This is a genomic window from Brevibacillus sp. MCWH (assembly GCF_013096935.1).
GTDB classification, from domain to species: domain Bacteria; phylum Bacillota; class Bacilli; order Brevibacillales; family Brevibacillaceae; genus Brevibacillus; species Brevibacillus aydinogluensis.
On record NZ_SDLF01000001.1, the window covers coordinates 57,672 to 115,342 of the forward strand.

At 53.8% G+C, this 57,671-nt stretch carries 51 protein-coding genes and 1 pseudogene (2 of these 52 cut by a window edge); 40 read left to right on the forward strand and 12 right to left on the reverse strand.

Annotated elements, in window-relative coordinates; all coding sequences use genetic code 11:
* The 23 genes and pseudogenes from ETC00_RS00290 to ETC00_RS00400 form a co-directional block, all read left to right on the forward strand.
* Window positions 1-385 carry the 3' portion of a S1C family serine protease gene (locus tag ETC00_RS00290; protein ID WP_171563935.1) on the forward strand. The gene continues 836 nt to the left of window position 1, outside the view, so the window shows 385 of its 1,221 coding nt (coding positions 837-1,221); its start codon lies off the left edge, out of view; the stop codon is at window positions 383-385.
* 253 nt (window positions 386-638) lie between these two features.
* Entirely contained in the window at window positions 639-2,081 is a 1,443-nt protein-coding gene (cls, locus tag ETC00_RS00295) for a cardiolipin synthase (RefSeq protein ID WP_171563936.1), read from the forward strand.
* 165 nt (window positions 2,082-2,246) lie between these two features.
* Window positions 2,247-2,516 (forward strand): CxxH/CxxC protein, encoded by a 270-nt coding sequence (locus ETC00_RS00300; RefSeq protein WP_171563937.1) that lies wholly within the window; start codon window positions 2,247-2,249, stop codon window positions 2,514-2,516.
* Between the two features lie 3 nt (window positions 2,517-2,519).
* Complete coding sequence (rlmH, locus tag ETC00_RS00305; protein ID WP_171563938.1) at window positions 2,520-2,999, forward strand: 23S rRNA (pseudouridine(1915)-N(3))-methyltransferase RlmH; 480 nt, start codon at window positions 2,520-2,522, stop codon at window positions 2,997-2,999.
* A gap of 58 nt (window positions 3,000-3,057) precedes the next feature.
* On the forward strand, window positions 3,058-4,044 hold the full coding sequence (locus ETC00_RS00310; protein ID WP_304415549.1) for a sigma-70 family RNA polymerase sigma factor: 987 nt from the start codon (window positions 3,058-3,060) through the stop codon (window positions 4,042-4,044).
* 74 nt (window positions 4,045-4,118) lie between these two features.
* Window positions 4,119-4,544: an SRPBCC family protein gene (locus ETC00_RS00315; RefSeq protein ID WP_171563940.1), complete on the forward strand. Its 426-nt coding sequence runs from the start codon at window positions 4,119-4,121 to the stop codon at window positions 4,542-4,544.
* A 294-nt stretch (window positions 4,545-4,838) separates the two neighbouring features.
* Complete coding sequence (locus ETC00_RS00320) at window positions 4,839-5,411, forward strand: delta-aminolevulinic acid dehydratase (protein WP_171563941.1); 573 nt, start codon at window positions 4,839-4,841, stop codon at window positions 5,409-5,411.
* A gap of 258 nt (window positions 5,412-5,669) precedes the next feature.
* Window positions 5,670-6,623: a quinone oxidoreductase family protein gene (locus tag ETC00_RS00325; protein ID WP_171563942.1), complete on the forward strand. Its 954-nt coding sequence runs from the start codon at window positions 5,670-5,672 to the stop codon at window positions 6,621-6,623.
* Between the two features lie 8 nt (window positions 6,624-6,631).
* Window positions 6,632-7,066: a MarR family winged helix-turn-helix transcriptional regulator gene (locus tag ETC00_RS00330; RefSeq protein ID WP_171563943.1), complete on the forward strand. Its 435-nt coding sequence runs from the start codon at window positions 6,632-6,634 to the stop codon at window positions 7,064-7,066.
* A gap of 148 nt (window positions 7,067-7,214) precedes the next feature.
* Window positions 7,215-7,517: an ArsR/SmtB family transcription factor gene (locus ETC00_RS00335; protein ID WP_171563944.1), complete on the forward strand. Its 303-nt coding sequence runs from the start codon at window positions 7,215-7,217 to the stop codon at window positions 7,515-7,517.
* Window positions 7,518-7,645: 128 nt separating this feature from the next.
* Window positions 7,646-8,833, forward strand: a complete 1,188-nt coding sequence (locus ETC00_RS00340) for an MFS transporter (RefSeq protein ID WP_171563945.1) — start codon at window positions 7,646-7,648, stop codon at window positions 8,831-8,833.
* A gap of 623 nt (window positions 8,834-9,456) precedes the next feature.
* Window positions 9,457-10,038, forward strand: a complete 582-nt coding sequence (locus ETC00_RS00345; RefSeq protein ID WP_171563946.1) for a TetR/AcrR family transcriptional regulator — start codon at window positions 9,457-9,459, stop codon at window positions 10,036-10,038.
* Window positions 10,039-10,159: 121 nt separating this feature from the next.
* Complete coding sequence (locus ETC00_RS00350) at window positions 10,160-11,056, forward strand: NAD(P)-dependent oxidoreductase (RefSeq protein ID WP_171564190.1); 897 nt, start codon at window positions 10,160-10,162, stop codon at window positions 11,054-11,056.
* Between the two features lie 8 nt (window positions 11,057-11,064).
* A complete protein-coding gene (locus ETC00_RS00355; protein WP_171563947.1) occupies window positions 11,065-12,288 on the forward strand; it encodes an MFS transporter in 1,224 nt (407 codons plus the stop codon).
* A gap of 286 nt (window positions 12,289-12,574) precedes the next feature.
* Window positions 12,575-14,138 (forward strand): annotated as a pseudogene (locus ETC00_RS00360) (MFS transporter).
* Between the two features lie 139 nt (window positions 14,139-14,277).
* Window positions 14,278-14,733: a ferritin-like domain-containing protein gene (locus ETC00_RS00365; RefSeq protein WP_171563948.1), complete on the forward strand. Its 456-nt coding sequence runs from the start codon at window positions 14,278-14,280 to the stop codon at window positions 14,731-14,733.
* 168 nt (window positions 14,734-14,901) lie between these two features.
* Window positions 14,902-15,831, forward strand: a complete 930-nt coding sequence (locus tag ETC00_RS00370) for an AraC family transcriptional regulator (RefSeq protein WP_171563949.1) — start codon at window positions 14,902-14,904, stop codon at window positions 15,829-15,831.
* A complete protein-coding gene (locus ETC00_RS00375; protein ID WP_171563950.1) occupies window positions 15,818-16,270 on the forward strand; it encodes a VOC family protein in 453 nt (150 codons plus the stop codon). Before ETC00_RS00370 ends, ETC00_RS00375 begins: the two co-directional genes overlap by 14 nt.
* A 167-nt stretch (window positions 16,271-16,437) precedes the next feature.
* Window positions 16,438-17,703, forward strand: a complete 1,266-nt coding sequence (locus tag ETC00_RS00380) for an MFS transporter (protein ID WP_171563951.1) — start codon at window positions 16,438-16,440, stop codon at window positions 17,701-17,703.
* Between the two features lie 417 nt (window positions 17,704-18,120).
* Entirely contained in the window at window positions 18,121-19,623 is a 1,503-nt protein-coding gene (locus ETC00_RS00385) for a malate:quinone oxidoreductase (RefSeq protein WP_171563952.1), read from the forward strand.
* A gap of 261 nt (window positions 19,624-19,884) precedes the next feature.
* Window positions 19,885-21,957 carry a BglG family transcription antiterminator gene (locus tag ETC00_RS00390; protein WP_171563953.1) on the forward strand — a complete coding sequence of 691 codons (2,073 nt, stop codon included), beginning with the start codon at window positions 19,885-19,887 and terminating at the stop codon, window positions 21,955-21,957.
* The gene (locus ETC00_RS00395) at window positions 21,954-22,229 is read left to right on the forward strand and encodes a PTS sugar transporter subunit IIB (RefSeq protein WP_171563954.1); all 276 of its coding nucleotides are present in this window, start codon (window positions 21,954-21,956) and stop codon (window positions 22,227-22,229) included. The genes ETC00_RS00390 and ETC00_RS00395 overlap by 4 nt, the downstream gene beginning before the upstream one ends.
* A gap of 7 nt (window positions 22,230-22,236) precedes the next feature.
* Window positions 22,237-23,499, forward strand: a complete 1,263-nt coding sequence (locus ETC00_RS00400; protein ID WP_171563955.1) for a PTS ascorbate transporter subunit IIC — start codon at window positions 22,237-22,239, stop codon at window positions 23,497-23,499.
* Window positions 23,500-23,578: 79 nt separating this feature from the next.
* Here ETC00_RS00400 and ETC00_RS00405 read toward each other — a convergent pair whose 3' ends face one another.
* Both ETC00_RS00405 and ETC00_RS00410 read right to left on the reverse strand, forming a co-directional pair.
* Window positions 23,579-24,040, reverse strand: a complete 462-nt coding sequence (locus ETC00_RS00405; RefSeq protein WP_171563956.1) for a hypothetical protein — start codon at window positions 24,038-24,040, stop codon at window positions 23,579-23,581.
* A complete protein-coding gene (locus tag ETC00_RS00410) occupies window positions 24,037-24,258 on the reverse strand; it encodes a hypothetical protein (protein WP_171563882.1) in 222 nt (73 codons plus the stop codon). Before ETC00_RS00410 ends, ETC00_RS00405 begins: the two co-directional genes overlap by 4 nt.
* A gap of 17 nt (window positions 24,259-24,275) precedes the next feature.
* Between ETC00_RS00410 and ETC00_RS00415 the strand changes: the two genes are divergently transcribed.
* The 5 genes from ETC00_RS00415 (at window position 24,276) to ETC00_RS00435 (ending at window position 31,551) form a co-directional block, all read left to right on the forward strand.
* Window positions 24,276-25,280 carry a FecCD family ABC transporter permease gene (locus ETC00_RS00415; protein ID WP_371808863.1) on the forward strand — a complete coding sequence of 335 codons (1,005 nt, stop codon included), beginning with the start codon at window positions 24,276-24,278 and terminating at the stop codon, window positions 25,278-25,280.
* Window positions 25,277-26,302, forward strand: coding sequence for a FecCD family ABC transporter permease (locus ETC00_RS00420; RefSeq protein WP_171563958.1), 1,026 nt, complete (start codon window positions 25,277-25,279; stop codon window positions 26,300-26,302). The genes ETC00_RS00415 and ETC00_RS00420 overlap by 4 nt, the downstream gene beginning before the upstream one ends.
* Window positions 26,303-26,323: 21 nt before the next feature.
* The gene (locus ETC00_RS00425) at window positions 26,324-27,148 is read left to right on the forward strand and encodes an ABC transporter ATP-binding protein (RefSeq protein WP_171563959.1); all 825 of its coding nucleotides are present in this window, start codon (window positions 26,324-26,326) and stop codon (window positions 27,146-27,148) included.
* Window positions 27,149-27,676: 528 nt separating this feature from the next.
* A complete protein-coding gene (locus ETC00_RS00430) occupies window positions 27,677-29,440 on the forward strand; it encodes an ABC transporter ATP-binding protein (protein WP_171563960.1) in 1,764 nt (587 codons plus the stop codon).
* A 2-nt stretch (window positions 29,441-29,442) separates the two neighbouring features.
* Window positions 29,443-31,551: an ABC transporter ATP-binding protein gene (locus tag ETC00_RS00435; RefSeq protein ID WP_171564191.1), complete on the forward strand. Its 2,109-nt coding sequence runs from the start codon at window positions 29,443-29,445 to the stop codon at window positions 31,549-31,551.
* Window positions 31,552-31,593: 42 nt separating this feature from the next.
* Here ETC00_RS00435 and ETC00_RS00440 read toward each other — a convergent pair whose 3' ends face one another.
* Window positions 31,594-31,773 (reverse strand): small acid-soluble spore protein H, encoded by a 180-nt coding sequence (locus tag ETC00_RS00440; protein WP_171563961.1) that lies wholly within the window; start codon window positions 31,771-31,773, stop codon window positions 31,594-31,596.
* Window positions 31,774-31,941: 168 nt separating this feature from the next.
* Here ETC00_RS00440 and ETC00_RS00445 point away from each other — a divergent pair, with 168 nt between their 5' ends.
* Entirely contained in the window at window positions 31,942-33,303 is a 1,362-nt protein-coding gene (locus tag ETC00_RS00445; protein ID WP_171563962.1) for an MATE family efflux transporter, read from the forward strand.
* Window positions 33,304-33,365: 62 nt separating this feature from the next.
* On the opposite strand, the gene lplT is transcribed toward ETC00_RS00445, so the two are convergent.
* The 4 genes from lplT to ETC00_RS00465 all read right to left on the reverse strand — a co-directional run bounded on the left by lplT (window position 33,366) and on the right by ETC00_RS00465 (window position 38,863).
* Complete coding sequence (gene lplT, locus ETC00_RS00450; protein WP_171563963.1) at window positions 33,366-34,583, reverse strand: lysophospholipid transporter LplT; 1,218 nt, start codon at window positions 34,581-34,583, stop codon at window positions 33,366-33,368.
* Window positions 34,580-36,694, reverse strand: a complete 2,115-nt coding sequence (locus tag ETC00_RS00455; RefSeq protein WP_171563964.1) for an AMP-binding protein — start codon at window positions 36,692-36,694, stop codon at window positions 34,580-34,582. The genes lplT and ETC00_RS00455 overlap by 4 nt, the downstream gene beginning before the upstream one ends.
* Window positions 36,695-36,822: 128 nt before the next feature.
* A complete protein-coding gene (locus ETC00_RS00460) occupies window positions 36,823-37,461 on the reverse strand; it encodes a response regulator (RefSeq protein WP_171563965.1) in 639 nt (212 codons plus the stop codon).
* A gap of 13 nt (window positions 37,462-37,474) precedes the next feature.
* Entirely contained in the window at window positions 37,475-38,863 is a 1,389-nt protein-coding gene (locus tag ETC00_RS00465) for a sensor histidine kinase (protein WP_171563966.1), read from the reverse strand.
* Window positions 38,864-39,019: 156 nt separating this feature from the next.
* On the opposite strand from ETC00_RS00465, the gene fumC reads away from it, so the two are divergent.
* Window positions 39,020-40,408: a class II fumarate hydratase gene (gene fumC, locus ETC00_RS00470; protein ID WP_171563967.1), complete on the forward strand. Its 1,389-nt coding sequence runs from the start codon at window positions 39,020-39,022 to the stop codon at window positions 40,406-40,408.
* Window positions 40,409-40,439: 31 nt separating this feature from the next.
* On the opposite strand, the gene ETC00_RS00475 is transcribed toward fumC, so the two are convergent.
* Together ETC00_RS00475 and ETC00_RS00480 are read right to left on the reverse strand one after the other, a co-directional pair.
* Window positions 40,440-42,620, reverse strand: coding sequence for a histidine kinase dimerization/phospho-acceptor domain-containing protein (locus ETC00_RS00475; RefSeq protein WP_171563968.1), 2,181 nt, complete (start codon window positions 42,618-42,620; stop codon window positions 40,440-40,442).
* Entirely contained in the window at window positions 42,598-43,290 is a 693-nt protein-coding gene (locus ETC00_RS00480) for a response regulator transcription factor (protein ID WP_171563969.1), read from the reverse strand. Before ETC00_RS00480 ends, ETC00_RS00475 begins: the two co-directional genes overlap by 23 nt.
* Before the next feature lie 299 nt (window positions 43,291-43,589).
* On the opposite strand from ETC00_RS00480, the gene ETC00_RS00485 reads away from it, so the two are divergent.
* Complete coding sequence (locus ETC00_RS00485) at window positions 43,590-44,456, forward strand: transporter substrate-binding domain-containing protein (RefSeq protein ID WP_171563970.1); 867 nt, start codon at window positions 43,590-43,592, stop codon at window positions 44,454-44,456.
* 132 nt (window positions 44,457-44,588) lie between these two features.
* On the opposite strand, the gene ETC00_RS00490 is transcribed toward ETC00_RS00485, so the two are convergent.
* The 3 genes from ETC00_RS00490 to glpQ form a co-directional block, all read right to left on the reverse strand.
* A complete protein-coding gene (locus ETC00_RS00490; protein WP_171563971.1) occupies window positions 44,589-45,467 on the reverse strand; it encodes a putative RNA methyltransferase in 879 nt (292 codons plus the stop codon).
* Complete coding sequence (gene erm / locus ETC00_RS00495; RefSeq protein WP_371808860.1) at window positions 45,464-46,339, reverse strand: 23S ribosomal RNA methyltransferase Erm; 876 nt, start codon at window positions 46,337-46,339, stop codon at window positions 45,464-45,466. The genes ETC00_RS00490 and erm overlap by 4 nt, the downstream gene beginning before the upstream one ends.
* A gap of 427 nt (window positions 46,340-46,766) precedes the next feature.
* Window positions 46,767-47,873 carry a glycerophosphodiester phosphodiesterase gene (glpQ, locus tag ETC00_RS00500; protein ID WP_171563973.1) on the reverse strand — a complete coding sequence of 369 codons (1,107 nt, stop codon included), beginning with the start codon at window positions 47,871-47,873 and terminating at the stop codon, window positions 46,767-46,769.
* Between the two features lie 337 nt (window positions 47,874-48,210).
* Between glpQ and ETC00_RS00505 the strand changes: the two genes are divergently transcribed.
* The 9 genes from ETC00_RS00505 to ETC00_RS00545 all read left to right on the forward strand — a co-directional run.
* A complete protein-coding gene (locus ETC00_RS00505) occupies window positions 48,211-49,605 on the forward strand; it encodes a PTS mannitol transporter subunit IIBC (RefSeq protein WP_171563974.1) in 1,395 nt (464 codons plus the stop codon).
* A 60-nt stretch (window positions 49,606-49,665) separates the two neighbouring features.
* Window positions 49,666-51,774 carry a BglG family transcription antiterminator gene (locus tag ETC00_RS00510; RefSeq protein ID WP_171563975.1) on the forward strand — a complete coding sequence of 703 codons (2,109 nt, stop codon included), beginning with the start codon at window positions 49,666-49,668 and terminating at the stop codon, window positions 51,772-51,774.
* A 2-nt stretch (window positions 51,775-51,776) separates the two neighbouring features.
* Complete coding sequence (locus ETC00_RS00515) at window positions 51,777-52,214, forward strand: PTS mannitol transporter subunit IIA (RefSeq protein WP_171564192.1); 438 nt, start codon at window positions 51,777-51,779, stop codon at window positions 52,212-52,214.
* 2 nt (window positions 52,215-52,216) lie between these two features.
* Window positions 52,217-53,377, forward strand: coding sequence for a mannitol-1-phosphate 5-dehydrogenase (locus ETC00_RS00520; protein ID WP_171563976.1), 1,161 nt, complete (start codon window positions 52,217-52,219; stop codon window positions 53,375-53,377).
* An 18-nt stretch (window positions 53,378-53,395) separates the two neighbouring features.
* Window positions 53,396-55,123, forward strand: a complete 1,728-nt coding sequence (ptsP, locus tag ETC00_RS00525) for a phosphoenolpyruvate--protein phosphotransferase (protein WP_171563977.1) — start codon at window positions 53,396-53,398, stop codon at window positions 55,121-55,123.
* A 15-nt stretch (window positions 55,124-55,138) separates the two neighbouring features.
* On the forward strand, window positions 55,139-55,396 hold the full coding sequence (locus ETC00_RS00530) for an HPr family phosphocarrier protein (RefSeq protein ID WP_171563978.1): 258 nt from the start codon (window positions 55,139-55,141) through the stop codon (window positions 55,394-55,396).
* 226 nt (window positions 55,397-55,622) lie between these two features.
* Window positions 55,623-57,026: an alanine/glycine:cation symporter family protein gene (locus tag ETC00_RS00535; RefSeq protein WP_171564193.1), complete on the forward strand. Its 1,404-nt coding sequence runs from the start codon at window positions 55,623-55,625 to the stop codon at window positions 57,024-57,026.
* Window positions 57,027-57,206: 180 nt separating this feature from the next.
* A complete protein-coding gene (locus ETC00_RS00540) occupies window positions 57,207-57,575 on the forward strand; it encodes a hypothetical protein (RefSeq protein ID WP_171563979.1) in 369 nt (122 codons plus the stop codon).
* Between the two features lie 71 nt (window positions 57,576-57,646).
* Window positions 57,647-57,671 carry the beginning of a hypothetical protein gene (locus tag ETC00_RS00545; RefSeq protein ID WP_171563980.1) on the forward strand. 2,000 nt of this gene lie beyond the right edge of the window, so 25 of the gene's 2,025 nt are visible here — the first part of the coding sequence; the start codon lies at window positions 57,647-57,649; the stop codon falls past the right edge of the window.

The window sequence follows — 57,671 nt, forward strand, 5'->3', positions numbered from 1 at the left end:
CATCCCGATCAACGACGTGAAGACGATTGTCGCCCAACTGATGCAGTACGGCCAATTGAAACGACCGTATCTGGGCATTGCGCCTTACGATTTGACCAACGTTCCTCGTTATCACTGGAAAGAGACGCTGAATCTGCCGGACAGCGTGAAAGCAGGCGTCGTCATTCGCGACGAAGTGACCAGATTCTCGCCGGCCGGTCAAGCTGGCCTGCGCATGTATGACGTCATCGTCAAGCTGGACGGCAAGGAAATCAACAACGCCGCCCAACTGCGCAAATACCTGACCCTGAACAAGAAGCCGGGTGACAAGATCGAAATCACCTACTACCGGGACGGCTTCCTGAAAACAACGACCGCCACTCTGGGCAATACGCCGGAGCGGTGACGTAGTTCCAACCGGACTGCTCAAGCAACTGCTTCCTAAAAAACCAACAGCACGTTCTTCCCTAACGGGTGTCGACCGGATCGGCACCCGTTTTGCGTGACCATCCGCTCTCCGTAGCCTGCTGCTTGTGACCAAGTGCATGCAGCACCGTACATCGTGTTACAATGAAAGAAATGTGGAGCGAAAAGGAGACACCTTTTGCCCGGTCCACGCACAGACGGGACCGCTTGAGCCAAAGGGACGGATGTGGGATATGGAACTGTTTCAACAAATCGTTTCCCTCTTGACGATTGCCAACCTGCTGCTGGCGGCGATTCTCATCTTTATGGAGAGGCGCAACATTGCCGCCACCTGGGCGTGGCTGATGGTGTTGTTGTTTTTGCCCGGCCTGGGATTCGTGTTTTACCTGCTGTTTGGACAGAAATTGACGAGGCGGAAGCTGTACAGGCTGCGCGAAGGCGAGTTTTCCCGGTTTCAGGAGGCGGTGGAGCAGCAGATGCGGCAGCTGGAAAACGGAACGCTGTCCTTTCGCGATCCGGCCATGCGCGATCATCGGGATATGATCCTGATGAATGCGGCCAGTGACGCCGCGCTGCTGTCCCAAGACAACGCCGTCGAGGTGTTTACCGACGGCAGCAGCCTGTTTGACGCGCTGTTTCAGAGTATCGGCGAAGCGCGTGACCATATCCATATTACGACCTACATCCTTCGCAATGACGAACTGGGCAGACGGCTCATCCGGGCCCTGGCCGACAAGGCGCGGCAGGGAGTGGAGGTTCGACTGCTGTACGACGCGATCGGCTCCCACTTGTCCACTCGCTTCTTCCGACCGCTGGTGAAGGAGGGCGGACAGGTGGCCGCGTTCTTCCCGTCGCGGATTCCCTACGTGAATATCTGGGTCAACTTCCGCAACCATCGGAAAATCGCCGTCATCGACGGCAGGACCGGCTTCATCGGCGGATTCAACATCGGCGACGAGTACCTGGGACTGCACAAACGGCTCGGCTACTGGCGGGACACCCATCTGAAGCTGACCGGCGGTGCCGTTCCCATGCTGCAGGCCCGCTTTTTTCTCGATTGGAACCTGTCCGCGACGCGGCGGATGGAGGAGCGGCCGCGGTACTTCCCCGAACCGATCCCGGCCGGCAGCGTGGGCGTCCAGATCGTGTCCAGCGGTCCCAATTCGGAAAAGCAGCAAATCAAGCACGGCTACCTGAAAATGATCTACAAGGCAAGAAAGCGCATCTATGTGCAGACACCTTACCTGATCCCGGACGACAGCTTGCTGACGGCCTTGAAGATGGCGGCCATGTCCGGGGTCGACGTCCGGGTCATGATCCCCGGCCGCGCCGACCACAAACTGGTTTACTGGGCGTCCCAATCCTACATCGGCGAACTGTTGAAGAGCGGCGTCCGCTGCTTCCGGTACGACAAGGGCTTCCTGCACGCCAAAATGATGGTCGTCGACGGCGAAATCGCCTCGGTCGGCAGTGCCAACCTGGACATTCGCAGCTTCAAGATCAATTTTGAGACGAATGCCTTTCTGTTTGATACGGATTTGGCCACCCATCTGGAACAGATTTTCCGTCAGGACCTGGCCGTCTGTACGGAAGTGACCTTGGAGGCGTACGAGCAGCGGCCGGTTGTCGTCCGGCTGAAAGAGTCGCTGACGCGGCTGCTGTCGCCGATTCTGTAGGAAAGGCGGGCGGGATTCCGGACCATACCTGGCGATCCGGTCGGCCCGCCTCCTTTCGCGGGGAATGGCAGAGGCGTTTTTCCGGAACGGACAGCGTCATTTGACCTTTCCTGGAACTGGGGTAGAATAAGGACGGGTAACGAACAGGAAAAGGAGCGGAAACACATGGAGCAGAAGACCAGAAACACAAACGAACAGCCTACCGCACAAACGATCCGCATCGCGGGAACAGAGGTGGAACTGCATCCGGCACACCCGGTGCGGTTTGCCTGCATGGAGCACGTCGACCAGGAGATCGACGAGTACGTGGATCAATTTGAGGCGGCGCCGGATACGTATCGGGCCGAGGAAGTGGAAGGCGGCCCCCTGGACAAGCGCTGCCGGGTGTGCGGTGCCGAGGGCAAAATTGCTCTCCTGCGCGTGAAAGGAATGTAGCCCATGAACATTACCGTGGTCGCCGTGGGCAAGCTGAAAGAAAAATACCTGCGTGAAGGAATCAATGAATACAGCAAGCGCCTCTCCGCCTACTGCAAGCTGCAGGTGGTGGAGGTGGCCGACGAAAAAGCGCCGGAAGTGCTCAGCGAAGTCGAGATGGAGCAGGTGAAGCGCAAGGAGGGCGAGCGCATCCTCGCCCAGCTCAAACCAGATCAGTACGTGATCGCGCTCGCCATCGAAGGGCAGATGTGGTCGTCCGAGAAGCTGGCCAGCGAGCTGGACCGCCTGGCCACGTACGGCAAAAGCCAGGTGGCGTTTGTCATCGGCGGCTCGCTGGGCCTCTCGCCGGAGGTGCTGAAGCGGGCGGACGTGCTGCTGTCGTTTTCCAAGATGACGTTTCCCCATCAACTGGTGCGGTTGATCCTGCTGGAGCAGGTGTATCGGGCGTATCGGATCAACCGGGGAGAGCCTTACCACAAGTAACGGAAGCGGTTACGATGAAGTAACCAGATTATCGAATGTAGCATGGACCTAGATCGTCATCAGGCAATCACTCAAAAGGAGGCCTAAGATGAACGAATCCTCACTTGATCTTGAACTCTTTGAGAAGTTAAAGCCGGAGTTGACATCGTTCTGCTATAGGATGTTGGGATCGATCGTAGACGCGGATGATGCAGTTCAGGAAACCTACATTCGCGCTTGGCGGAGTTGGGATTCATTCAGACAACAATCTTCGCGCAAAACGTGGATCTACCGCATCGCGTCAAACGTATGTATAGACAAGCTGAGGCAAGCCAAACGCCGTGCCCTTCCTGTTGACATATTTGACCCGGCTGTTTCGATCATCGAGCCTCGCGAGACGTTGCCTGAATCGTCATGGATCTGGCCTGCTCCAGATTTTGCAGGTGACCCGGAACATGTTGTGCTGCGGAAAGATACGCTTCAACTTTGCTTTCTTGCCCTTCTGCAAACACTACCTCCCCGTCAACGTGCAGTACTTATTTTGAAGGATGTATTCGAGTGGTCTGCAAGGCAGATTGCGGAGGCGCTAGGGATAACACCTGCAGCCGTTAACAGTGCCTTGCAAAGAGCGAGAGAGACGATGGACCGGGCCGAGCTTCGCTCCGAAGAGCTCTGCATGATGGATGCTGAACCGGACCAAGAGCTGCTCTCGCGGTATGTGGATGCTTTTGAACAATTTGATATTGATGCGCTGGTGGCGTTGTTTCATGAAGACGGGTGCCTGTCCATGCCGCCTTTCGAGATGTGGGTCCGCGGCAAGGACAATCTGTTCAAGTTTTTTACCGCAACTCGTTGGCATTGCGAAGGCTCCCGACTATTGCCGATTACGGTGAATGGCGGTTATCCTGCATTTGCGCAATATATGCCAAGTGACAATAAGTCCGTCCTGGTTCCCTGGGGCATTCATGTTCTGGTAATAAAAGAGGGTAAAATTTTGCACACCCAAAATTTTATTCACGCAAAATTATTTACTCGCTTTGGGCTTCCCGAACAAATACACCGATGAATTTCAGAAGCTTATTTCGTCTAATGATATGAGAAACAAAAATCCGATTCTGATGAAATGAGGTGTACGTTAAAATGGGAACCAGCAAACCAAAGAAAGCAACCGTACGGGCAGTCATTCAGGCGCCGGTGGAAAAGGTCTGGAAGTATTGGACCGAGCCGGAACACATCACGAAGTGGAATCAGGCTTCGGATGATTGGCATGCGCCAAGAGCGGAAAATGATTTGCGGGTCGGCGGCAAGTTTGTTACCAGGATGGAAGCGAAAGATGGCAGTATGGGCTTTGATTTTGGGGGAACATACGATGTCGTGAAATTACATGAGGAAATCTCATACACAATGGGGGATGGGAGAAAAGTTGAGATCATCTTCACTGCCCGAGGAAACGAAACCGAGGTCGTCGAAACGTTCGATGCGGAAGACATTCACCCCGTTGAGTATCAGCAAGAAGGCTGGCAATCGATTCTGGACAATTTTAAAAAATATACGGAAACTCACTAATATCTGCTGGCGTCCAATCGGGCGCCATTCTTTATTGCTTTGGTGTGAGACGCTGAGGCGTATCTCAAGTGATGGTATATACCGAGTTCCTGAAACGAGATTATCGAAAATTGCATCACGTATTGTCTATTGGTAAAATAAATATAAGAAATGTTAAAAAAGGAGATTTCTTCAATGAGTTTGATTCGGGATCAGATGTAACGAATAGCCTTTCGCCCCAAAGCCCGAGGACCTCCATATGATTCTACTCTATATCTTAATGCAAAAAATTGAGAGCATATGGAGGATGAAAAGATGAGTAAGCCTGTAATGAACGTAGCATTGGTATGCGGACCTGATTGCGATATGGAAGTCCACGCAATCCGAGCTACTCTGGAGTATTTTGGTGCAAGAGTGTTTACGTATTGGGTCGGCAGACCATATGATCTGATTGATATTCTGTCCGGTAAGGATCTGTATCCGAATACGGATACGATCGTTCTTTGCTTTCATGGCGAGGAAGGCCAATTGATTATGCCAGAGCTGGAAGAAAGCGTCTATGAACCAGGAGAACCCAAGGGTAACTTTGGGCCGGAGGAGATCAGACGATTTGCCAGACTGGCAGGGAAAACAGTAATCAGCACAGGGTGCTCAGCAGGAAACGTAGAGACGGCACAAGCATTTCTCGACAGCGGTTGCGAAATCTATATTGGGCCCAATGATTATCCGGATGGAAATGACGCGCTCATGTTTGTGCTGAGGCTTTTCTACGATCTCATTCAGAACAATCGAAGCGTAAAGGAAGCTTTCCAAAACGCCAAGTCTCTGGACGCGGAGATGGATATGTTTCAGCTATATGAAAACGCGCAGCAATCTGGCAGAAAATGAGACGTGTGTAGATCAATAGCTTGCCGAAGATTGCAGATAAACTCCCTCGCCGAACAATCGGCGGGGGAGTTTTATCTTGTGCCACGGGTGTAAGCAGCGCAGGTGTCGCTCGCATACATGGATAAAATTGTACGGCCCCTTGCCCAGGAGCTGTCTTCACATTGGGCAGAAAAATATGTGCATCATGCACATATTTCGTGCTATACTCAATTATGTGCAAAACGCACATAATTTGAGCGAAAGAAGGGTGAAATTACGATGAGGGCAGCGATCGTGAAGGAGAAGGGAACACCTCCTGTACTGGGCCATTTTGATCCCCCCGTTGTGACAGAGGGGCACGTTGTCGTTAACGTTTCGGCAGCAGCCTTGAGTCGAGTGAGTAAGTTCCGTTCACTCGGCATGCATTACTCCTCTGAAGGTAACTTTCCAATGGTGGCCGGTATGGATGGCGTTGGGACCTTGGAAGATGGGACTCGTGTCTACTTTGCAATGCCTGCATGGCCTTATGGCAGTTTGGCTGAACAAACCATGGTGAGTGAAAAGCTGATTGTCCATTTGCCGGACGGTGTTGATGACGTAACTGCCGCCGCGATCGCGAACCCGGCGATGTCATCATGGGCGGCGTTGGTATTTCGAGCGGGCTTCAAGTCCGGGCAAACGGTTTTGATTAATGGAGCCACGGGGGCATCAGGCAGCTTGGCGGTTCAGATAGCCAAGGGGCTGGGAGCCAGGAAGATTATTGCAACCGGGCGCAGCGAAGCGAAATTACAAGCGCTTGAAGCCGATACAGTCATTTCATTTGATATGACAGCAGAGAACGGACAAACCAGCTTTGAACATGCTCTCATGCCCGTTATGGCTGAAGGCGTTGATGTTGTATTGGATTACCTTTGGGGCGACAGTGCAATCGCCATCATGTCAGCTGTTGCCAAGGTAAATACGGATCGTGCAACCCGCTTCGTGAGCATTGGCACTGCATCTGGTCAAGAAAGCATACCGTTGCCTTCATCAATTCTGCGTGCATCAACCATTGAACTGGCAGGCAGCGGGGGCAAGAGCGTTTCGAAAGCAGATATGTTGTCTGCGGTAAAAGGGGTTTTTGAGATGGCAGCCGCGGGCAAATTAACCATTTCCACAACGGAGTTTGCTTTGGAAGATATCGAAGCTGCTTGGAACGCTCCATTGACGCCCCGCCCGGTGGTTACGGTATAATAAATGGCATGGAACATGAAATTTTTAAAGCGCTGATCGATATCGTTTCCCTTCTCAATCGGCCGGATCGTGATCTGAAAATGATTGCCAAGGCCGGTGTGAATCTGGAGGCTGCTGCCTTCCGCGTCCTGGTGGGGATCGCCCATCTCCAATCAACGAGTGTTGGAGAATTGGCTGCCATGATGGGGAAAAGTTATTCGAGTGTCAGTCGGCAAATTGACAAGTTGGAGAATGCCGGGTTGGTTCATACGTATCCGTCACGTTCGGATTCGCGCATACGCGTGTCTGAATTGACAAAACACGGGGAGGAAATCATTGCAATCATCAACCGTACCCGTGAGCGCATGATGCAAGAGGCTTTGGCTGAATGGACTCCGGAGGATAAAGAAAGCTTGTTGATGAATTTAAGACGTCTATACCAAACGATGAAGCGGCTAGACTAGCTCCTCTTGTGCAAATCGTGATGCAAGACAGCCCTTGTTGCGGATGAAGGTCCGTTACAGGGGCTGTTTTTTTGCTGCCGGCTTTGTTGACCCGCCTGTGTGCTTGAGTGATATTGACATATCGAAAAATGTAGATATAATAAAAGCCATGGATCCAATTGAAGTATTCAAGGCGTTGTCGAACGAGTCGAGGTTACAGATTTTACAGTGGCTGAAGGAGCCCGAAAAACATTTTGTGCCCCACGAAGGAGTGGATATGAGGGAAGTCGGGGTGTGTGTCAGTCAAGTGACGGAGAAGTTGAACATGACACAGTCGACGGTTTCGCAGTATTTGTCCATTCTGCAGCGGGCCGGACTGATTCGAACCAATCGGATCGGCAAATACACGTACTACAAACGAAACGAAGAGAAAATAAAAGAAATAGCTGATTACTTACATCAGACGCTCTAGTCTGAACTGAATACCTCAACCGTATTCAGTTTTTATTTGGCCAAACAAATCGACATATCGCGATATGTATATTCGATAAAAGTTGTTGCATTGGTACCTATTCGAACAAAAAAGGAGAAGTGAACGCAATGTCTAACACGTGGAGAGTCTATTTATTGGCGTTGGTCACTTTTTTGGTGGGGACATCCGAGTATGTTATTTCCGGCATCCTGGATAAGATCTCGAATACGATGGGGATTTCCGTTACTTCTGCGGGGCAGTTGGTCACGATCTTTTCCCTTGTGTACGCCATCGGCACCCCGATCCTGATGGCGTTGACGGCGAAGGTGGAAAGGCAAAAACTGCTGGTTTGGGCGATGGGTGCCTTCGTAATCGGGAACATTCTCTCTTTCGTTTTGTCTGGCTATGCATCGTTTCTCGCGGCTCGCGTCATCATGGCTCTGGGCGCGGGAATGGTTGTGGTAACCGCTTTGGACATCGCCGCGAAAATTGCTGTCCCAGGCAAACAAGCCAGCGCGATTGCTACCGTGGTCATGGGCTTTACCGCTTCCCTGATTATCGGCGTGCCTCTTGGACGTATCGTTGCAGCACAATTCGGATGGCAGTCTGTTTTTGGCATATTGGCACTGGCCGGTCTGGTGGCGATGTTCATCCTGTATGCCATCCTCCCCCGAGTTCAGGGAGATAAACCGATGCCGCTGTCCAAGCAACTGGCCTTCCTGAAAAACGGAAACGTAGCGCTGGGGCTTACGATTACCTTTTTCTGGCTCGGCGGATACTCGGTCGCCTACACCTACATTTCACCGTATCTGCTGGATGTGGCTGGATTGAAAGAAGGAATGCTGAGCGGAGTGCTGTTGGCGTTCGGCATCGCTAGCCTGGTCGGTTCCAAATTCGGCGGCTTCAGTGCGGACAAATGGGGGGTATTCCCGACGCTGTCAGGGGGAATGCTCTTGCATGTCATAGCGCTGCTTCTCCTCTCGCTAACCGTTACCTACACGCACTCGTGGCTGCCGATTGTCATCCTTCTGATCTTGTGGTCGTTTTCGGCATGGTCTTCCGGTCCAACGCAACAAGTCAATCTGGTGCGGATTGAACCGAATTATTCGGGAATCATGCTGAGCCTGAACCAATCCATGATGCAGCTGTCCATGGCTGCGGGTGCTGCAATCGGAGGCGTTATGGTCGACCGGGTGTCTCTGTCGTCCATTACATGGGCGGGGATGGTCGGAGTCGCGATTGCGATCGTGGTGGTGTCGTTCTTAAGGATGCGAATGAGTGCCGGCAGTCAAGGTGCCGGACAGTATCCTGGATGAAGTCTAAATGACTGTAGTGCATCATCTTCTGGTTTTCGGAAGATGATGCATTTTAACTACATGACGCGAGGATGCGGATAAGTGGTGGTGGAAGCAAAATAGTTTACAACATTTATTCGCATGGTTCGTCCTGATCCCGGAACATTCGTTTTATACAATTGATAAGGGATTCAAAATTATTAATATAATAATCGCAGTATTTGGACCAGATGATGAAAATACCGTTCGTCATGGTTCATGGATTTATCACCTGGATATGTTTGATATGGGGATTTATGAAATGGAGCGACGAGCCTTATCAGTGGTCATGAGATAGTGCGGTAAATTGGTGAAAACCAATAAAATGTGACCACCCTCAACATAATACCAATAATTTACATGATTTACTACTTTTTTTTGCGCCTGCTTTACTTACGTTAAATGTATCCAAGCCATCTCTAGCACTGTTGAGATTCAGTTAAACGAATTGACCGCCCGATAAAGACGCCGCCCAATCCACCACTGGATAGCCGAGCTTCAAAGTGAGACCACACAGGAGATCCTGCACAATCTTGACAGAAAGACGATAAAGATTTATGTTTGTTTTGGAATGAACGTTTCAAAACAGAACAGGAGGTGAGCATTTGCGCCCAAAAGAGTTTGATCCAGATGATGTAGTGGATGCAGCCATGCAAGTTTTTTGGCAACGAGGCTATACTGCGACCTCGATTCAAGATTTGGTGGAAGGCACTGAACTGGGACGAAGCAGTATTTATAATGCCTTTGGCAGCAAACACGAACTTTATAAGCATACGCTTCGCCGATATCAGGAGTTGAAGGCATCGCAAATTGCGGTGCTGTCCGGACCCGGTTCAGTTAAAGAGCGCGTTAGGCTGCTATTGATGGATGTCGTCGAGGAAGAGCTTGGCAAAGAAAAAGGACTCGGATGCATGACTGCCAACGCAGCACTAGAGCTTGCAAGTCATGATTCGGAAATCGCTGCTATTGTGGCGCAAAACTTTAAAGAATTGGAATCCGCATTATACGAGGCATTTTCTCGTGCCCAAGAAAACGGTGAAATTGCTTCAGACAAGAATGCTCGCGCACTGTCTCGCTTCATACTGAATACGATTCAAGGGTTGCGCGTATTAAGCAAAGGATATATTGGGCATAACCGGCGTCAACTGTTGCTTGATGTGGTGGATGTTGCAATTCAGGCGCTTTAAAGGCGGATTGAGCAGAGCATCTCTGCATCCAACTGGAAAAACCTGCATTACCTTGCAGGAATTTTTTTGCAACGTTTTGTAATGATCGTTCCAAAACATAATGGCGTGAAGCATGTTCGACATGCGGAGCCCTTTTTCCCAAAAGGAGGTTTTTAAAATGAAATTACATCGAAAAACGATCACCGTACTTGGCACCGGCATCATTGGTGCACCAGTGGCTCGTAATTTACAGAAGCATGGTTTTTCCGTGCGTGTATGGAATCGGACACGTGGCAAGGCAGAGGCGCTTGCATCAGCCGGTGTGGATGTATTTGAATCGCCACGGGAAGCTGTGCAGGATGCGGATATTATCATTACGCTGCTTAAGGATGGGGCGTCCGTGCTGGATGTGATGGAAAGCGCTGCTTCCGGTTTGTCCAAAGGAGCTATCTGGATTCAGATGAGTACGGTCGGCATCAAAGCGATCGATGAATTGGCGGTCTTCGCCGAGCAGCGCGGGCTCAGGTTGTTTGACGCCCCCATTCAGGGCACCCGTCAACCAGCGGAACAGGGACAACTTGTCATCATGGCATCCGGACCAACTGAAGATCGGGATACCGTACAGCCGGTGTTTGACGCGATCGGCAAACGGACAGTGTGGGTGTCAGAGCGGATTGGAGCGGCCAGCCGTCTCAAGCTGGCATTGAACAGCTGGGCGTTTGCGTTGACGCATGGTGTCGCTGAAAGCTTGGCAATAGCCAAGGGGCTTGGCGTCGATCCGGCGTTGGTAGTGGATGTCGTGAAAGGCGGACCTATGGACAGCGCATTTTTTCAGTCTAAAGCTGCTTTAATACTTGCAGATGATTACCCTGTCAGTTTTTCGATTGCGAATGCGCTCAAAGACGCCCAACTGGTTATGGAAGCTGTTGAGCAGGCTGGCATCACTGCGGATGTTGCCGCTGCCGGGCTAGAGAGATTCCGACGCGCGTTCGAAGCGGGCCATTCAGAGAAGGATATGGCTGCATCCGGATTGGTGTGAGTAGAGCTATGAACAATGTCAAAAATAATGAATGTACTGGCATTGACTTTCAGGATGCACCTGCTGCAGATCAGCTTCCCGTTTTGCGACTTCTGGCGTTTACAATGGCCGGTTTTATCGCCATATTGACCGAAACGATGCCGGCGGGGTTGCTGCCGCAAATCGGCAGGGACTTTGGCATCTCAGAGGCGTTGTCGGGTCAACTTGTGTCGCTCTATGCTTTTGGCTCGGTGGTGGCGGCAATTCCGATTATAGCCGCGACACGCAGCTGGCGCAGAAAACATGCATTGTTACTGGCAGTCGGAGGCTTGTTTCTTTTCAACGCTGTAACTGCATTGGCCACTGACTATTTCGTGACATTAGGAGCTCGATTCGTTGCGGGCATGGCCGCAGCGTTGACCTGGGGACTGCTTGCCGGTTACGCGCGAAGAATGGTGCCGTATCATCTACAGGGGCGTGCATTGGCGATTGTGGGAGTCGGTCAGCCTATCGCCTTATCTCTAGGCGTGCCGCTTGGTACCTGGCTTGGTACGTTACTCGATTGGCGGGTTATCTTTGGAATGATTTCAATGCTTACGCTTGCCCTGTTCGTATGGATACTTGCTGCAGTGCCCGATTATCCAGGGCAAGCGTACCAACAACGGCAGCCCATTCGCAAAGTTTTCATGCTTCCTGGGATCCGCTCGGTATTGTTTGTCGTTTTTGTATGGATTTTGGCTCACAACATCCTCTATACCTACATTGCGCCATTTATGGCTCACGTCGGGCTCGTGGATCGTTTGGACCTCATCCTGCTAATCTTTGGCTGCTCATCTATAATCGGGATTTGGATTATCGGCCTGTTTATAGACGTACGGCTTCGTTTCCTGACACTTATTAGCCTTGCTGGGTTCGCATTGGTATCAACCATAATGGGGATTGCTGGCGAAGCACATGCGATAACCTATCTAGGCGTATCTATTTGGGGCTTGACTTTCGGGGGCGCACCGACGTTACTGCAGACGGCCATAGCGGATGCAGCAGGGGAGGGAGCTGATGTGGCGCAATCCATGCTGGTGACCATCTTTAACCTTGCAGTGGCCGGAGGTGGCGTCATTGGCGGTCTCCTGCTGGATCACACAGGAGCGGGATCAATTCCTTGGGCCGTTGCACTGCTTAGCCTGATCACCTTGTTCACGGTATGGAAAGGCAAGACTTACGCTTTTAAGCCTGAACGCCGTTCATTCGGATAGCTTCAAATTGATGAATGTTTCCCTTCTCGCCAAGGGGTTAGAGGGCAAGGGATTTGAGGGCTGCGACAGGTTTAGCCGCAAGCAACCTGTGGCAGCCATTGTTTTTCTCGTTTCACGGTAATGTGATATGGATGGAAAGAAATGGAATAAATATCAGCCTTTCCGGACAAGCTGAATGTAGTCTGTCACCAAAATCAAAACAACATGAAATCATTAGTAGGTGATCCTGTTGGCAAAACAATCCTCCCAATATTGGGCGCTGATTTTATTTTCAATCGGCGTATTTATGGCACAGCTTGATAACGGGATTATCAGTTCAGCGCTTACCACCATTAATCGTCATTTCGATGTGAGCGATAACTGGGGCGCCTGGGGGATTACCATTTACACGCTGGGTTTAGCGATCAGCTTGCCGATTGTGGGCAAACTTTCCGACAGGTATGGCAGAAAAAAACTATTTATTATCGAAATCGCCTTGTTCGGCATCGGTTCGTTGTTGGTAGCGCTTAGCCCCTCGTTTAGCTTTTATTTGGCTGCGCGCTTCATTCAAGCTCTTGGCGGCGGCGGCATCTTCATTATCGGCAACTCACATATTTTAAGCACGGTTGAGCCGGCGAAGCAGGCCAAATATTTGGGGCTGTTAGGCGCGATGAACGGGGTGGCCGCTATATTGGGACCGAACATCGGTTCATTCTTGCTTGACGTAACAGGGAATTGGCATATTTTATTTCTCATCAACGTGCCGATTGCCATTGGATTGTTCATTTTGGCAATCATGCGGCTGGTGGAATCGTCTGATTCCAGTCCTGGCCGTTTGGATCTGGTGGGAACTGTCATTTTATCGTTTGCCATCTTGTCGCTTATGTATGGCTTGACAAACATCGAAATCGATTTCTGGACAAGCCTTGCCCAACCGGAAGTGTTCGGTTTTCTCGGTGCCGGAATCGGATTGTTTGTCGTTTTGTTCATGTATGAGGCCGCATTCGCGCGCAAGCAAAATGGCGATCCGATCTTACCATTGTATTTAATCAAGCAGCTCCGCTTCTTGCTGGTCCTTGTCATTGGTGCATTATCTGGCGGAATTTTGGCAGCGATGATTTTCATCCCTGGTTTCACAGAAAATGTACTGGGCATTCCGGCGGAAAAATCGGGTTACTGGATGACGCCGCTGGCACTGGCATCAGGTGTAGGTGCCGGATTTGGGGGGTGCACTCGTATCGAAACGAGGTCCTGTATTTACGGTGATCATCTCTGGACTCCTCGCATCGGTCGGGTTTGCCTTGTTTCCTTTCTGGATTGAAACGAAATGGCAGTTTGTCATATCCAGCATGATTGCCGGTATCGGAATCGGTGTCATCTTAGGCGCACCGTTAAACATTCTGGCGACAGAAGGGTTACGATCCAATAAAGGTTCGGCGCTTGCGTCCTTATCACTGCTTCGCCAGGTTGGCATGACCATAGCGCCAACCGTTTACGCAGGCTTTATTGCCCGCGGCTACAACAATATGGGAGAACTGTTCAAAACGGATTTTCCCGATATCCTGCAAGACAACATCGCCAAGGCCAGCTTGTCACAGCAGGCACTTGGCGAGTTGGCGCAAATTGGACAGCGGATGGCTTCCGAAGCGGATTCATTCGACGCCAATCAATTGAATGAAATCATTCGCTCCATCCAAGATCCAGCATTACAGGAAGTGATCCTGGCCAGTGTGTCGGAAGTGACAAAAAGGGCTGCAGAGATCGGTTACGGTGGGCTGTACGGGTCTGCGGCGGTGTTAAGTGTGCTCGTCATCCTCGTTTCGCTTATCTTGGCACCCTTGCGCAAAAAGGTTTCCGCATCAAGTCAATAAAACTACGATGGTACGCAGGCACTGCATATCAGCCTGAAAAGAGGCACCGCGTTTGGATGCCTCTTCTTTTTTGTTTCTTTTCGAGGAGGCAGTTGAGCAGCTGTTGGACATACTATTCCCAAAAAAGGGGGGATAACGTATGGACGAGAAACAGCGACAACGCGTCATCCGGGAATTGAACAGGTTTTTGCGAGGAAGGTATATGGGCATCCATCAATACGAGTACCTGATTTCACATGCCAAGGAGCCGAAAGTAAGGGAGCTGCTGCAAGAGTTCCAGCAACATGCCAAACTGGGCGCGCAGAAAATTGCCAAACGCATTCAGGATTTGGGCGGTCAGGCAGTAGATGGTGTGGGCGTTATGGGCGAGTTGAGGGAATGGATGCAAACATTTCGGGAGCCACCGCAGAATTCAAGGGACATTCTGCATGACGCGCTGCTCGGTGAGAACAAATACGGCATTCACTTCTCGCACAGAATGGTAGCCGGTGACCTGGATGAGGAAAGCAAGCGAATTGTGGATACGGTGCTGGAGGAAGACCAAAAGCGCGTCGATCAGCTGAAGAAACAGCTGCAGTTGTTACCAACTTCCTGACGTCAACATAAGCGGAGCAACCCCTATCACCGCGACGAGATTGCCAAATGAACGAGGACTTCCACAAAGGAGGCGCCTTCTAAGGGGCGGCTCTTTTTTCTGCTTTCATTTGTCAAAAAATTTTGGATAGAATGAAGAAGAGTGGGACGTGAGGAGGATGGAGAGAAAATGCATGAACACCTGGTGAAATGGTTTACTCCATCGCAAGGACTGCCGGTATCCGGCCGGAGTTCCGTCCAGTACCGGGAGTATTCGCCGAGTCCGTCTTTACGGCCGCATATTGCCTGCTACTGGAGTGTGACAACACGTGCTGAAGATGACACAGGTGAATTCGACGACATTCTCGTCATCCCTGACGGATGTTTTGACTTCGTGTTTACCGTATCCCGTCATCGTACGGTTTCCGGACATCTGTCCGGGGTGATGGAGTCCGCCTTCACCATCTATCCGGGTCCTGACACCGCATGGTTTGGGGTCCGCTTTCGTCCGGGAGGAGCCGTGCCATTTCTTCGCTCGCCGCTGTCCCTGTATCGCGGCGGGAGCTCCCCGTCCCTGACCGAACTGTTCGGAGACGGTGCGCTGCGTCTGTTGGATCGGCTGGCGGACGCGGAGGACCTGCCGACACGGATTCGGGTGTTGGACGCGGCTTTGCAGCAGCGGCTTTCGGTTTCCCCTGACGAACCGTTCGATCCGCTGGTCGCCAACGTGTTGCATGAGATGTACCGCCATTCCGGGAATGTTCGGATTCATGAACTGGCCGCCCGCGAAGCGGTGAGCCCCCGGCAATTGTTGCGGCGGTTTGAAATGTGGACAGGCTGCAGCCCCAAACAGTTTTGTCGCGTCGTACGGTTTCAACGAGCCGTTGATTTGATCGCCAAAAGCACAGGCCAGATCCAGGGGGCTGACTTGGCGTATCAATGCGGGTATGCCGATCAGGCGCACTTTGTCCGGGATTTCCGCGCACTCGCGGGCATGTCTCCCGGACATTACATCAGGCGAGCGAGCATGTCCGATTTGTTCAATACGGACAGGTCATTTCCGGCCTATCATCGTATTGAAACGAGTGAGGAGGCTGAGTTTGCCAATGAAACTGGATAACGTACGATTGCTGGTAACCCGTTTTGATGAGTGCTTTACCTTTTATCACGAAAAGCTGGGTTTCCCGGTCCTGTGGGGCGAATTGGGCGGGGGATATGCCAGTTTTGGCACGGCGGAAAGCCAATTCGCGATCTTCTCTCGCAGCGAAATGGCTGAGGCTGTAGGTACAGACCATCTCCCGGCCGCTTCGGATGCCCAGGATCAATTTGCGTTGATTGTGAGGGTGAACGATCTTGACGCAACCGCAGCCCGCTTAAAAGCGGAAGGCATCTCCATGATTACAGACGTTCAGGACCGTCCAGGCTGGGGAATTCGCACCGCACACCTGCGGGACCCGGATGGAAACCTGATTGAACTGATAGAATCGCTTCCCGCTGAATCGTGGGATGAAGGGCTTCGGAAAGCTGACGGAAAATACCAAAAACAGCAAACGTCATAAGGCGGTTGGGCTCAAATCCGGGAGGGTTTCGAAAGCCGAGACCGTCAGGAAAGAGGTGTCTCGCAGGGGGGCACATCTTTCCAATGTCATAGGGATTTGGGTAGAATAAAATTATAAGGAAAAAATAGGAATACAGTCGGCAATTAGATTATAAGGAGACTCCTTTCATGAGTGCAGTTAAACAAGGGCATCTATTTAAAAATAAATGGTTTGCGATATATTTTATCGCCTCATTTTTTTCCAAGATCGGAAGTCAAATCTACCTGTTTGCGTTGCCCTGGCTGTTGTTTGAAATGACCGGTTCCGTAGGTTGGATGAGTACGATGTGGGCAGTTGAAATGCTGCCTTTTGTCCTGGTCGGTCCATTCTTGGGGGTCTTCGTTGATCGATGGGATCGTCGAAAAGTATTGATCTGGTCCGATTTTGCCAGGATGATTTTGGTCTGCTTGATTCCCTTGTTGTATAAGGTGGGATTGCTGAATGTTATCTGGCTCTTTGTAATTGGGTTTTGTCTGTCGATCTTCATGATCATGTTTGATTTGGTGTCAGACTTTTCAGTCATTCCGCAATTGGTAGCAAGAGAACAACTTACCGCTGCAAACTCCTTGTATCGGTCAATGGACAATATCACGACCATGTTGGGACCGGTTATCGCAGGCGCGCTCGTGGGATTGGTCGGAACGGTTGAGTCGCTGTATATTGATGGTCTCTCGTATTTATTCACATTGATTGTCGTGACCATCCTGCCCATCACGTTGCAGAACGAAAAAGCCAGGACACGCATGACATGGCAAACCGTTTTCCTTGACATTAAGGAAGGGATCACGTTTTTATTCCGCTCGGAGATTCTTTGGGTGTTGGCCTTCATTGGAGGGCTCAGCAACTTGGCTGTCGGAGCACTGCACACGGTGATGAGATTTTATTTGGCAAACGAACTGCATAACGCTTTGTTGGTGGGAACGATGTATTCGGTTATTGGCATTATGACGACAATCGGGTCTGTTTGCGCGCCGCTGTTATTAAAACGCATGCCGATCGGCCGAGCGATTATCCACGTCTCGAATGCAATGTTTATCGGCGGCTGCATCATGGTAATCCCGACAGGATGGTTCATGCCTTTGATCGGCTACGGCATTATTACCATGGCTGCAACGATTCGCGTCGTCTATACTTTTACGATCCGTCAGTTGGAAATACCAAATGAATTTATGGGACGGATTAATGCTGCATTTCGCATGATTTTAACGGTATCTTTCCCGTTATCGGCCTTGCTGCTTGGCGGGTTGGCCGATGCATACGGGACGAGGATCGCGTTCATGTGCACTGCCTTTATCTTGCTAATCGTGTCCATTTGTCTTGCACGTTCCAACGTTCGTGCGTATGAGATCAAAAGCAGTGAGGAAAGGAACACGACCTTAGAGAACACAATCTAAAGGTATAACTGGATGACGAATGGTTCTGTACTTGTCCAGCTTAAATGGGGGATGATTGCATTCAAAAAACACCGGAAGCAACATATTCATGGGTCAGGATGCATCACTGTTTATTCTTGATGCTCAAAAGTAGTTGGCAGGCAAAACAACATTCGCACAAACTTACTCGCCTTACCCCTTGTCAGAAGCCGGGGTAAGGCTTAGTTTTTTCAGGTGTTTTCAGCCTCTCGCAAGCAACTACCCATCATTACCAGCTCCCAAATGGAGAATCCCCATCAGTTTATAGTAGATATTTGCAACCATAGGTATCATAATAGAGTATGATGGTCGAATTTTGACGGTGTGTTCCGAGGTGGGGGGCCTTCCTTTTGTAATGTCTATGCAGGAGCGCCTACTCTTTTAAAAGGAAGGGGTATCATGAGCAATATCCAGAAGAAAACAGACGTTATCTTGATTGGTGCCGGAATCATGAGCGCGACTTTGGGAACATTGCTGAAAGAGTTAGCACCGGATTGGGAGATCAAAGTGTTTGAGAAACTCCCGGTCGCAGGTAATGAGAGCTCGAATGAATGGAATAATGCAGGGACGGGCCATGCTGCTCTTTGTGAGCTTAACTATACACCGGAAAAATCGGACGGGTCTGTCGATATTACCAAAGCGATTAAAATCAACGAACAATTTCATCTTTCCAAACAGTTTTGGTCTTATCTCGTCAAACGTAATCTGATTCGGAATCCGAAAGATTTTATCATGCCCATTCCCCATATGAGTTTCGTACAAGGGGAAAAAAATGTCGCGTTCTTGAAAAAACGTTTTGAAGCGCTGTCGAACATCCCGCTGTTTGAAGGAATGGAGTTTTCCGATGACCCGGCTACATTGCAGGAATGGTTCCCGCTGATCATGGAAGGCCGTACCGTGAATGAACCGATCGCGGCCACGAAAATTGACTCAGGAACGGATGTCAACTTTGGTGCGTTGACGCGCATGCTGTTTGAGCACTTGCAGAAGCAGCACGTCGAGATTCACTACAAGCATCACGTAAAGGATATTACACGTGCGAGCGACGGTTCGTGGAGTGTGAAGGTGCACGATCTCGACAGCGGTCAGATCGAAACCCATACGGCAAAATTCGTGTTTATCGGCGCAGGGGGCGGAAGCCTGCCGCTGCTGCAAAAAACGGGGATTCCGGAGGCAAAACACATTGGCGGTTTCCCGGTAAGCGGACTGTTCATGGTATGTAAAAATCCGGACGTGATCGCAAAGCACCATGCAAAAGTATACGGCAAGGCCAAGGTTGGCGCTCCACCGATGTCTGTTCCGCATCTGGATACCAGATATATTGAGAATCAAAAAACGCTGCTGTTTGGACCGTTTGCCGGCTTCTCACCCAAGTTTTTGAAAACGGGTTCTTATTTTGATCTGATCCGATCCGTAAAACCGGACAACGTCCTGACGATGCTGGCAGCAGGCGTAAAAGAAATGGCACTGACCAAGTATCTGATCCAGCAGGTTCTGTTGTCGAATGAACAGCGCATGGAAGAACTGCGCGAGTTTATTCCGACTGCCAACAGCGCAGATTGGGATATCGTGGTAGCGGGTCAACGTGTGCAGGTGATCAAGGACACCAAGGAAGGCGGCAAAGGCACCCTTCAATTCGGTACGGAAGTGGTTACGGCTGCTGACGGCTCGGTAGCTGCGCTGCTCGGGGCTTCTCCGGGTGCTTCTACGGTTGTTCATGTGATGCTGGAGGTATTGGAAAAATGCTTCCCGCAGCAAATGAATGAGTGGAGACGGAAAATAACCGAAATGATTCCGTCTTATGGGGTGTCGCTTGCAGATAACCCGCAACTGCTGCAAGAAATTCAAAAGTCGACCGAGCAGACGCTGGGTCTGGTCGAAAAAGAACTGGTCTACAGCTGAAAGTAGACGCAACAGACAAGCCATTGCCTATCTTCGAACTTTTAATCTGCTAAATTTCGCGCGGATTAAAGGTTCTTTTTTTTGTCGTCCGCCGCGACAGGCGGGCTTTTTTGTGCTGTGAGCACAATTTTTGCACATTCACGTGGGGTAAATTCGGTCTAACTGTACAAGCAGATTTGATGTAAAGTAGAACCATAGAGACGTACAATCAATCAGTAAGTGCAGCAATTTGTGCATGATTTTGTGCTAAAGGTGGCCGCCATGTTAGACAAAAGAACGATGCAAATGTTGCAACTTCTTGTGCAGTCTCGTCATTCCCTGTCCGTCAAGGAATTGATGGAGCATTTCTCGATCTCGCGACGAACGTTGTACTACGACATCCATAAAATCAATGAATGGCTTACAGAAGCAGGTCTGCCGCGAGTCCAGTACATCTATGCAAAAGGCTACTATTTGGATGAAAGCAGCAGACAGGCAGCAGCCCGGATCATCGGGGACAAGAAGCCGAATGTGTATGCCCTGCGACCGGAAGACAGGCAAATCTATTTGCTGTTGTATATACTTCTGGCAAATCAACGCATTACCACGCACGAGTGCATGGAGAAGACAGGTGTCAGCCGCAATACGATTCTGAACGATCTCAAAAAGGTCAGAGCAGAAGTGAAAAAGCACGGTTTGCGCCTCTCGTACTCCTACGCTTGCGGGTATAAAATTTCCGGCGATGAATTGACGATTCGCAATCTGATCAGTCACCATGTTCATTCCCTGCTGCATGAAGGTCAAGACTTGCTTTTGCAGGATCTCCATGAGGACGATCCCGACGTCCCGATTCCCGACATCATCATGCAGTGGTTGAACGATTGCGAAAAGCATTTGCAGGTCCAGTTTGCCGAAGATACGGTGAAGTCACTTAGCTACCTTTTTACGTATTGCGTGCAGCGGGTGATGGGCGGAAATGCGATTGCTTTTCCGCAGAGGCGGATCAAGCGCATCATGGATACTATACATTACCAGGTTGTGCAGACTTTGGAGAAGGTCTTGCCGCTGCGGCTCCCGCAGGATGAAAAGTGTTATCTGGCCACACTGCTGTTAAGCGCAAAGGTGCACCGCTTCGGGAAATTGGCGGAAGCGTATGAAATTCCCGCGTTAAGACAGGCGATTACCGATATGGTTGATCTGTTTGAGATGCGGGCTTGTGTTGTATTTGATCAGCGTGTTCAGTTGGAACACAATTTGTATATTCACCTGCAGCCAGCCTATTATCGGTTTCTTTACGACATGGACGTCACCAACCCGTTGAAGGACGTGATCCTGCGCCAATACCGTGATATTTACGAACTTACGAAAAAAAGCATTTCCCCCTTGGAGAAGTTGGTCGGCAAATCCATCAGCGAAGATGAGATTGCCTATATCACGGTCCATTTTGGGGGATGGATGCGCCGGCAAGGTATCGCCGCAACCACCCTGAGGCGGGTGCTGCTGGTATGCGCAAACGGGGTCGGCACGTCGCGCATACTGGTACAGCAGTTGGACGGGTTGTTTTCCAACATCGATCTGCTCGGGCCGATCACTCTCAGGGAGTATGATGACTTTCGGGGAGACGTGGATTTGGTTGTGTCCACAACCAAAATTGCGAACCCGCGTCATCGGATCATCTTGGTGAACCCGATCTTAACAGATCGCGACAAGTTGCAGTTACTAAATGAGATGGAAGCGGTTACCCATCGTGCGCCCTCGCATATAACGGCGCAAACGATCGTCGATATTGTGAAAAAATATGCGGTCGTGGAAAACGAAGAACAGTTGGCAGAGGAAATCAGGCAAGTACTGCACCAGCAGAAACAGATCATGAGGGAGAGAAAGCCGATGCTCGACGAGTTGTTGCAAGAAGAATACATCCAGCTAAAAGACTCCGTGAGCGATTGGAAGGAAGCGATTCGTCTGGCAGCCGAGCCGCTCCTGAAAAGCCAGTCCATCACAGAAGCGTATGTGCAAGCGATGATTGCCAATGTAGAAGAAAATGGTCCCTATATCGTGATCGCACCCAGGGTGGCGCTGCCGCACGCGAGACCGGAGCAGGGGGTAAATCGAATCGGCATGAGTCTGCTTCGGTTGAAACAGCCGGTTTCATTTTCAAACACGCAGGAGCGTGATGCACAGCTCATCATCGTCCTGGCTGCCGTCGATAATGAGACCCATCTCAAAGCATTGGCCCAACTGTCGATGATGCTGTCGGAAGAAGACAATATCGACAGGATCATTGGTGCGCAAGACAAGGAAACCATTCTTCACTATATCTCAAAGTATTCCAACAACAGGGGGACAGAAGCATGACAAAGATTCTGGTTGTATGCGGAAATGGATTGGGCAGCAGCTTTATCGTGGAGATGAATGTAAAGAAAATTCTGGGGGAAATGGGCATTCAGGCGGAAGTATCCCATACCGATCTGGCTACGAGCAAAACGGAACAGGCTGATGTGTATATGGGTTCAAAAGATATTGTCAGTCAATTGGAAAACGGCAAACGTTACGTGATTGGCCTGAAAAACATTTTGGACCAGAACGAAATCAAGGAAGCTTTACAACAATACTTCGCAAAGGAATGATGTATGGATGCTCGACTTGATCATGAAAGACATCCTGGGCTCACCGTCCATATTGGTAGGCTTGTTTGCCCTGATCGGGTTGCTGCTGCAGCGTAAAGGCGTGGCAGACGTCGTATCGGGAACCTTGAAAACCGTCATGGGCTTTTTGATCCTGTCAGGCGGTGCAGGAATCTTGGTTGGTGCACTGGGTTCTTTCGGGAGTATGTTTGACGAAGCGTTTCACATCCAGGGGGTTATTCCCAACAATGAGGCTATCGTAGCCCTGGCGCAGCAAACATTTGGCGCGGAAACGGCGTTGATCATGCTGTTTGGGATGATCGTCAACATCTTGCTTGCCCGCTTGACTCCTTTTAAATACATATTCTTAACCGGTCATCATACCATGTTTATGGCTTGTCTGATTGCCGTCATTTTATCTACGGGCGGTGTCAAAGGAGTCCCGTTGGTGGTCATTGGATCGCTGATTCTTGGCTCCGTGATGGTCCTGTCTCCTGCCATGCTGCAGCCGTTTATGCGGAAAATCACGGGGAACAATGACATTGCGATGGGGCACTTCGGTTCCATTGGTTACCTGGTGGCAGGCTATATCGGAAAAGTCGTCGGGAACCCGGAAAAATCGACAGAAGATATCAAAGTGCCAAAATCGCTCGGTTTCTTGCGGGATACATCGGTGTCCGTCTCGTTAACCATGACGGTCCTGTTTGTCGTCGTGGCCATTGCAGCGGGGCCTGCTTTTGTGGAAGAGAATTTGAGCGCTGGCCAGAATTATGTGGTGTATGCCATCATGCAGGCGATTACGTTTGCAGCAGGTGTGTACATTGTCATGGCAGGGGTGCGGATTTTGCTCGCGGAAATTGTGCCCGCATTTAAAGGGATCGCGGAAAAACTGGTGCCCAATGCCATTCCGGCACTGGATTGCCCAACGGTCTTTCCGTTCGCATCCAATGCGGTTGTCATCGGATTTTTCGTAAGCTTTATTGCGGGACTGATCTCCATGTTCCTGCTGCCCCTGTTCGGATTGAAAATCATTGTGCCGGGTCTTGTCCCGCACTTCTTTACAGGGGCTGCGGCCGGCGTGTTTGGCAATGCGACAGGCGGACGGCGCGGCGCCATCGCCGGGGCATTCGTCAACGGCCTCTTGATCAGCTTTTTGCCGGCGATGCTGCTGCCGGTGCTCGGCTCGCTGGGGGTTGAAGGAACCACGTTTGGTGATGCCGACTTCGGGTTTGTCGGGATTATCCTGGGCAAAGTAATGGCTCTGTTCAATTAATAAGATTTGACAAAACCCCTTTCCACCGTATGGAAGCGAACGTACGGCGGGAAGGGGTTTTCCATTCTGCTGATGCTCTCTAGTCTTGGGAGAAGAAGGTGAAGTTCAGTTCATCTGGCGAATGAGAGGTGATTGCTGATAGAAGCGTTTTTGTTACGTGTTCCACACGTTGATTTTCATAGAATTCAATATTCCAACTGCAATGGGCTTGTGCCACGTGAGACAGAAACACACCAATGATGGAACAGAGCTCATCTTTTTCCGCAGCATCAAGTGAATGCGGTGTTACAATATGGCATTTGATGTGGTTCTCTCGACTCTCTATGTCTTCATTCAGGTATGGATAATCCTCTTGAGAAGGGGGTCTGCGCAGATCCATAATCATTAATCTGCAGCGCTTCTCGTTGATTGTCAGGTCCCAGGCTTCTGCATCCTTGAATCGAAACACGCGCTCCATATCCCAGAAATTCACGATTGTGCATTCCGCCCCTTTCAATGAGTCCGTACAAATCGTACTCTCCTCTGAAATTAACCTTTTCATTCGGCATGGCTCCAGTTGAGTAAACCATACGGCTTCACCCGTGCGAGATCCTCCAAGGGTCTCGCTGTATTTTTTTCGGAAAGAAAGGTACTGGCAAGTAACGGCTTGATTATTGACAGATGCAAATGAAAACCATTATCATTAACCTGTCTAAATGTGGCAGCGACAATCATGATTACGGAATGAATGGAAGTGGGTTTCACAAATGTCAGCAGCATCCAAACCAAAACCCCCCATGCAAACTCGGCCCGTTTTGGCTTTGTTCATTCTCTTCGCCGGGTTGATACTGCTTGTGCTTGGTTTGACCCTTTCGATTTCCGTTGGGACAGCTGACATTCACCTGCTGACAGTATGGGAAGCGCTCTTTCATTTTCAGTCAGATGTGACACAGCACCAAATCATTCAGGAGTTGCGATTGCCTCGGGCGTTGTGCGGAGCGCTGGTTGGCGCCGGTTTTGCCGTGGCGGGCGCGATCATGCAGGGGATGACCCGCAACCCGTTGGCAGACCCCGGCCTTCTCGGCGTGAATGCCGGTTCGGGCTTCGTGTTGGCGCTTTGTTTTGCATTGTGGCCCAGCCTGCCTTTTCCGTACGTGATCCTGTTCTCCTTCCTCGGCGCCGGTCTGGGGGCGGGGCTGGTGTATGGGATCGGTTCCCTGGCCAAAGGAGGATTGACTCCGGTCAGGCTGGCTTTGGCTGGCGCAGCCGTCAGCGCCCTGCTCGTGGCCCTCAGCGAAGGCGTGGCGATCTACTACCAGGTGGGGCAGGAACTGGCCTACTGGTACGCAGGCGGCGTAGCGGGAGCCACGTGGCTTCACATCAGGATCATGTTCCCGTGGATTGTGGCTGGTTTGGTCGCGGCCCTGATGCTTTCCCGTTCCATCACGGTGTTTAGTCTGGGAGAAGAAATGGCAGCCGGTTTGGGGCAGCGAACAGGTCGCGTCAAGCTCGCCGGTGCCGTGATCGTTTTAATCCTGGCGGGGGCGGCGGTGTCTACGGTCGGCATGATTGGCTTTATCGGTTTGGTTATCCCGCATGTGGCTCGTTTTTTGGTAGGCGTAGACTACCGGTGGATCATTCCGTGCTCTGCCGTGCTAGGCAGTGTGCTCATGGTGTTTGCCGATATTGGCGCGAGAATGATCAATCCGCCTTACGAAACGCCGGTAGGCGCCCTGATTGCCCTGCTCGGCGTGCCCTTTTTCCTCTGCTTGGCCCGCAGGGAAAGGAGGGAATTGGGATGAAAGCGATGGCAGGGTCCGTGGAAAACCGGCGAAAAATCCGCGCAGCCAAGGTTATGGCCGTGCTGGGCGTATTGATGTTTGCGTCGTTTTTCATCAGCATGAACACGGGGTTTATCAAACTCTCGCCGTGGGATGTCATGAAGACGCTGGCAGGCGCAGGCACCGAGAAACAGGAGCTTGTCTTGTTTGACTTTCGGCTGCCTCGTATCGTTCTTTCTGTGCTGGTGGGAGCGGGGTTGGCTGTCTCCGGGGCGATATTGCAGGGCGTTTCCCGGAATGCACTGGCTGATCCGGGCTTGTTGGGAATCAGCGCAGGGGCAGGCCTCGCGGTGATCCTGGTTATTTCCTTTTATCCGATGACGGAAGGCGCGCCTGTTTACCTGCTGCCGTTGTGTGCATTTGCAGGCGCTTCCCTGACTGCCGCACTCATCTACTCCCTGGCCTTCCGAAAGGGACAGGGCGTTGCGCCGACGCGGCTCATTCTGGTGGGGATTGCCGTTTCTGCGGGCATTAGCGCCGCCATGATCGTGCTTACGATCAAGCTGAATCCCGAAAAATTTCAGTTTGTTTCCGTGTGGCTGGCGGGCAGTATCTGGGGAGCGAACTGGCACTTTGTCCTGGCTTTGCTGCCCTGGCTCATCATCCTGCTTCCCTATGTCATGGTGAAAGCGCGGGTAATGGATATCCTGCGCTTGGGAGAACCGCTCGCGATTGGTCTTGGCACGTCCACGGAACGGGAACGGATCAGACTGCTTGCCGCAGCGGTCGGGTTAGCGGGCGCAAGCGTGTCGGTCGGAGGCGGCATCGGCTTTGTCGGTCTGATTGCGCCTCACCTGGCGCGGCGGCTGGTCGGTCCCCATCACCAGTATCTGATTCCTGCTTCCGCACTGACGGGAGGACTGCTGTTAATCGTGGCGGACACACTGGCTCGCTGGATTCTGCAGCCCTCGGAGATTCCCGTCGGCATTGTCGTGGCCGTTATTGGCGCACCGTACTTCATCTATTTGCTGATGAAGACCTGATGAATGGAGGCGTAAGTGTTTATGGGACGTCTGTATGCACAGCAGGTAGATATCGCCTATGGTGATCGCATCATTGTGGAACAGTTGAATCTGAGCATTCCCACGGGGAAAATCACGGCCCTGGTGGGTGCCAACGGTTCCGGGAAGTCTACGATCCTCAAGACGCTGGCGCGGATCATGAAGCCGAAAAACGGGGCTGTTTTCCTCGACGGCAAAGCGATTCACAGCCAGTCGACCAGGGAAGTGGCCAAACAGCTTGCCATTTTGCCGCAAAATCCAACGGCCCCCGACGGGCTTACCGTCTCCGAACTGGTTGGCTACGGGCGGTTTCCTCACCAGAGAGGATTGGGTTCGTTGACGCAGGAGGACAAGCGAATCATACAGTGGGCGATTGAGGTCACCGGCATCGTGGATTTTCATGACCGTCCGGTCGAACAACTGTCCGGCGGGCAGCGGCAGCGGGCATGGATCGCCATGGCGCTGGCCCAGCAGACCGATTTCTTGTTTCTCGATGAGCCGACGACGTTCCTGGACATGGCTCACCAGCTGGAAGTGCTCGAACTGCTGCACAAGCTGAATCAAGAGGAACAGCGCACGATTGTCATGGTGGTGCATGACCTGAACCATGCGGCGCGTTACGCCCAGCACATGATCGCGATCAAAAAGGGCAAGGTCGTATGCGAAGGCGCCCCCGATCAGGTGATGACGCATGACGTGCTGCGTGAAGTATTCGGGATCGAAGCGGATATTGTGCCCGACCCGCGAACAGGGGTGCCGCTGTGTCTGCCGTATGGGTTGGCGCATGCAGCGGTTGAACGAGCCCGTACGCATGAAAAAGGGGCATGAACCTGATTTTCAATCAAAACGAACACGGTACAAGCGACGGAGAACGGTTGGTCGCACCGTGTTTTTCTTTTTTGCTGCGGCTTGCCAGAACAGATGGTTCTGTCAAATGCTGACATCGGAAGGATCGGCGTTCACGCATTAACCGTCTGACGGCTTCCCCTGGACGAACCAGGGAGGACAGTGGCGATGGCCCGTCGCGGGAAAAGGAATTGACAGTGGTATCCATTCATGTTACCGTACCAGTATACGCAACGATAAAATTTTCTGAAAAGGAGGGGTGTCTGTCATGATCCGGAATTGGATTTCGTTTGATGCCGGTCACAATTCCATAGCTCATGATGTGACCTCCCTTCTGACGCCAAGAGCAGTACAGTGCACACGTATCATTTTTGCTGCATATGCGTAAGCAGGCGCAGGTCACGCACCCTCGTGGCATGCGATTTTCTTAACTTCAATCGTTGTGACAAGCACACCGCTCCCGAGTGGTGTGCTTTTTCGTCTTGACATGAGAAGAGGAGGGGAAACCACATGCTGTCGGTCATACAAAAGCTGGGATGGTTTTTCAGGCGCGAGTGGAAACGGTATACGCTTGCCGTGTCGCTGCTCATCTTTGCCGGCATCCTGGAGGTGATGCCGCCGATGATGGTGGGCCGTTCGATTGACGCCATTCAGCACGGGACGCTGACGTGGGCAGGGTTGACACGGACGCTGATCTTGCTGGGTGTAATCGCAGTGGCTGTTTACCTGATCACCTACGTATGGATGTATCATCTGTTTGGAGGGGCCTTTGTGGTGGAGCGGCTGATGCGGTCCCGGCTGATGCGCCATTTTCTCAAGATGAGCCCGCCCTTTTTTGAACGGAACCGTACAGGTGACTTGATGGCCCGGGCAACGAACGACCTGCAGGCGATTTCGCAGACGGCCGGCTTTGGGATTTTGACGTTCATTGACTCCACGGTGTGGATGGCGACGCTCCTGGTGACGATGGTTGCGTTTGTCTCCTGGAAGCTGACGCTGGCGGCTGTATTGCCGATGCCGATCATGGCGGTGCTGATCAGTTTTTACGGGAAATGGATGCATGCGCGGTTTACGGCGGCGCAGGATGCGTTTGGCGAGATGAATGACGGCGTACTGGAGACGATCTCGGGCATTCGCGTAATCCGGGCGTACGTGCAGGAGCGGGCGGCAGAGAGGCATTTTGCCGATGTGACCCGGAACGTGCTGGAGAAGAATCTGGCCGTGGCCAGGATCGACGCCCTGTTCGAGCCGACGATCAAGATATTTGTCGGGGCCAGTTACCTGATCGGGCTTGGGTACGGGGCCTCCCTGGTCTTTCACAACGAATTGACGATCGGCGGTCTGGTGGCCTTCAACGTTTACCTGGGCATGCTGATTTGGCCGATGTTCGCGATCGGCGAGATGATTAACATCATGCAGCGCGGCAATGCCTCTCTGGACCGGGTCAGTGAGACGCTCAACTGTCCTCCTGACGTTCCCGAACCAAAGGAGACGATCGCGGTGGAACGTCCCGAACGAATCGAATTTAAGCACGTGACATTTCGGTATCCGACGTCTGCCGTCAACAATTTGGAGGACGTGACCTTTACCCTGGAAAAAGGACAGACGCTGGGGCTGGTGGGACGCACCGGCAGCGGCAAAACGACGCTCATCAAGCAATTGCTGCGGGAATATCCGCCGGGAGAAGGATTCATCACCATCTCCGGCATCCCGATCGAGCGGATTGACATGGATCAGCTGAAATCGTGGTACGGGTATGTGCCGCAGGAGCAGTTTTTGTTCTCAAGATCGGTGAGAAACAATATTCTTTTTGGCAGTGGCGGTGCGACAGCGGAGCAGTTGGACGAGGCGATCGCGGCGTCGGCGTTTCAAAAGGACTTGGCTTACCTGCCGCACGGGTTGGAAACGCTTGTCGGGGAAAAAGGCGTCGCGCTCTCGGGCGGACAGAAACAGCGGGTCTCCATCGCACGGGCGCTGATTGCCGATCCGCCCATTCTCATCCTGGACGATGCGATGTCGGCGGTGGACGCGCGGACAGAGGCGGAGATCATCGCCAACATCCGCCGGGCGCGTGCCGGCAAAACCACGATCATCGCGGCGCACCGGCTCTCCGCTGTTCAACACGCCGATCTCATCCTGGTGCTCGACGAAGGGCGGATTGTGGAGCGGGGGACGCACGATCAGCTTATGAAACAAGACGGCTGGTACAAAGAGCAGTTTGAACGCCAGCAGGTGGAAGCAATACTGACCGGAAGCAGGGTGAACCAAACGTGAGTATGGAGAGGGAAACGTTTGATTTGGAGATGGACCGGACTGCTGGCAGCCTGGCCAAAACAGGCAGGCGGCTGATGCGATACGCACTGCATTTCAAGACCTCGCTGATCCTGGCGCTGCTCATGCTCGCCGTGGCCGTGGGCACGGATCTGGCCGGGCCGCTGATCGCCAAGCGGATGATCGATGTGCACATTTCCGGCATCGAGCAGCCCTGGTACGAGACGAAAGCGGAAGGGGCGTATGCGGTCGCGTACGGCGAAAAGCTGTACAAACGGGCGGACCGCTTTGCAGCAGACGAGCCGCGCGGTGCGGAGGTCAGGGTCCTGCAGGTGAACCGGGACTACTATTTTGTCGAAAGCCCGCTTGCTTTTGACGGTGATCGATCCATCACGGAAGACGGGCGCTTGCTGATTACAAATGGGGAGCAAAGGCAGACCTACGAAGCACGCAGGCTGACAGCCGGGGAGATGTACATGTTTTTCCGACCGGAGATGAACGGGCTGCTTCACCTCTGCCAGATCTATTTCGGGTTGGTCGTCTTGTCAGCGCTGTTCAGCTACGGTCAGCGATACCTGCTGCAGGCCACGGCCAACCGCATCATCCGCAAAATGCGGACGGACGTGTTTGCTCACATTCACCGGCTGCCGATCCGCTATTTTGACAATCTGCCGGCGGGGAAGGTCGTGTCGCGGATCACCAACGACACCGAGTCAATACGAGAGCTGTACGTGTCGGTATTGGCCAACTTTTTCACCGGTTCAATTTACATGATCGGGGTGTTTGCTGCGCTATTCGTGCTGGATGTCCGGTTGGCGGCAATCTGCCTGTTCATCGTGCCCGTGCTGGCGGTGTGGATGTATGTCTACCGGCTGTATGCCAAGCGGTACAACCGTGTCATTCGCTCCACCCTCAGCGAAATCAACGCCATGATCAACGAATCGATCCAGGGCATTGCGGTGATTAAGGCGTTTCGCCGGGAAAAACAGACAGAGCGGGAGTTTGAGGAGCACAATACCCGCCACTTCACGTACCGCAACAAGCTGCTCAGCTTAAACGCCCTGACCGGCCACAATCTAGTCGGGTTGATTCGGACGATCGCCTTTGTGGCGCTGATCTGGTATTTTGGCGGCGTCTCCATCTCCGGAGTGGAGGGAGCGATCTCGCTTGGCGTGCTGTATGCGTTTGTCGATTATCTGAACCGGCTGTTTCAGCCGATTGTCGGCATTGTGAATCAGCTGCCCAACCTGGAGACCGCGCTTGTCTCCGCAGAGCGGGTATTCGTCTTGCTGGACGAGAAGGGCGAAGATGTCTCGGACGACAAGATGGAGCGGTTCAAGGGGAAAGTGACCTTCGAGGACGTCTGGTTTGCCTACAAGGATGACGAGTACGTGCTCAAGGGCATTTCGTTTGAGGCGATGCCGGGACAGACGGTGGCGCTGGTCGGACATACGGGGTCCGGGAAAAGCTCCATCCTAAACCTGCTTTTTCGTTTTTACGACGCTAGCCGCGGACGCATTGCCATCGACGATCGGGACATTCGCGAGATACCCCGTCAGACGCTGCGGGAGCACATGGGTATCGTACTGCAGGACCCGTTCCTGTTTACGGGAACGATCGCATCCAACGTGTCGCTCGGTGACCCTGCCATCTCCCGGGAGCGGGTGGAACAGGTGCTGAGCGAGATTGGAGCGGATCGCCTGCTTAAGCATTTGCCCAACGGCATCGACGAGCCCGTGGTGGAAAAAGGCAGCACCCTGTCGGCGGGACAGCGGCAGCTCATCTCGTTTGCCCGCGCGCTTGCATTTGATCCCGCCATCCTGATCCTGGACGAAGCCACCTCCAACATCGACACGGAGACAGAAGCGATTATTCAAGAGGCGCTGGACGTGGTGAAACAGGGGCGGACGACGTTTATCATCGCCCATCGGCTGTCGACGATCAAACATGCCGATCTGATTCTCGTCCTGGACCGGGGCGAAATCGTGGAGCGGGGAGACCACGAGACGCTGATGAAGCTGGGCGGCCGCTATTATCACATGTATCAGCTGCAGCAGGGAGAGCGGGTGTCATTGGGCGAGAAGACAGGGACACTGTCTCCGGGCACAGTGTAAAAAAACCTCCTTTATCAGGAGGTTTCTTGATCGTTTCTTGTCTTAGTGCTCGATCAGGCTATCCAACGGCACTGTCCGTTCTTTCTCCGGCTCACCCAGGGGATAGATGCGGGCCGTTTCGTTTTGCTCATCGACATGTTGGATGTAGACGGGAATGCCGTCGCAGGTCACGTTTGCCATGACGGGGGAAGCGGCAATTTCTTTTGCCCGTTGTACGTTCATCGTTTGCCCTCCTTGTCATTGTTTCCAGTGATATTGTGTGCTCGCGAAGTTATCCATATGCGGACGCAAACGAGATCACATGGTAGAATAGACGGAGCATCTCTTGGGTGAAAGCGGGACGAATCATTCACATTCGCTGTATTTGCCGTATTCGGAGGAGAACAAATCATGTATCAAACGCACACGCTCCAAGAAAAATTGCGTCAGTTCCTGTCCGTGCTGCTGCCGATTCTGGTCTCGCAGTTGGCCCTGTTTTCCATGACTTTTTTTGATACGATCATGTCCGGCCACGCCGGTCCCGTCGACCTGGCGGGCGTGGCGATCGGATCGAGCATCTGGGTCCCGATCCAGTCAGGGCTGACCGGCATCCTGCTGGCGGTGACGCCGATGGTGGCCCAACTGGTGGGGGCGATGCGGAAGGATCAGGTGCCGTTTACAGTCATACAGGCGCTCTATTTGTCCGTCGTGATCGGCGTCGCTGTCATCCTGTGCGGTGCGCTGGTTCTTGAGCCGATTTTGAACAGTATGAGCCTGGAGACGGACGTACGTGAGATTGCCAGGCGATACCTGATTGCGCTGTCGTTTGGCATCGTCCCCATGTTTGTCTACACGGTGCTGCGCTGTTTTATCGACGCGCTCGGCATGACGCGGGTGACGATGATCATTACGCTGATTTCCCTGCCAATCAACGTCGCGTTGAACTACCTGCTCATTTTCGGGAAGTTCGGTTTTCCCCGGCTCGGGGGCGTCGGTGCGGGGGTGGCATCGGCCATCACCTATTGGTGCATCACCCTGATCAGCTTGTACGTGGTGCATCGCGTCCAGCCGTTTACCGAATACAGGATGTTTTCGCGGATGTTCCGCGTGTCCTTGCCGGCGTGGAAAGAACTGCTCCGGCTGGGCGTGCCGATCGGCTTCTCGATCTTTTTCGAGGTGAGCATTTTTGCCGCCGTCACGCTGCTGATGAGCCAATTCAACACGGTCACGATCGCGGCGCACCAGGCGGCGATGAACTTCGCTTCGTTTATTTACATGGTGCCGCTGAGCATCTCCATGTCGCTCACGATCGTGGTCGGGTTTGAGGTGGGGGCCAAACGATTCCGGGACGCCCGCCAGTACAGCTTCCTGGGCATCGGCATCGCCCTGATGATGGCGAGTTTGTTCGCCGTCGGGCTGTTCCTGTTTAGCCAACAGGTGGCCGGTTTTTACACGACCGACCCGGACGTGCTTCAGCTTACACAGCATTTCTTGATGTACTCCATTTTGTTTCTCTTGTCGGACGCGGTGGCTGCACCGATCCAGGGCATTCTGCGCGGGTACAAGGACGTGACGGTCCCGTTCGTCGCCGCGCTTGTCTCCTACTGGGTGATTGGCCTGCCGCTGGGCTATCTCTTGGCCAACTACACCTCCCTGGCCGCGTTCGGGTATTGGATTGGCCTGATCGCCGGACTGGCCGCAGGCGCCGTGTTTTTGTTCGACCGGCTGCTCCTGATGCAGCGGCGGACGGTCAAATCCGACGCAGCTGCTTGAGCGGCTGCGGCAGTTCAACACAGCAAGAAGCCGTGACACGAAGCGCGTCACGGCTTTTTTCATCACAGGCCCGTCCTGCTTTCCACCCGGCCGCGGGCAAACTGCCTGGTCTGTGCGTAGAGATAGAGCAAAAAGATCAGCAGCAGGCCCCCCTGTGCTACGATTGCAGCGGATACGCTGGCGCCGAAGTAGACGATGACGTAGTAGATGCCGGAGCCGACCAGCATCAGGATGTTTTCGACGAAATTTTGGATCGCAATCGTCTGTCCTGTACCGACGACCTTTTTGCCTTCTTCCTGCAGCACGGTGTTCATCGGGACGATAAACACCCCGCCCATGAAGCCGACCATTAGCAGGAACAGGATGGCGATCGCCGTGACGTGAAACCAGGGGAACAGCAGAATCAACAGGAACATGCCGAATCCGTAGACAACTGAACGGTAGAACCGGTTCAGCGGGATCAGCCGGGGCGCGAGAAAAGCGCCAAAGATGATCCCGATCGAAGTGGTGGCCAGGATCAGCGAGACGGAAAAGCTCTCCGGATGGATGCCGAGCGCGGCGGGAATCCAGGCCAGCACCGCGACCCGCAGCACGGCTGAGATCATCCAGAACGCGCCGGTGCCGATCAGGGAGAAGCTGGTCTTAGGCCGTCCCATCAACTGACGAAAGTTGTGGAAGAACCGCCGCGCCTCCGTGCCGTAGCGAATCCGGGGATTGCCGTGGAGGCGCGGGATGAAAAACGTCAGCGCCACGGAACAGACGTACAGGACCATGCAGATCAGCGAGGAGATCAATGGGGGCGTCATTGAGGCGATCGCCCCTCCGCCGCCAATCCCGGTCAATATGGCGAAGATCGTGTACGCTTCGATTCGTGCGTTGGCGCGAAACAGCTCGTCTTCGCTATGCGTCAGCTCCGGCAGAATCCCGTACTTGGCCGGAGAGTAGACGACAGCGCCCACCCCGACCGTGAAGTAGCTGAGCATCAGCATCAGGATGCTGGCGTGGTCGGTCACCAGCAAGAGCAGGACGCCGAACGCCTTGATCAGGTTGCCGATCACCAGCACCACTGATTTGGGGTGCTTGTCGGCAAACGGTCCGACGACCGGGGCGAGGACGATGTACGGCAGGAAAAACGACATCGAGACAAGTGCGAGCATCGCGGGAGAAAAGCCGTTCTCCCGCAGCAGACTGGCGATCACGAACAAAATCATGTTGTCGGCAAATGCGGACAAAAACTGTGTGAAATACAGGGCTTGAAGCGGCTGCCATCTCGTCTTCACGACGCGTTCCTCCCTTGTTCGGCAAACTGTTTCAGCGTGACGTAATCGGTTTTGCCGCTGCCCAGAAGCGGCAGCTGCTTGATGACTTGCACGGCGGATGGCAGCAGCAGGGGAGAGAACTGCCTCTCCGCCAGGTACGCTCGCAGCCGGTCCATGCGCACGGATTCGTCCGTCGTGTACAGCACGATTCTTTCGCCCCTGCGCGGGTCGCTGACGGCAATGGCGGCCAGTTCGGAGTGGCCGAAACACTGGGCGGCCAATTCTTCCACCAGATTGAGCGAGACCATCTCGCCGGCGATTTTGGCGAAGCGCTTCAACCGCGACTGGATCGTGAGAAAGCCGTCGGCATCCTGTTCCACCAGATCGCCTGTCGGGTACCACTCGTCTGCCGGGACGAAGCCCTTGCCGTGGATCAGGTACCCTTTCATCACATTGGGCCCTTTGACCAGCAGATGACCGCCGCGGGCGATGCCCTCCACCGGCTCCAGACGGGATTGGATGCCAGGCAGCAGCCGTCCGACGGTGCCCGGCCTGTTGGCCAGCGGCGTATTGAGCGACAGGATCGGAGACGTCTCCGTCGCGCCGTAGCCTTCAAAAATCCGCACTCCGAATTTCTCCATCCACAATTGCCGTACATCCGGTTTCAGCTTCTCCGCACCGGCAAAGACGTAGCGGAGCGAATAGAAGTTGTAGGGATGGGCGGCTTTGCCGTACCCGGCCAGGAAGGTGGAAGTGCCGAACAGGATCGTCGCATTCTGGTCGTAGCACAGTTCGGAGATCACCTTGTAATGCAGCGGGCTGGGGTACAGGAAGACGGGGACCCCGGCGACGACAGGCAGCAGGGTGCCCGCTGTCAGCCCAAAGCTGTGAAACATCGGCAGCGCGTTGAAAATCTTGTCGCGGGCGGTGATGTCGATCACGCTGGTCACCTGTTTGATATTGGCGTACACATTGGTGTGTGTCAGGACAACGCCTTTCGGTTTGCTTTCGCTGCCGGAGGTGAACAGGATCAGTTCGTTGGCGCCTGCCTGCGACCGCTGGCGGGTCAGGTAGCGGTAAAGGGCAGTGAGCTTGTTGCCGGTGGTCGCGGAGGCTTTCACATCCTCCAGGTAGATGATCGCGACGCGCTCGGAAAGGCCCTGGATCAAATGCTCCAGTTTCCCTTTTTCGATAAACACGCGGGAGGTCAGGACGGTGTCGATGCCTGCCGTCTCGCAGCAGTCTACAAGCGACCGGATGCCGAGCGAGAAGTTCAGGATGGCGGGAGTGATCCCGACCCGGAACAGGGAGAGCAGGGTGACCAGATGACCGACCGAGTTGGGCAGGAGCACGCCGACGGACTGTTTGCCGGCCAGGAGCGTCTTCCACTTGTCGCCGAGCAGGTAGCTGGCGACCAGCAAGGTGCGATAGCTGACGGAGGTGGTCAGATCCTTGGCGATCACCTGCCGGGCACCGTGGATGCGGGATGCCTCCAGCGCCTCGTCGAACAGGTTGATGTCCTGCTTCATCCGCGCCTGGAACAGCTCAGTCTGCAGCGTGCGCAGGATAAAGTCACTGGCCGCTGCCTTTTGCTCGCGCATCGATTCGTGTTCGTTTTTTTGCAAGGTGAACGGCGTGCCGACAGTAATGGTCACTTTTGGGAACCAGGCGATCCGCACTTTGCCTTTCAGATAGGAGAAGACCGACCGTTCCAGCCCCTGGATGATGACGGGATAGACGGGAGCACCGGTGCGCATGGCCAGGTAGCCGACGCCGCTGTAGATTTTCATCAGGCCGCCGGTGGTGGTAATCCGACCTTCGGGGAAAATCACCAGCGATTCCCCGTTTTTGAGCACCCGCAGCATGTGACGGATCGAGTAGGGATTAAGCGGGTCGACTGTGACATGCTTGCGGAATCGGAGGAAAAATGAGAATCTTTTGGCAATTTCTGTGTTAGCGACAAATGTGGTGCTGGACGGCAAGACAAAGGCCAGCAGAACCGCGTCCAGGAGCGAGACGTGGTTGGGGATGATAATGCAAGGCCGCGAGACGTCCAGTTTGTCGAGGCCCCGGAAGCGGGGGCGGAACCAGAGAACCAGGATCCACTTGACCAAATGATACATGAGTGCCATTTCGGACCACACCTTTACGAAAAAATAAGTGCTGTTAGCTTTCATTCTAAGGAGTGGCCCCGGCAAAAAAAGTACCAACTTTCATTGGTACCTGGTCATAACACCTGCTGGGACATTGTGGAAACGCCTCAGATCATCTTTTTCTGTTTCGCTTTGGCGGCCGCTTCCTTGCTGGTTTTGACGCCCATTTTTTTTAAAATGCGGTTGATGTGATTTTTGATCGTCCGTCTGGTAATGTGCAGGGTTTGTTCAATCTGGGACTGGGTGCGGCCCTGGTCGATCAGCCGCAGGATGTCTTTCTCCGCCGGGGAGAGCAGCTTTTGGGCCTCATCCTGTTTCAAGCGCAGAAACTCGCTGCGCAATGCGGCGGCAGCGGTGGGGTGGATCGCCGATTGGCGGTGGTGGGCCGCCCGGATGGCATCGGGGATCTCGTCAAAGTTTGCCTTGCTGATGTAATTGACGGCTCCTGCGGAAAAGGACTCCACAATCACGTCCTGCGCCGTCAGGGACGTCAGCATGATGATGCAGCAGTCTTCCCGCATGTCGGCGAAGGCAAGTGCGGTGTCGATGCCGTCGAGATTGTTGTCGCTCAAATTGATGTCCATCAGGACCACGTCGGCTTCGCAGTTTTTAAAGTGCTCGATCGCCTCTTCCCTGGACCCGGCTTCGCCGACGACAGTGATGTCGTCCTGCCGGTTGAGATAATCAGCCAGGCCTGTTCGCCAGGCCGGGTCGTCTTCCACGAGAAACACGCGAATTTTTTCCATGGTTGTTTACCCCCTAGTGAGCCTCCGCTCTTCCGGCTCGCGCGACACGTCTGCGCGGGAAGAACAAAAACACGGTCGTACCTTGGTCCTTGACGCTGTATATCTCCATCATGCCCTGGTGCTTCTGCATTACGTTGTAGCAGTAGGACAGCCCCAGGCCGAAGTTTTGTCCGGTCTTCTTGGTGGAAAAAAACGGGTCAAACACGTAGGGCAGGTGCTCCTGGGCAATTCCCACGCCCGTGTCGGCCACCGCGATGACCAAATGTTTGTTGGACAAGAACAATTGCAGCGTGAGTGTGCCGCCCGCTTTCATCGCCTCCAGGGCATTCATGCAGAGGTTGGTGAGAATCTCCCGAAGCTGTACGCGATCACAAGTGAGCCGCAGTGTTTCGTCCAGCTCGGTGACGATCTGGACGTGCTGCTCGTCGGCACCAGGCTTTAGCGTGTGCAGCACCTGGGCAATCACTTCGCTGGGGTTCACCGTTTCCTCGCGCAGCACGATGTCCTGCAGTTGTCCCTGAATCCGGTTGGCCATATTTAATATATGCTGGGCCGATTGGGACAAAATCCGCGCGTCTTCCATCAGAGCCGGCTGGTTGGTCTCGGCGGCGCGGGTTTGGATCCGGTCGGCGTAGAGCAGAATTTTGCCCACTTCGTTCTTGATCGTGTGGTTGACGATCTGCGCCCCGGAGGTCATCGCCCGCAGCGTGCTGTCCAGGCGGCGCTTCTCCACGCGCAGTTTCACGCCGAGAAATCCATACTTTACGCTGATGAACAGTATCAGAAAAAACTGAATTCCAACGACCAGGGTGTTGTACCGCCAGGCGTCGTACAGGTTTTGCGTCCGCATCACGTAGATCAGGATGAACACGAGCAGCAGGGGAATGATGACGAGTATGTTGGTAAACAGACGGCTCTTTTTGACGAGCGGGTCTTTTTCCTTTAGGTACAGCAGCACGAGCATCAGACTCGCTGCGATGAAATAGGGAAAGACCCAGGCGACCATGATCCAGTAGTTAAACGCCAGCACCGGGTAGATCGGCGTGATCGCCCACATGACCAGCGGGGGCACGAGGGCGGCGTACTGAATCAGCCGCTTCGTCTTGCGCGTGAACCAATCACCGGAGTGGACGGCAAACATGAGGTACGTGTACGGCAGCCCCACCTGACAGAGAAAGGAGGCACTTCGGCTGGTGAACAGCAGCAAAGCTGCCAGTGCCGGATAGCGGGCCGCATAGTCCTGCAACAGGGGAAACAGCGTCTCGTCGATCACGGAGGAGAAAAAGCCGCCTCCCCCGACAAACGCTGTAGCGCTCCCCCAGCGGGCGTAAGTGCTTTTCGGATCGGTGAAGAGGACAAATAACCCGAAGGCCCAGATGGCAAACAAAATCAAGATCATCATTGCGAAAGTCTCCTGTCATTCGTCTATGCTTATTATACTGTAATGAAGTAGCGGGGGAGACGGAAGATTTCGGGCAGGCATGAAAGAGTAGAAACATGTGAAAAGGGGCGCGTTGGACATCATATACTGTGCATATTCCATAAAGGAGGAAGCGGCATGGCGTACAGAATCGAAAGGGATACCCTGGGAGAAATGAGAGTGCCTGCGGACAAACTGTGGGGGGCGCAGACGCAGCGCAGTTACCAGAACTTCCGAATCGGCACGGAACGGATGCCCCGGGAAATAATTCGGATGTTGGCCGTCTTGAAGAAAAGCGCTGCTTTGGTCAATCAGCGGCTGGGCAAACTGGACATCGAAAAGGCGAAGGCCATCGCGGCGGCGGCCGATGAGGTGCTGCAGGGGAGATGGGACGAGCATTTTCCCCTGGTGGTGTGGCAGACCGGCAGCGGCACGCAGTCCAACATGAACGTAAACGAAGTGATTGCCAACCGGGCCAACCAGCTGCTGGAGCAGCAGGGAAGTGCACTGCGGGTCCATCCCAATGACGATGTCAACATGTCGCAAAGCTCCAATGACACGTTTCCGACGGCGATGCACGTCGCCGCGCTGATTGCTGTCGAAGACCAGGTGCTGCCCGCCCTGGCCGCCCTTAAGGAAACGCTGCGCCAAAAGAGCGAGGCGTACCGGGACGTGATCAAGATTGGCCGCACCCATCTGCAGGATGCTACTCCGCTGACGTTGGGACAGGAGATCAGCGGCTGGCACCGCATGCTGGAAAAAAGCGAACGGATGATCACGGAGAGCGCGGAGTACCTCCGGGAGCTGGCGATCGGCGGTACGGCCGTCGGCACCGGCATCAACGCTCATCCCAGGTTCGGCGAAATGGTGGCGGAAGAGATCAGCAGGCTGACGGGGAAGCGATTTGTCTCTGCGGTCAACAAGTTCCACGCCTTGACCAGCCACGATGAGCTGGTTCATGTCCACGGCGCATTCAAGGCACTTGCCGCCGATTTGATGAAAATTGCCAATGACGTCAGATGGCTGGCCAGCGGTCCGCGCTCCGGCATCGGCGAGATCACGATTCCGGCCAATGAGCCGGGCAGTTCCATCATGCCCGGCAAGGTGAATCCGACGCAGAGCGAAGCGCTCACGATGGTCGTTTGCCAGGTGATGGGCAACGATGCGGCGATAGGGTTTGCCGCCAGCCAGGGGAACTTTGAACTGAACGTGTTCAAGCCGATGATCATATACAATTTCCTGCAATCGGCCCGGCTGCTGGCTGACGCCATGCGTTCGTTTTGCGACAACTGTGCAGTCGGCATCAAACCGAACCGGCCGGTGATCGAACGGAATCTGGAACGCTCGCTCATGCTGGTCACCGCGCTGAATCCGCACATCGGCTACGAAAAGGCGGCGACAATCGCAAAGCTGGCTCATCAGGAAGGGATCACGCTGCGGGAGGCGGCGGTTAAAAGCGGGCTGTTGTCGGCGGAGGAGTTCGACCGGATCGTTCGGCCGGAGAACATGATTCATCCGAAAGAATAGCAAGCAGGGGGCATTCCAGGTGCCCCCTTCGTTACGCCTTTTGAAACTCGACGATCACTTTGAACAGATCGCCGTCCAGCTCGATGGCCAGCCGCCCTCCCTGCAGTTCCATGATGCTTTTGGCGATGGCCAGTCCCAGACCGGAGCCCTCCGTGTGGCGCGATTGGTCGCCTCGTTTGAAGCGTTCAAACAGTTCGTCCGGGTCAAAATCAATCTCGTAGGCGGAGATGTTTTTCATCGTCAGCACGACGCTGTTCTCCTGTTCGGTCAGCGAAATGTAGACCCTGGTGTGGGGCAGCGCGTACTTCAGGACGTTGGTGATGAGATTTTCAAAGACTCGCCAGGTTTTTTTCCCGTCGGCCAGCGCGTGGATGTGCGGCTTTTCCGTCTGGACCCGGAACGTCAACGAGGATTCGGTAATGGCATCGTTAAACTCCGCCAGGGCCTGATTGAGCAGGGCAGCCACATTGACGCGCTCCATATGCAGCTCGACGGACCCGCTTGCCATTTTGGATGCTTCAAAGAGGTCGTCGATCAGCACCTTCAGCCTGTGGGTTTTGCGTTCCAGCACATCGATGTAGCTGCTGACCTCTTCCGGCGACAGATCGGGGCGTTTCAGCAGATTCACGTAGTTGATGATGGAAGTGAGCGGCGTTTTCAAATCGTGCGAAACGTTGCTGATCAGCTCCGTTTTGAGGCGCTCGCTCTTCATCTGACTTTCCAGGGCGTGGCGCAGTCCCAGCTTGATGTTGTTCAGGCAGCGGGCCAGATGGGCGAGATTCCCTTTGCCGCGCTCTGCGATGAGAGAATCCAGATTGCCGGCGGCCATTTCGTCCGCTCCCCGGAGAATGTTGTTCAGCAGGGCGACCCGGCTGAGGATGTACGGCAGCACGAATAGAAGGCACAGCAGCGTACAGCTTGCCCCCATCAAAAACAGCCGCTTCGATCCATAATAAAGGCTAGTCAGAACAAAACCCATGCCCGTCCCCAGGCCGATCGTCAGCACAAAGATGAGGCTGGCCTTGAAAAATACGGATCGATTGGCGAAGCTCTCAGCCAGTAGCGTGCGGAATTTGCGATACAAGCTGGACTCCCACTGCTGCCGAATGAGCGTGTGGTCGTTGATTAAACGCCATGCCTCGCTTGCGTTGATCCCCAGATAGGCGATGCATGCCGCCGTAAAGGAAAGCGTTGTCACATGTTTCAGGCCGATGGGAAAATAGAAGAACGATTCGTCCCTGACCCAGCTCAGTGTGACCAGCCCGACCGTGAGAACTGTCGCAACTCTTGCATCGAGGGGAACCCGCCGCAACAAGGAGGCGCATCTGTCGACAAGCGGGAAATCCCACGGACTGCGCTTCCGCAGATAAACGAAGAGTCCAACTGCCGCGATAACACTTACGACCAACAGGATACATTCGTTCAGCAGTCGCTCCCGTATGCCGAGCGCATAGGTGTAATCGTCTTGAAAACGTGAGTACCCCGCGGCTGCCTGGGGGATAATGAAATACCCTTCGAGATTGTTGGTGAGAAAGAATTCATTCGCCTGCTGTATCGACCAATTTTTCGGCGAAGCCAGCGGGAAATGAATCGAGTAAGCCGCCTTTTTTTGCAGGTCCCGGATGATGTTGAGGTCGGAGGAATGGTTGGTGTAGACTTTGCCCGTATTCCGATCCTTGATGTAGTATTTGATCGTGTCGCCTTGTGCGGCCAACGCGTTTTTCGCCTGTTCATATGCTCGATCCCGGGCCACTTCCCATGACTTGATCTGCTCATCCATCTGCTGTTGAAGTTCCTGCTTCACTCGGGCCAGTTCCTGATCGCGCGCCTGCGCGAGTCTGCCGGCTTCGGCGTGATTGCCGCTGCGCTCTGCCTCCATGATGTCGGCTGCATATCGTTCTGCAATTTCCGCTTCTTTCTCCCGGAGATCGGCCGCAAACGTCTCGCGGATTTGCTCCGGCGTTTTGGTGCCCGCCTCTTCCGTTTCGATCAGATAGGGATCATTCTTCTCCTTGAAATGAACCATGATGGCCAGGTGAACGACCTCCGCCAGTTCCTGGTGAAAAGACGGGCTGCGAAAGTAGTAATCCTTGTCCAGGTATTCGCGGTGCCGAATCACATCTGCGGTCGCCAGCAAGGCCAGAGCCGACAGGTGGACAAGCAGGACCAGCGCGATGACCGGCCCGTATTTATTTTTCAATCTTGTAGCCAATGCCCCACACCACCTTGAGATATTGAGGTTCTTTCGGGTTGATCTCGATTTTTTCGCGAATTCTTCTCACGTGCACGGCTACCGTGTTATCCGCGTTCAGGCACGGCTCCTTCCACACTTTTTCGTAAATCTCTTCGATCGAAAAGACCCTGCCCCGATTCTCCATCAATAGCTCCAAAATCTTGTATTCCGTAGGGGTGAGCCTTGTTTCCTCGCCGTCCACGTACACGGTTTTTTCCCGCTTGTTCAAGACGAGTCCCCGCACCCGGATTTCATCTTCACTGGCGATGTAGTTGCCCAGTTGGGTGTAACGCCTCAACTGCGATTTCACCCGGGCGACAAGCTCCAGCGGATTGAACGGTTTGGTCACGTAATCGTCGGCACCGACGGTCAGCCCCAGAATCTTGTCGGTGTCTTCCGATTTGGCCGACAGCATGATGATCGGGATGTTTTTGCTCTCCCGAATGGCAAACGTCGTTTTGATCCCGTCCATCTCCGGCATCATGATGTCCAGGATGATCAGATGAACCTCTTCCTGCTCCAAAACCGCCAGGGCCTCCTGCCCGTTTCCTGCTTTCAGCACACGGATGTCTTCGTTTTTCAGATAGATTTCGATTGCGTCCCGGATTTCCGCTTCGTCGTCCACGACCAGGACATTGTACGTTGGCATGATCATCACCCGTCTTGCTTGGTTAAATGTGTCGTGTACCTGAGCCCCTTCTATCTTACCGAGAATGTTTTACAAATCACCTTGGGAAATCCTTACAAAATTCTTACGAAATGGTCCCGACCTTCCGCGTCGGCGGGGAGGCTGGCCTTCATTTTTCAATTTGTGTTAATCTTTTCGCATATTTTAACACGGAAAAAAGTAACAAAACATGTAGGGAGGGGAGAGCCCCTGCTTGACAGCCCGCAAAGCAAGATCGACAAGAGAAACTGACAAAACGGCTACAAGGGAGGAGAACGACAATGAAAAAATGGAAAAGCATGCTGATTGCAGGAACAGTGGCGGTTTCCCTGGCGGGAACGGGCTTGGCCGCTTATGTGACCGCCGCAGGTGCCCAACAGGCCCAACCGGCGGCGACCGTCGCGGATAGCGCCGCAAAGCAGGAAGCCAAGAAAAAATTCGAATCCCGGCTGGATGAAATCATCGCGAGAGGGTACATCCGCATCGGAACCACCGGAGATTACAAGCCGTTTACATATCTCAACCCGAAAACAGGCCAATACGAAGGGTACGACATCGACGCGATGAAAGAGTTCGCCAAAAGCCTGGGCGTGGAAGCCCGCTTTGTGCAAACTTCCTGGCCGACACTGATGAACGATCTGCTCGCCGACAAGTTTGACATTGCCGTGGGCGGCGTGACCCGCAACACCGACAGACAGAAAACTGCCCACTTGAGCGAGGGGTACGTGCAGTTCGGCAAAGTGCCGCTCATCCGCGCGGAAGACAAGGACAAGTACAAAACCATCGAGGACATCAACAAACCGAACGTCCGCATCGGCGTCAACCCGGGTGGAACCAACGAAAGTTTCGTGCGTGAATATCTGCCGAATGCAAATGTAACCGTGGTGCAAAACAACCTCGACATCCCGGGTCTGGTGGCCAACGGCACCTACGACGTCATGATCACCGACACCTTTGAAGCGATTGTGTACGCGAAAAACGATCCGCGTCTGTACGCCGCCCGCGTGAACGATCCGTTCACCAAAAGCGAAAAAGCTTACATGATCCGGCGCGGCGACTTCATCTTCGCCAGCTACCTGGACGTATGGCTCGACGAAATGAAGCTGCAGGGCAAATTTGACGAGCTGTACAAAAAATGGGTCGAGTAGCACCCGGCTCCCATTACCATGACACGAAGAAAAGAGGGCATGTTCCATCGCGAGGAACATGCCCACTTTTGTATGAAAAAACGGCCCGGATGATCGTGCCATCCGGGCCGTTTCTTTATCACATGCCTAGGGTTATTGTTTTTTACCCACCAGCACCGCGATATCGACGGTCACATAGGAAATGCCTGCATGAAGCGCCTTTTCCAGATTTTCTTCCGCCGTGCCCCAGGAGAGGGGCGTCATGTGAATCAGGTGCGTCAGGCTTGTTTGATCCAGCCGTTTGCCGCAGCGAATGTGAAAGGTCTGAACCAGGGGGAAGTGCGACCGGAAATGGCTGACCACATGGTCGTTGGAATAGGCATGCCGGTCTGTCTGCTCGTAGAACAGCGCTCGCAATTCCTGGAGGTAGTCGGGGCCGGGAACCACCTTGATCAGGAGACCGTCATCGCGAAGCATCCGGGTAAATTCCGTATAGTTGGACGGGGAGAGGATGTTCAGGATGACGTCGAACTGCTTGTCCGCGAAGGGACTACGCGCCAGATCGGCCACGCACCAGATCAGGCCGGGATACTCCTTCGCAGCGAGATGTATCCCGTCTTTGGAAAGATCCATGCCGACCCCCACGATCGCTCGTTCCGCCGTCATACCCAGGCTTGTTGTCAAACCAGCCAGGTGGGAGCCTTCCCCGCACCCGACGTCCAGTATGCGGAGGGTGCGGGTGTCTTTGGTTTCACGGCTGACGATGTCCCGGATCTGCTCGATTACTTCGTCAAAGAAACCGTTTCGGCACATCGCCTGTCTGGATTCGAACACTGCTTTGCCGTATTTCGACGGTCTTGCCGTTCGTGACAGCAAGTGAATATATCCGTGTTTGGAGAGGTCAAAGCAGTGACGGTTCGTACAGATCAAACTGTTGGACTCGTTCATATTCATGCCGGCGCTGCACAGGGGACACCTGAACATCTCACTGTGCTGCCGAAAGAGGCGGGCGGCCCGCTCGATTTTTTTCATGTGGTCCACCCCGCTTTAGGTACCCTCGGCCAGCGGTGCGGGTCCACATAATGTCGCATGGCATCATACGTGAGGGCCCACTGCGTTTCATTCAACGAGCAGATCGGCTCGTTCCGATCGATTCCCAGATTTCTCGTCAAACGCGTGATTTGGGGAACCGTGAATATGCCGCTCAAGGCCTCGCGCACGGGCATGTACGGAGAGCGCAGGGCATGCAGGGCCAGCCCCATAAAGCGGCGATGTTCCCCGATCGCCACAGGCGGCCTGCTTTTTCTGCTGATCAGCAAAATGGCCGCATTCACCCGAGGCGGAGGTGAAAAATGAACGGAAGAAACGGTTTGCACGAAGGTGATATCAAACCACATGCGCCAACCCAGAATCCGCGGGTTGGTGATCGGATCAGCCGTAAACCGGCGAGCCGCCCCGTATTCGACGATCAGCACGGCACGTTGGAACGGCATTGCCGGCTGATCCATCAGTTTTCCGAGAATGGGAGTCGTAATGGAAAAGGGAATGTTGGAAACCACCACGAACGGCTCCCTGGGCAGCGTACACTTCAGCACATCGTTTTCAATGATCCGTATATGGTCGGCTTCACCGCATTTCTTCCGCAGCTTTTCTGCGAATGCCGGGTCGTTCTCAATTGCCAGTACCCGCAACCCTTCTTGTGCCAGCGGCATCGTAATGGCACCGGTTCCGGCGCCGATGTCCAGCACAAGGGAGTGCGGCTTGGTTTCAGCGAGCTGGATCATGCGGCGAACCAGTCGCTTGCTGCAAATCAAATGTTGGCCGGAACTGTTGGGACCGTATTTGCCTGTCCCTTGCGTTCCTCGGTTCCCGTTTTTTTGCGATATTCGGCTGTTTTTGGACACAAAAAAGCACCTCATTCATTCGTAATCGGGAATGAATAAAGGTACAGCACAAATAAACCCGACCCATTGTCAAATGTTGGCCGAGCCTACATGTTCTGTACCTTCCATTACCGAATCCGAATGAAATAGATGCCTGTGTAACGCAACATGTATGAGTGTCCTCCATCTTGGTTTTATCAGCCGCCAGGACAATTTGATTATACCAGTGCACGGGTGTGCCGTTCAATCGTTGCCCGATTTTTCCGATACGGGCGGTGTCGGGATAGAGGGCCGTTTTGATCTCGTCACCGGGAACGGATGCTCGGATGATCGGGGAGTGAGACAGTTGCAAACAGCAGTCTGTGCCTACCGTCTGCGAGCTGCGGCAGTGTGGTCAGGGGGAAGCGCCACGGGAATCGCAACGCTCCCCGCTTTTCGTTGGGCCTGGTCAGTTTTGACTGTACCCGTTTGCCCGGAATTCAGCCCTGCGTAAAAACTGGACGGCCCGGTCAGGGAAGTCGGTAAAGACGCCGTCGACATCGGCAGTAAAGTAGAACAGGTCGAGCAGTTCTTCAAAGCTGGCCGCAAAGGCGGGGATTTGCCCGTCGTCCAGGCGGAACGTGTAGGGATGCACCTCCAGTCCGGCGGCGTGGGCTTCTTTGACCAGATTGGTGATGTTCAGGCGATCCCTCGTTGAATCTTCCCGGATGACCATCGGCCACCACGGCCCGACGCCGTCCGCGTACTCGGCGATCTTCTTCATTGCCCCTGGTTGAAACATCCAGTCGTAATCATAAGGGACGGCCTTGCCGTTTTGATAAACCATCGTTTCGTTCCAGTCGTTCACGGCCATCAACTGCACCAGCTTTACGTCCATCTGCAGCTTGGGGAGGAGTTCGTCGTGAATGCGCTTGGTTTCATTCGGGTCAAAACACTGCACGTAGACCTTGTCGTCGCGGCTGTCGTATCCGTACGATTTCAGCACCTTCAGCACGGCGAGACTGATGTCCTTGCCTTCATGCCGGTGGAACCACGGGGCTTTGATTTCCGGGTAAATACCGACGTTTCTGCCCGTGCTCTTGTTCAATCCCTGGATCAGCTCGATTTCTTCTTCCAGCGTACTGATCTGAAACGAGGATTTCCACATCGGAAAGCGCCCTTCGTAATTGGGAACCTGTGCACCGTTTTTGAGGTCGAAGCCTTCCGTCACACGCAGACGCTTGATTTCGTCCAGCGTAAAATCAATGACGTAATACCGTCCGTCCGCCCGCTTTCTGTCCGGATAGACCTCAGCCACGTTGGTCACCCTGTCCAGATAGTGGTCGTGCAGGATGACGAGCCTGTCATCCTTTGTCATGACGACGTCCTGTTCGATGTAATCAGCCCCCATGGCATATGCCATCGCCTTCGCTTCCAGCGTGTGCTCCGGCAGATAGCCGCTGGCGCCGCGATGGGCGATCACCAGCTTTTGTTCCTGGGCATGGCTGGTGCTGGTGTACCCCAGTCCGCAGCTCAACGTAAGAAGCAGCACGAGAGACGACAATACCTTTTTCATTCGCATTCCCCCTGTTTCAGTGTGTTGCCGGCAGCGGAGCATAAAAAAGATTCACATACTCCAACAAGCGTTTGACACGCAAGGGAATATTGTGAATCTCCGTCATCTCCGCCACAAATATTCAAAATATTTTGTTATTTAAAATATACAGGCGTAACCCCATGTTGTCAACCAGAAAATGCCAAGTCAGACTATTAACTTTTGTCAACAACTTAATGGACAAATGCCCACTTTCATTTTGTTGAGACCGGAATGTAAACGCTTTATATTTGTATTAGGAGTCGTACAATTAAATTTTGTCAACAATATAGAGAAAAAAGAAGGGGGATGCAGCAAGATGGAGAGCGGACTTCGCGTCTCTGTGCAGAAGTTTGGGCGTTTTTTAAGCGGCATGGTCATGCCCAACATTGGCGCGTTTATCGCCTGGGGCTTGATTACGGCGCTGTTTATTCCGACGGGCTGGCTGCCCAATGAACATATGGCCAAACTGGTTGGCCCGATGATTACCTATCTGCTGCCGCTGTTGATCGGTTACACGGGCGGCAAGATGATTCACGACGTGCGCGGTGGCGTCGTTGGTGCGGTCGCTACCATGGGTGTCGTCGTGGGTGCCGACATCCCGATGTTTCTGGGTGCCATGATCATGGGGCCGCTTGGCGGCTGGGTCATGAAAAAGCTGGACCAGTTGATCGAAGGGAAAGTGCGCTCCGGCTTTGAGATGCTGGTCAACAACTTCTCTGCCGGTATCGTCGGCGGGTTGTTGACACTGCTGGCGTTCAACGCGATCGGGCCGGTCGTGGCCAGCTTGAGCAAAGCGCTTGCTTCCGGCGTACAAGCGATTGTGGATGCCGGACTGCTGCCCTTGGCCAGCATCCTGATCGAACCGGCCAAGATCCTGTTCCTGAACAACGCGATTAACCACGGCATTCTCAGCCCGATCGGACTGGATCAGGCGGCGAAGGCCGGACAGTCGATTTTCTTCCTGCTGGAGACCAACCCGGGACCGGGGCTTGGCATCCTGCTGGCCTACTGGCTGGTGGGCAGGGGCACGGCGAAACAATCGGCACCCGGTGCGGCGATCATCCACTTCCTGGGCGGCATTCACGAGATTTACTTCCCGTACATCCTGATGAATCCACGCCTGCTGCTGGCCGTCATCGGCGGCGGAATGACCGGAGTCTTTACCTTTACACTGTTAAATGCGGGCCTTGTGGCGCCGCCATCGCCGGGCAGCGTATTCGCCCTGAGCGCCATGGCACCCAAGGGCGGGCTGCTGCCGGTCCTGACCGGGGTCGTCGCGGCAACCGTCGTCTCCTTCCTCATCGCAGCGTTCCTGCTGAAAATGGGCGGGCAAGCTGAGAGTGAAGAAGAGCTGGAAAAAGCGACGGAAAAAATGCATCAGCTCAAAGGCAAAAAGCAAGAGGAAGCTCAAGCCGACACGGCGGTGGCGGAGAAAAAAGAAATCAAGAAAGTCGTCTTTTCCTGCGATGCCGGCATGGGTTCCAGCGCGATGGGGGCAGCGTCCCTGCGCAAGAAGTTCAAAGATGCAGGCATCGACATCACCGTCATCAATACGGCGATCAACGACATCCCGGACGACGCAGACATTGTCATCACGCACAAATCGCTGACGGAACGGGCCAAGTTGAAGGCACCAAATGCAGAACACATTTCCATCGACAACTTCCTGAACAGTCCGGAGTACGAGAAATTGGTCAAACGTTTAGGGTAAACGGAATCAACGCTAGTGCAAACTAGCGTTTTCCGGCTTTTTACAAAAGGGGATGGAACGATGAGTGTTTCCTCGAGACAACGGACGATCCTCGAGATGCTGCTGCAGGGCGGACCGGGGCTCACCGTGGGCGCGATCGCCGAGCGGATCGGGGTCAGCGCCCGGACGATCCACCGGGAACTGGACGCTCTGGAAGAGACGGTCCGCGAGCACGGCCTGCAGCTGGTGAGGAAGTCGGGGTTGGGCGTGGAGCTGCAAGGTTCGCCGGAGCAAAAGGAAGCGCTGCGCCTGGCGCTGTTTGACCTGACGACGACCGAGTACACCGCGGAAGAGCGGAAAGTGATCATTTTGTGCACGCTGCTGGAGGCGACAGAGCCGGTCAAGCTGATCTCGCTGGCGCTCGACCTGAAAGTGACGACGGCCACGATCAGTCATGATCTGGACGATCTGGAGGACGTGCTGGACAAATACGGTCTGTCGCTGGTGCGCAAGCGGGGCTATGGCGTGGAAATCCGAGGCTCCGAGTCGGCCAAGCGGCAGGCGATCAGCCGGCTGATCCTGGACCATTTGAATGAACACGAACTGATCGGGCTGATCAAGGAAAACATCCAGAACAAATCGCTGCGCGACATCGACTCCATCTCGGAGCGCCTGTTGGGGCTCGTCGACAAGGAAAAGCTGATCAAGGTGGAAAACGCCTTGAAGCGCCTGGATGACGACCTGCCGTACCCACTGGCGGACAGCGCCTACATCGGTCTGGTGATTCACCTCGCGCTCGCCGTCGAGCGGATCGAAAAGGGAGAGAACATCCACTTTGACGAACACACCTTGCACGAATTGCAGGGCACGCCGGAGTATGAGGCAGCGCAGAGAATCATGGAGCGGATGACGCACATCTTCCAGATGGACATTCCTGCCGCAGAAATCGGGTACATCACCATGCATCTGAGGGGAGCCAAACTGCGCAGCTCCCATGAGGACATCTACTGGCCGGGAAATGTGGAGCTGATGGCCAAGACACAGCGGTTTATCCGGCTCTGCGAAGATCGGCTCCAGATTCCTCTGCGGTATGACTCCTCCCTGTTTCACGGTCTGCTTACGCACATGGAGCCGGCGCTGTACCGGCTCAAGCGCCAGATGGAAATCCGCAATCCGATACTGGAGCAGATCCGGGACAATTACCCGGAATTGTTCCAGGTTGTCCGGGAGGCAGTCTCGAAGGTGTTTCCCGAGCTGCATGTGCCGGATGAAGAGATCGGCTACCTGGTGATGCACATTGGCGCGGCCGTGGAACGGACGTCACAGACGCATCGGCGCTATCGGGCGCTGGTCGTCTGCTCCAGCGGGATCGGCTCTTCCAAGATTCTGGCCACCCGGATCAAAAAAGAGATTCCGGAGATCGTCAGCCTGCAGAATCTTTCGTTGTTCGAGGTGGGGCGCATCCCCAAAAGTGAATATGACGTCATCATTTCCACCATCCCCTTGCCGATGGACCCAAGCGAGTACGTGGTGGTCAGCCCGCTGCTGCCAAAGGAGGACATCCAGAAGATCGCCTACCATCTGCACAACCTTAGTCGCTCGCGCGCATCGCGCGCCGCAGTGGCCGTTCGTGCGGACGGGGAAGGACCAAAGCAGCGCTTGAATGCGATGCACCAGTACGCCGGACATGCCGTTCAACTCCTCGACGGGTTTCAACTGCGGCGGCTGGAAGATCACAGCGATGACATCCGGGTGCTTCTGGATCAAATTTGCGGTGATTTGGTCCAGCTTGGCGTGATCCGGGAAGCCGAGCCGGTCGTCCGGCAGCTCCTGCAGCGGGAAAGACTGGGCGGTTTGGGCATTCCGGGCACGACGCTGGCGCTGTTTCACGGCAAATACGAACAGGTCGTCCGGCCGTCGTTTACCGTGCATGTGCTTTGCCAGCCGATCCTGCTGAAGTCGATGGACGAGCGGGAGATGCCGATCCATACCCTGCTGATGCTCCTGGGGCCAAGGGATGTGGCAAAAGAAGGGTTGGAAGTGCTGAGCGAGGTCAGCTCTCTTTTGATCGAGGACGAGATGATCGACGCGCTGGAAGCGGGCGACCGGCAGCGGATCGCCGACTGTCTGGCAGAAGGACTCTATCAGTTTTGTCGAAAAAAAACAGGAATGGAGAGAACGCAATCATGAGTATGGCAACCAAAGTAGTATCCAAAGAAAAAATCATGCTGAATGCAAAAGTGGCTGACAAGACGGAAGCCATCCGCCTGGCTGGCGAGCTGCTGGTGAAGGCGGGTCACGTCACGCCGGACTATGTGGACAAGATGCTCGAGCGGGAAGAGATTGTGACCACCTATATCGGAAGCGGCGTGGCCATCCCGCACGGCACCAACGAATCCAAAGAGTCCATTCGCTCGACCGGCATCTCCGTCGTGCAGATTCCAGACGGCGTCGATTTTGGGGAAGGAAACACGGCGTATCTGCTGATCGGGATTGCCGCAGTCGGTGACGAACACCTGGAGCTTCTGTCCAACATCGCGGTAATTTGCTCCGACGAGGCCAATGTCAACCGTGTTGTTCACGCGAAAACGGCAGAAGAGATTATCACGCTGTTTGAAGAGGGGATGTAATCATGCTGGCTGTTCATTTTGGAGCGGGGAACATCGGAAGAGGCTTTATCGGTCAACTGCTGCACCAGGCTGGGTACGAGGTCTGCTTCATTGATGTCAATCAGGAGCTGGTCGATGAGATCAACAGCCGCAAAGCGTACTCGGTGCAACTGGCGATGGAAGGAACACCGGTTTCCGTCGTGGAAGGTGTCCGCGCCATTCACGGCCAGGATACGGAGGCTGTCGCCGAGGCGATCGCAAAGGCCGATCTGGTCACCACGGCTGTGGGGCCCAATGTGCTGCCCCATATCGCTCCTGCCATCGCGGCGGGCATTACCCGGCGGATCGCACAATCCGATCGGCCGCTGAACGTCATCGCGTGCGAAAACATGATCGGCGGCAGTGAGCAGCTGAAAACCCACGTGTTCGCAAAGCTGGATGATATAGCCCGGGAAAAGGCACAGGAGCTGGTCGGCTTCCCCAACGCGGCCGTCGACCGCATCGTGCCGCTGCAAAAACACGAAGACAAGCTGCTGGTGACAGTGGAGCCGTTTTTCGAATGGGCTGTCGATCAATCGCGCATCATCGGGGACATCCCGCAAATCGAAGGTGTCACGTATGTAAATGACTTGACCCCCTACATTGAGAGAAAGTTGTATACTGTAAATACGGGGCATGCAGTAATTGCCTATCTGGGCTTTCAAATGGGGTATGCCGCCATTGATGAAGCGATTCGGGACGACGAGATTCTTCGCGCGACGAGGCAGGCCCTGCAGGAGACAGGAGCGCTTCTGGTCGCCAAACACGGCTTTGACAAGGGTCAGCATGAGGCGTACGTGGAAAAGATTCTTGGCCGTTTTGCCAACCCGTACATCACCGACCAGGTGACGCGCGTGGGACGTTCGCCCATTCGCAAACTGGCGCCGCAAGACCGGCTGGTTGGTCCGGCAATGCAGTGCTTCGATTACGGAATCGTGCCGGAGCACCTGGGGCTGGGGATCGCAGCCGCGCTGCTGTTTGATTTCCGGGAAGATCCCGAGGCGGTCCAATTGACGGAAGAGATCAAGCAGTTCGGACTGGAACACGTTCTCAAGACGTATACCGGCATTCGCGTGAATCACGCCCTCTTTTCCATCGTGATGAACCACGCCCGGGAGTTGCAGGCCAGAAGAAAGACAAACTAAGAGAGGAGGAGAGGGCAAGTGTCCAAAACAATTGTAGGCGTTGCCGCATCGTCCGGTGTGGCGATTGGCAAGGCGTTTGTGCTCACCAATTCCCACCTGCAAATCGAAACGGTCTCGATCGAGGACCCGTCGAGCGAAATCAAACGGTTGACGGATGCTCTGGAACAGGCGAAGGCAGAACTGCAGGAGATCAGCGAGCGCGCAGAAAGGGAAATGGGGCCGGACAAGGCGGCCATTTTCCAAGCCCATCTCCTGGTCCTGGAAGATCCAGAACTGGTGGAGACGGTGAAGGGAAAAATTACTGCGGAAAAAGTAAATGCGGAGAGCGCGCTGCATGAGACGGCGCAGATGTTCATCGAGCTGTTTGAGCAGATGGACAACGAGTACATGAAAGAGCGGGCGGCGGATATTCGCGACGTGACGAAGCGAGTACTCAGCCATTTGCTGGGCGTGAAGTTTGCGGCGCCGAGCGATCTGGCGGAAGAGGTAATTATCGTGGCGGAGGACCTGACGCCGTCGGATACCGCCCAATTGGATCGCCGCTATGTCAAAGGCTTTGTCACGGACATCGGAGGCCGTACCTCCCACTCCGCCATCATGGCCCGCTCGTTGGAAATCCCTGCGGTGGTAGGGACGAAGGACGTAACCAAGGAAGCAGCAGCCGGGGTGACGATCATTCTGGACGGGCATGAAGGACTTGTCATCATCGACCCCACGCCGGAAGAGATCGAAACATACCGGAAGAAACAGGCTGAGTACGAGCGGCAAAAGAGCGAGCTGGCCAAACTGGTTCATACCGCTACCACCAGCCAGGACGGCGTTCACGTCGAGCTGGCCGCCAACATCGGCAGTGTGCAGGATCTGGCCGGTGCTCTGGAGAACGGAGCGGAAGGCGTCGGGCTGTTCCGCACGGAATTCCTCTACATGGGGCGGGATGATTTCCCGTCGGAGGACGAGCAGTTCCAGGCCTACAAGCAGGTGCTGGAGCAAATGGGTGAAAAGCCCGTCGTGATCCGCACCCTTGACATCGGCGGGGACAAGCATTTGTCCTACATGAACCTGCCGCAAGAGATGAACCCGTTCCTGGGATTCCGCGCCATTCGCCTCTGCCTGGAGCAGCAGGACCTGTTCCGGACACAGCTTCGCGCTCTGCTGCGGGCAAGCGCTTACGGCAATCTGAAAATCATGTTCCCGATGATTGCCACCCTGGAAGAGTTCCGGCAGGCCAAAGCGGTGCTGGAAGAAGAGAAACAAGCCCTGCTTGAAAAGGGCATCGCCGTATCGGAACAGCTGGAAGTGGGCATCATGATCGAGATTCCGGCGGCAGCGATGATCGCCGATCTGTTTGCCAAGGAAGTGGACTTTTTCAGCATCGGCACCAACGATCTGATTCAGTACACGATGGCGGCCGACCGGATGAACGAGCGCGTCTCCTACCTGTACCAGCCCTATCATCCCGCTGTGCTGCGCCTGATCCACCGCGTCATCCAGGCAGCTCATGCGGAAGGCAAGTGGGTCGGCATGTGCGGCGAAATGGCCGGCGATCCAGTGGCCATCCCGATTCTGCTGGGCATGGGACTGGACGAGTTCAGCATGAGCGCCGGCAGCATCCTGCCCGCACGCTATCAGATCAGCCGCTTGTCCAAGGAGGCAGCGGCGGCTTACACGGACACCATCTTGTCGATGAGCACGTCGCAAGAAGTGGAAGCATTTGTTCGCAAAACCTTTGCAGGAAACAGCATGTAAGGAAGGTGTACATTCATGATCGAAAAGAAAGTGGTCGTCGAGCTGCCGCACGGTCTGCACGCGAGACCGGCAGCCAATTTTGTGCGTCTGGCATCGTCCTTTGCCAGTGAGATCAAGATTGTCAAAAACGAAAAAACAGCCAACGGAAAAAGCATCATGGGCATTATGTCCATGGCGGTCGCCAAAGGCGAGGAAATTACGCTGATTGCCGACGGTGCCGACGAAGCGGAAGCTATCGCGGCTCTGGAGAAGGCGCTGAAGGAAGAGGCGTAACTGCATCTGCCGGTTACGGCCTAGCGAACACTCTGTCCGGTGAGGACAGGGTGTTCTTTTGTTGTCGTGGTGGGAGTAATTTCCTTGCCGCGACATATATGTTGGCAGGGTTTCATTTTGAAAGTTTTGTGATAAACTATCTTTTGTATTAACTTTTGATATATTCATATATTCAGGCTGTGGGGTGATTGGTCTAGTGTCGTTCCTTTTTGAATTATCAGAAAAAATGATTGCGGTAACAAACGATTTGCTCTGGTCCAAGATTTTGATCGCCTTGTTGATTGTGGTAGGCATCTATTTTACTTTACGTACAAAGTTTGTACAGTTCCGATTGGCGGGCGAAATGTTCCGTCTCCTCGGAGAAGGCGCAACGGACAAGAAAAAGGGGAGCATCTCGTCCTTTCAAGCATTCTGTATCAGCACCGCATCCCGGGTCGGGACCGGGAATCTCGCTGGTGTGGCCATGGCGATTTCCGTCGGCGGCCCCGGTGCGGTGTTCTGGATGTGGCTGATCGCCCTGATCGGTTCGGCGTCCGCCTTTGTGGAAAGCACGTTGGCGCAAATTTATAAAGTGAAAGATAAAGACGGCTTCCGCGGCGGCCCTGCCTACTACATGGAAAAAGGGCTGAAAAAGCGCTGGATGGGCATTCTGTTCGCCATACTGATCACGTTCTGCTTTGGTCTCGTCTTCAATGCCGTGCAGGCCAACACGATTTCGCAGGCGTTTCAGACGGCGTATGGCGTTCCTCCTGTCGTGATGGGGCTGATTCTGGCGGCCATTACGGGCTTCATCGTCTTTGGCGGTGTCAAGCGTGTGGCAAAAGTCGCCGAATTCCTCGTCCCGTTCATGGCGGGCGCGTACGTCCTGGTGGCGCTGTACGTGGTCGTGACCAACATCACCCAACTGCCGGGCGTTCTGCTCCTGATCGTCAAATCTGCGTTCGGCCTGGAACAGGTTGCCGGCGGCGGAATGGGCGCTGCGCTGATGCAGGGAATCAAGCGCGGTCTCTTCTCCAATGAGGCGGGGATGGGGAGCGCGGCCAATGCTGCGGCCACCGCTGATGTGACCCACCCGGCCAAACAAGGGCTGATTCAAGCGCTGGGCGTGTTTGTCGACACGCTGGTGGTTTGCAGCGCGACGGCGTTTATCGTGCTTCTGTCCGGCATGTACACGACAGAGGGGCTGGACGGCATCGCTCTGACGCAAGCGGCGCTCAGTACGCATGTGGGCGCATGGGCGAGTGTGTTTGTCGCTTTAATCGTATTCCTGTTTGCCTTCAGTTCGGTCATCGGCAACTACTATTACGGGGAGACCAACATCGAGTTCATCAAGACCGACAAAACCTGGTTGACACTCTACCGCCTGGCTGTGGTCGGCATGGTGATGTTTGGGGCCGTGGCGAAAATCAGCATCGTCTGGGATCTGGCCGACCTGTTTATGGCGTTCATGGCGCTGTTGAATCTCGTTGCGATCGCGTTGTTGGGAAAAGTCGCGTTCGCCGCATTGAACGATTATACGAAACAATTGAAGTCCGGTCAAAATCCGGTTTTCCGTGCCAGCAACATTCCTGGGCTGTCTGAGGTGGAATGCTGGCAGGAAGACAAGGCAAAGAACACGATGGCGTCGTAACAGCCGGATAAGTGAAAGAAAAAAGCGGGAGCAATCCCGCTTTTTTCGTGTTCATACAGCTTGTTTATTTACAGAAAAATAAATATATTTTAACTTTGTTGCTTTCTATTTACTCCAAAAAATGGTATGTGATAATTTAAGTGTAACCATTTTACAAAATTTATAAATTTATGGAGGGGATTGAAAACGAGAAAAAAATTGGTTAGTACTGTGTTTTTGTGTGCTGTCATGGCTACCGGTGCTGTATCTGCAGCAACTTCTTCTACGACGCTCAGCAACACTCAAGATGTTGCCACAGGAAGCCTAATTTACCAAGGAAGCGGTAATGGAAAACTTAAAGGAAATCTCACTAAAGGTTCAGATATGTACTCCAAAGCAAGAATGGTACACAAGATGTGGCCAGATGAGACAATAGCATCTCTTAAACTCACTTCTTCTGCACCGAGTAAAAGTATAAACGTAACTTTGTCTAGTGCAGATAATGCTTACTATGTGCAATTGGAGCAAATCAGTGGCGGCGCAGAAGGAAACGGAAGTTTGACAAACTAACAGTTACGGAAAAAAATGGAGGTATCTCTTTCATATAGAGATACCTCCATAGTTGTAAGAGGAAGGCGGTTGTGGGTGTGCGATTATTCACGGCAA

What these genes read in the sequence shown, in the direction of transcription:
- ETC00_RS00480 (WP_171563969.1), bottom strand. Translation starts at nt 43,290, where the DNA reads ATGCCAACGTACAATGTCCTGGTCGTGGACGACGAAGCGGAAATCCGG.
- ETC00_RS00445 (WP_171563962.1), top strand. Translation starts at nt 31,942, where the DNA reads ATGTATCAAACGCACACGCTCCAAGAAAAATTGCGTCAGTTCCTGTCC.
- ETC00_RS00520 (WP_171563976.1), top strand. Translation starts at nt 52,217, where the DNA reads ATGCTGGCTGTTCATTTTGGAGCGGGGAACATCGGAAGAGGCTTTATC.
- ETC00_RS00435 (WP_171564191.1), top strand. Translation starts at nt 29,443, where the DNA reads ATGGAGAGGGAAACGTTTGATTTGGAGATGGACCGGACTGCTGGCAGC.
- ETC00_RS00405 (WP_171563956.1), bottom strand. Translation starts at nt 24,040, where the DNA reads ATGAAAAGGTTAATTTCAGAGGAGAGTACGATTTGTACGGACTCATTG.
- ETC00_RS00315 (WP_171563940.1), top strand. Translation starts at nt 4,119, where the DNA reads ATGGGAACCAGCAAACCAAAGAAAGCAACCGTACGGGCAGTCATTCAG.
- ETC00_RS00375 (WP_171563950.1), top strand. Translation starts at nt 15,818, where the DNA reads ATGAAACTGGATAACGTACGATTGCTGGTAACCCGTTTTGATGAGTGC.
- ETC00_RS00485 (WP_171563970.1), top strand. Translation starts at nt 43,590, where the DNA reads ATGAAAAAATGGAAAAGCATGCTGATTGCAGGAACAGTGGCGGTTTCC.
- ETC00_RS00335 (WP_171563944.1), top strand. Translation starts at nt 7,215, where the DNA reads ATGGATCCAATTGAAGTATTCAAGGCGTTGTCGAACGAGTCGAGGTTA.
- ETC00_RS00535 (WP_171564193.1), top strand. Translation starts at nt 55,623, where the DNA reads ATGATTGCGGTAACAAACGATTTGCTCTGGTCCAAGATTTTGATCGCC.
- rlmH (WP_171563938.1), top strand. Translation starts at nt 2,520, where the DNA reads ATGAACATTACCGTGGTCGCCGTGGGCAAGCTGAAAGAAAAATACCTG.
- ETC00_RS00440 (WP_171563961.1), bottom strand. Translation starts at nt 31,773, where the DNA reads ATGAACGTACAACGGGCAAAAGAAATTGCCGCTTCCCCCGTCATGGCA.
- cls (WP_171563936.1), top strand. Translation starts at nt 639, where the DNA reads ATGGAACTGTTTCAACAAATCGTTTCCCTCTTGACGATTGCCAACCTG.
- ETC00_RS00400 (WP_171563955.1), top strand. Translation starts at nt 22,237, where the DNA reads ATGCTCGACTTGATCATGAAAGACATCCTGGGCTCACCGTCCATATTG.
- ETC00_RS00355 (WP_171563947.1), top strand. Translation starts at nt 11,065, where the DNA reads ATGAACAATGTCAAAAATAATGAATGTACTGGCATTGACTTTCAGGAT.
- fumC (WP_171563967.1), top strand. Translation starts at nt 39,020, where the DNA reads ATGGCGTACAGAATCGAAAGGGATACCCTGGGAGAAATGAGAGTGCCT.
- ETC00_RS00320 (WP_171563941.1), top strand. Translation starts at nt 4,839, where the DNA reads ATGAGTAAGCCTGTAATGAACGTAGCATTGGTATGCGGACCTGATTGC.
- ETC00_RS00380 (WP_171563951.1), top strand. Translation starts at nt 16,438, where the DNA reads ATGAGTGCAGTTAAACAAGGGCATCTATTTAAAAATAAATGGTTTGCG.
- ETC00_RS00515 (WP_171564192.1), top strand. Translation starts at nt 51,777, where the DNA reads ATGGCAACCAAAGTAGTATCCAAAGAAAAAATCATGCTGAATGCAAAA.
- ETC00_RS00530 (WP_171563978.1), top strand. Translation starts at nt 55,139, where the DNA reads ATGATCGAAAAGAAAGTGGTCGTCGAGCTGCCGCACGGTCTGCACGCG.
- ETC00_RS00325 (WP_171563942.1), top strand. Translation starts at nt 5,670, where the DNA reads ATGAGGGCAGCGATCGTGAAGGAGAAGGGAACACCTCCTGTACTGGGC.
- ETC00_RS00460 (WP_171563965.1), bottom strand. Translation starts at nt 37,461, where the DNA reads ATGGAAAAAATTCGCGTGTTTCTCGTGGAAGACGACCCGGCCTGGCGA.
- ETC00_RS00385 (WP_171563952.1), top strand. Translation starts at nt 18,121, where the DNA reads ATGAGCAATATCCAGAAGAAAACAGACGTTATCTTGATTGGTGCCGGA.
- ETC00_RS00505 (WP_171563974.1), top strand. Translation starts at nt 48,211, where the DNA reads ATGGAGAGCGGACTTCGCGTCTCTGTGCAGAAGTTTGGGCGTTTTTTA.
- ETC00_RS00365 (WP_171563948.1), top strand. Translation starts at nt 14,278, where the DNA reads ATGGACGAGAAACAGCGACAACGCGTCATCCGGGAATTGAACAGGTTT.
- ETC00_RS00455 (WP_171563964.1), bottom strand. Translation starts at nt 36,694, where the DNA reads ATGGCACTCATGTATCATTTGGTCAAGTGGATCCTGGTTCTCTGGTTC.
- ETC00_RS00465 (WP_171563966.1), bottom strand. Translation starts at nt 38,863, where the DNA reads ATGATGATCTTGATTTTGTTTGCCATCTGGGCCTTCGGGTTATTTGTC.
- ETC00_RS00430 (WP_171563960.1), top strand. Translation starts at nt 27,677, where the DNA reads ATGCTGTCGGTCATACAAAAGCTGGGATGGTTTTTCAGGCGCGAGTGG.
- ETC00_RS00415 (WP_371808863.1), top strand. Translation starts at nt 24,276, where the DNA reads ATGCAAACTCGGCCCGTTTTGGCTTTGTTCATTCTCTTCGCCGGGTTG.
- glpQ (WP_171563973.1), bottom strand. Translation starts at nt 47,873, where the DNA reads ATGAAAAAGGTATTGTCGTCTCTCGTGCTGCTTCTTACGTTGAGCTGC.
- ETC00_RS00370 (WP_171563949.1), top strand. Translation starts at nt 14,902, where the DNA reads ATGCATGAACACCTGGTGAAATGGTTTACTCCATCGCAAGGACTGCCG.
- ETC00_RS00510 (WP_171563975.1), top strand. Translation starts at nt 49,666, where the DNA reads ATGAGTGTTTCCTCGAGACAACGGACGATCCTCGAGATGCTGCTGCAG.
- ETC00_RS00340 (WP_171563945.1), top strand. Translation starts at nt 7,646, where the DNA reads ATGTCTAACACGTGGAGAGTCTATTTATTGGCGTTGGTCACTTTTTTG.
- ETC00_RS00425 (WP_171563959.1), top strand. Translation starts at nt 26,324, where the DNA reads ATGGGACGTCTGTATGCACAGCAGGTAGATATCGCCTATGGTGATCGC.
- ETC00_RS00420 (WP_171563958.1), top strand. Translation starts at nt 25,277, where the DNA reads ATGAAAGCGATGGCAGGGTCCGTGGAAAACCGGCGAAAAATCCGCGCA.
- ETC00_RS00395 (WP_171563954.1), top strand. Translation starts at nt 21,954, where the DNA reads ATGACAAAGATTCTGGTTGTATGCGGAAATGGATTGGGCAGCAGCTTT.
- ETC00_RS00490 (WP_171563971.1), bottom strand. Translation starts at nt 45,467, where the DNA reads ATGAAAAAAATCGAGCGGGCCGCCCGCCTCTTTCGGCAGCACAGTGAG.
- ETC00_RS00330 (WP_171563943.1), top strand. Translation starts at nt 6,632, where the DNA reads ATGGAACATGAAATTTTTAAAGCGCTGATCGATATCGTTTCCCTTCTC.
- ETC00_RS00300 (WP_171563937.1), top strand. Translation starts at nt 2,247, where the DNA reads ATGGAGCAGAAGACCAGAAACACAAACGAACAGCCTACCGCACAAACG.
- ETC00_RS00350 (WP_171564190.1), top strand. Translation starts at nt 10,160, where the DNA reads ATGCGGAGCCCTTTTTCCCAAAAGGAGGTTTTTAAAATGAAATTACAT.
- ETC00_RS00410 (WP_171563882.1), bottom strand. Translation starts at nt 24,258, where the DNA reads ATGCTGCTGACATTTGTGAAACCCACTTCCATTCATTCCGTAATCATG.
- ETC00_RS00390 (WP_171563953.1), top strand. Translation starts at nt 19,885, where the DNA reads ATGTTAGACAAAAGAACGATGCAAATGTTGCAACTTCTTGTGCAGTCT.